Origin of the sequence: Streptomyces sp. SM10 (genome assembly GCF_002910915.1) — a bacterium.
GTDB lineage: Bacteria > Actinomycetota > Actinomycetes > Streptomycetales > Streptomycetaceae > Streptomyces.
Genome location: NZ_NEUF01000063.1, coordinates 1 through 57,435, shown reverse-complemented (window position 1 = coordinate 57,435; position 57,435 = coordinate 1). Strand labels below are relative to the sequence as shown.

The 57,435-nt window shown below is 71.9% G+C and carries 49 protein-coding genes and 3 tRNA genes (1 of these 52 only partly in view); 33 read left to right on the top strand and 19 right to left on the bottom strand.

Annotated elements, in window-relative coordinates; all coding sequences use genetic code 11:
- Positions 1-133, bottom strand: partial view of a TetR/AcrR family transcriptional regulator gene (locus B9S57_RS08380; RefSeq protein ID WP_103514899.1) — the start only. Its footprint begins 482 nt before the window's first position; only the first 133 of its 615 coding nucleotides appear in the window; its start codon is at positions 131-133; its stop codon lies beyond the left edge, outside the window.
- A gap of 111 nt (positions 134-244) precedes the next feature.
- On the opposite strand from B9S57_RS08380, the gene B9S57_RS08375 reads away from it, so the two are divergent.
- From B9S57_RS08375 to glmS, 12 genes are all read left to right on the top strand, one after another.
- Positions 245-1,861, top strand: coding sequence for a carboxyl transferase domain-containing protein (locus B9S57_RS08375; protein WP_103514898.1), 1,617 nt, complete (start codon positions 245-247; stop codon positions 1,859-1,861).
- Positions 1,862-1,874: 13 nt separating this feature from the next.
- Positions 1,875-3,923 (top strand): biotin carboxylase N-terminal domain-containing protein, encoded by a 2,049-nt coding sequence (locus tag B9S57_RS08370; RefSeq protein ID WP_103514929.1) that lies wholly within the window; start codon positions 1,875-1,877, stop codon positions 3,921-3,923.
- The gene (locus tag B9S57_RS08365) at positions 3,920-4,870 is read left to right on the top strand and encodes a hydroxymethylglutaryl-CoA lyase (RefSeq protein WP_103514897.1); all 951 of its coding nucleotides are present in this window, start codon (positions 3,920-3,922) and stop codon (positions 4,868-4,870) included. The genes B9S57_RS08370 and B9S57_RS08365 overlap by 4 nt, the downstream gene beginning before the upstream one ends.
- 7 nt (positions 4,871-4,877) lie before the next feature.
- Positions 4,878-6,044 carry an acyl-CoA dehydrogenase family protein gene (locus B9S57_RS08360; RefSeq protein WP_103514896.1) on the top strand — a complete coding sequence of 389 codons (1,167 nt, stop codon included), beginning with the start codon at positions 4,878-4,880 and terminating at the stop codon, positions 6,042-6,044.
- Positions 6,045-6,359: 315 nt separating this feature from the next.
- Positions 6,360-7,388, top strand: a complete 1,029-nt coding sequence (locus B9S57_RS08355) for an ABC transporter substrate-binding protein (protein WP_103514895.1) — start codon at positions 6,360-6,362, stop codon at positions 7,386-7,388.
- Positions 7,389-7,467: 79 nt separating this feature from the next.
- Positions 7,468-8,319, top strand: coding sequence for a siderophore-interacting protein (locus B9S57_RS08350; RefSeq protein WP_103514894.1), 852 nt, complete (start codon positions 7,468-7,470; stop codon positions 8,317-8,319).
- A gap of 161 nt (positions 8,320-8,480) precedes the next feature.
- Complete coding sequence (locus tag B9S57_RS08345) at positions 8,481-9,929, top strand: aspartate aminotransferase family protein (protein WP_103514893.1); 1,449 nt, start codon at positions 8,481-8,483, stop codon at positions 9,927-9,929.
- Positions 9,913-11,199, top strand: coding sequence for a lysine N(6)-hydroxylase/L-ornithine N(5)-oxygenase family protein (locus tag B9S57_RS08340; RefSeq protein ID WP_103514892.1), 1,287 nt, complete (start codon positions 9,913-9,915; stop codon positions 11,197-11,199). Before B9S57_RS08345 ends, B9S57_RS08340 begins: the two co-directional genes overlap by 17 nt.
- Positions 11,196-11,747 (top strand): GNAT family N-acetyltransferase, encoded by a 552-nt coding sequence (locus B9S57_RS08335; RefSeq protein WP_103514891.1) that lies wholly within the window; start codon positions 11,196-11,198, stop codon positions 11,745-11,747. The genes B9S57_RS08340 and B9S57_RS08335 overlap by 4 nt, the downstream gene beginning before the upstream one ends.
- Positions 11,744-13,525: an IucA/IucC family siderophore biosynthesis protein gene (locus B9S57_RS08330; protein WP_103514890.1), complete on the top strand. Its 1,782-nt coding sequence runs from the start codon at positions 11,744-11,746 to the stop codon at positions 13,523-13,525. Before B9S57_RS08335 ends, B9S57_RS08330 begins: the two co-directional genes overlap by 4 nt.
- A gap of 188 nt (positions 13,526-13,713) precedes the next feature.
- Entirely contained in the window at positions 13,714-13,989 is a 276-nt protein-coding gene (locus tag B9S57_RS08325) for a hypothetical protein (protein WP_103514889.1), read from the top strand.
- A 66-nt stretch (positions 13,990-14,055) separates the two neighbouring features.
- The gene (gene glmS, locus B9S57_RS08320) at positions 14,056-15,885 is read left to right on the top strand and encodes a glutamine--fructose-6-phosphate transaminase (isomerizing) (protein WP_103514888.1); all 1,830 of its coding nucleotides are present in this window, start codon (positions 14,056-14,058) and stop codon (positions 15,883-15,885) included.
- A 73-nt stretch (positions 15,886-15,958) separates the two neighbouring features.
- On the opposite strand, the gene B9S57_RS08315 is transcribed toward glmS, so the two are convergent.
- A complete protein-coding gene (locus tag B9S57_RS08315) occupies positions 15,959-16,480 on the bottom strand; it encodes a universal stress protein (protein ID WP_103514887.1) in 522 nt (173 codons plus the stop codon).
- 824 nt (positions 16,481-17,304) lie between these two features.
- Between B9S57_RS08315 and B9S57_RS08310 the strand changes: the two genes are divergently transcribed.
- From B9S57_RS08310 to B9S57_RS08295, 4 genes are all read left to right on the top strand, one after another.
- Complete coding sequence (locus B9S57_RS08310) at positions 17,305-18,537, top strand: helix-turn-helix domain-containing protein (RefSeq protein WP_103514886.1); 1,233 nt, start codon at positions 17,305-17,307, stop codon at positions 18,535-18,537.
- A gap of 10 nt (positions 18,538-18,547) precedes the next feature.
- The gene (gene orn / locus B9S57_RS08305) at positions 18,548-19,153 is read left to right on the top strand and encodes an oligoribonuclease (RefSeq protein ID WP_103514885.1); all 606 of its coding nucleotides are present in this window, start codon (positions 18,548-18,550) and stop codon (positions 19,151-19,153) included.
- 126 nt (positions 19,154-19,279) lie between these two features.
- A tRNA-His gene (locus B9S57_RS08300) sits at positions 19,280-19,352 on the top strand.
- 256 nt (positions 19,353-19,608) lie between these two features.
- Positions 19,609-20,058 (top strand): DUF1772 domain-containing protein, encoded by a 450-nt coding sequence (locus B9S57_RS08295; RefSeq protein ID WP_103514884.1) that lies wholly within the window; start codon positions 19,609-19,611, stop codon positions 20,056-20,058.
- 320 nt (positions 20,059-20,378) lie between these two features.
- Here B9S57_RS08295 and B9S57_RS08290 read toward each other — a convergent pair whose 3' ends face one another.
- The 8 genes from B9S57_RS08290 to B9S57_RS08255 form a co-directional block, all read right to left on the bottom strand.
- Positions 20,379-21,425: a LacI family DNA-binding transcriptional regulator gene (locus tag B9S57_RS08290; RefSeq protein WP_103514883.1), complete on the bottom strand. Its 1,047-nt coding sequence runs from the start codon at positions 21,423-21,425 to the stop codon at positions 20,379-20,381.
- Positions 21,426-21,645: 220 nt separating this feature from the next.
- The gene (locus B9S57_RS08285; RefSeq protein ID WP_103514882.1) at positions 21,646-23,103 is read right to left on the bottom strand and encodes a GH1 family beta-glucosidase; all 1,458 of its coding nucleotides are present in this window, start codon (positions 23,101-23,103) and stop codon (positions 21,646-21,648) included.
- 167 nt (positions 23,104-23,270) lie between these two features.
- Positions 23,271-24,194, bottom strand: a complete 924-nt coding sequence (locus B9S57_RS08280) for a carbohydrate ABC transporter permease (RefSeq protein WP_103514881.1) — start codon at positions 24,192-24,194, stop codon at positions 23,271-23,273.
- 15 nt (positions 24,195-24,209) lie between these two features.
- Entirely contained in the window at positions 24,210-25,208 is a 999-nt protein-coding gene (locus B9S57_RS08275) for a carbohydrate ABC transporter permease (protein WP_103514880.1), read from the bottom strand.
- A gap of 171 nt (positions 25,209-25,379) precedes the next feature.
- The gene (locus tag B9S57_RS08270) at positions 25,380-26,702 is read right to left on the bottom strand and encodes an ABC transporter substrate-binding protein (RefSeq protein WP_103514879.1); all 1,323 of its coding nucleotides are present in this window, start codon (positions 26,700-26,702) and stop codon (positions 25,380-25,382) included.
- A gap of 648 nt (positions 26,703-27,350) precedes the next feature.
- Positions 27,351-28,826 carry a cellulose binding domain-containing protein gene (locus tag B9S57_RS08265; RefSeq protein WP_103514878.1) on the bottom strand — a complete coding sequence of 492 codons (1,476 nt, stop codon included), beginning with the start codon at positions 28,824-28,826 and terminating at the stop codon, positions 27,351-27,353.
- A 132-nt stretch (positions 28,827-28,958) separates the two neighbouring features.
- A complete protein-coding gene (locus tag B9S57_RS08260) occupies positions 28,959-30,422 on the bottom strand; it encodes a HAMP domain-containing sensor histidine kinase (RefSeq protein WP_103514877.1) in 1,464 nt (487 codons plus the stop codon).
- Positions 30,419-31,129, bottom strand: coding sequence for a response regulator transcription factor (locus B9S57_RS08255; RefSeq protein ID WP_103514876.1), 711 nt, complete (start codon positions 31,127-31,129; stop codon positions 30,419-30,421). Before B9S57_RS08255 ends, B9S57_RS08260 begins: the two co-directional genes overlap by 4 nt.
- 78 nt (positions 31,130-31,207) lie before the next feature.
- Between B9S57_RS08255 and B9S57_RS08250 the strand changes: the two genes are divergently transcribed.
- On the top strand, positions 31,208-31,756 hold the full coding sequence (locus B9S57_RS08250; RefSeq protein ID WP_103514875.1) for a hypothetical protein: 549 nt from the start codon (positions 31,208-31,210) through the stop codon (positions 31,754-31,756).
- A gap of 71 nt (positions 31,757-31,827) precedes the next feature.
- Here the strand turns inward: B9S57_RS08250 and B9S57_RS08245 are convergent, their stop codons facing one another.
- On the bottom strand, positions 31,828-32,715 hold the full coding sequence (locus tag B9S57_RS08245) for a spermidine synthase (protein ID WP_103514928.1): 888 nt from the start codon (positions 32,713-32,715) through the stop codon (positions 31,828-31,830).
- A gap of 85 nt (positions 32,716-32,800) precedes the next feature.
- A complete protein-coding gene (locus B9S57_RS08240; protein WP_103514874.1) occupies positions 32,801-33,178 on the bottom strand; it encodes a hypothetical protein in 378 nt (125 codons plus the stop codon).
- A gap of 243 nt (positions 33,179-33,421) precedes the next feature.
- On the opposite strand from B9S57_RS08240, the gene B9S57_RS08235 reads away from it, so the two are divergent.
- Positions 33,422-34,765, top strand: coding sequence for a transcriptional regulator (locus B9S57_RS08235; RefSeq protein WP_103514873.1), 1,344 nt, complete (start codon positions 33,422-33,424; stop codon positions 34,763-34,765).
- 109 nt (positions 34,766-34,874) lie between these two features.
- On the opposite strand, the gene B9S57_RS08230 is transcribed toward B9S57_RS08235, so the two are convergent.
- Positions 34,875-35,471 carry a histidine phosphatase family protein gene (locus tag B9S57_RS08230; protein ID WP_103514872.1) on the bottom strand — a complete coding sequence of 199 codons (597 nt, stop codon included), beginning with the start codon at positions 35,469-35,471 and terminating at the stop codon, positions 34,875-34,877.
- A 328-nt stretch (positions 35,472-35,799) separates the two neighbouring features.
- Between B9S57_RS08230 and B9S57_RS08225 the strand changes: the two genes are divergently transcribed.
- The 7 genes from B9S57_RS08225 to B9S57_RS08195 all read left to right on the top strand — a co-directional run bounded on the left by B9S57_RS08225 (position 35,800) and on the right by B9S57_RS08195 (position 42,124).
- Complete coding sequence (locus B9S57_RS08225; RefSeq protein WP_103514871.1) at positions 35,800-36,747, top strand: phosphatase PAP2 family protein; 948 nt, start codon at positions 35,800-35,802, stop codon at positions 36,745-36,747.
- Entirely contained in the window at positions 36,644-37,828 is a 1,185-nt protein-coding gene (locus B9S57_RS08220; RefSeq protein WP_103514870.1) for a hypothetical protein, read from the top strand. Before B9S57_RS08225 ends, B9S57_RS08220 begins: the two co-directional genes overlap by 104 nt.
- Positions 37,819-39,462: a hypothetical protein gene (locus B9S57_RS08215; protein ID WP_103514869.1), complete on the top strand. Its 1,644-nt coding sequence runs from the start codon at positions 37,819-37,821 to the stop codon at positions 39,460-39,462. The genes B9S57_RS08220 and B9S57_RS08215 overlap by 10 nt, the downstream gene beginning before the upstream one ends.
- Positions 39,459-40,793 (top strand): AAA domain-containing protein, encoded by a 1,335-nt coding sequence (locus tag B9S57_RS08210; protein WP_103514868.1) that lies wholly within the window; start codon positions 39,459-39,461, stop codon positions 40,791-40,793. The genes B9S57_RS08215 and B9S57_RS08210 overlap by 4 nt, the downstream gene beginning before the upstream one ends.
- 73 nt (positions 40,794-40,866) lie before the next feature.
- Positions 40,867-41,208, top strand: a complete 342-nt coding sequence (locus B9S57_RS08205; protein WP_103514867.1) for a hypothetical protein — start codon at positions 40,867-40,869, stop codon at positions 41,206-41,208.
- Positions 41,209-41,367: 159 nt separating this feature from the next.
- Positions 41,368-42,060 (top strand): bifunctional DNA primase/polymerase, encoded by a 693-nt coding sequence (locus B9S57_RS08200; protein WP_103514866.1) that lies wholly within the window; start codon positions 41,368-41,370, stop codon positions 42,058-42,060.
- Positions 42,051-42,124, top strand: a tRNA-Lys gene (locus B9S57_RS08195). The genes B9S57_RS08200 and B9S57_RS08195 overlap by 10 nt, the downstream gene beginning before the upstream one ends.
- A 58-nt stretch (positions 42,125-42,182) precedes the next feature.
- Here B9S57_RS08195 and B9S57_RS08190 read toward each other — a convergent pair.
- Positions 42,183-43,424: a M6 family metalloprotease domain-containing protein gene (locus B9S57_RS08190; protein WP_103514865.1), complete on the bottom strand. Its 1,242-nt coding sequence runs from the start codon at positions 43,422-43,424 to the stop codon at positions 42,183-42,185.
- 422 nt (positions 43,425-43,846) lie between these two features.
- On the opposite strand from B9S57_RS08190, the gene B9S57_RS08185 reads away from it, so the two are divergent.
- Positions 43,847-45,685: a bifunctional diguanylate cyclase/phosphodiesterase gene (locus B9S57_RS08185; RefSeq protein ID WP_103514864.1), complete on the top strand. Its 1,839-nt coding sequence runs from the start codon at positions 43,847-43,849 to the stop codon at positions 45,683-45,685.
- Positions 45,686-45,712: 27 nt separating this feature from the next.
- Here B9S57_RS08185 and B9S57_RS08180 read toward each other — a convergent pair whose 3' ends face one another.
- Entirely contained in the window at positions 45,713-46,813 is a 1,101-nt protein-coding gene (locus tag B9S57_RS08180; protein ID WP_103514863.1) for an LLM class flavin-dependent oxidoreductase, read from the bottom strand.
- Between the two features lie 88 nt (positions 46,814-46,901).
- Positions 46,902-47,666, bottom strand: a complete 765-nt coding sequence (locus tag B9S57_RS08175; RefSeq protein ID WP_103514862.1) for a decarboxylase — start codon at positions 47,664-47,666, stop codon at positions 46,902-46,904.
- 183 nt (positions 47,667-47,849) lie between these two features.
- Here B9S57_RS08175 and B9S57_RS08170 point away from each other — a divergent pair, with 183 nt between their 5' ends.
- From B9S57_RS08170 to B9S57_RS08140, 7 genes are all read left to right on the top strand, one after another.
- Complete coding sequence (locus B9S57_RS08170) at positions 47,850-48,809, top strand: D-2-hydroxyacid dehydrogenase (protein WP_103514927.1); 960 nt, start codon at positions 47,850-47,852, stop codon at positions 48,807-48,809.
- A gap of 218 nt (positions 48,810-49,027) precedes the next feature.
- Positions 49,028-49,930: an ectoine/hydroxyectoine ABC transporter substrate-binding protein EhuB gene (gene ehuB, locus B9S57_RS08165; RefSeq protein WP_103514861.1), complete on the top strand. Its 903-nt coding sequence runs from the start codon at positions 49,028-49,030 to the stop codon at positions 49,928-49,930.
- A gap of 19 nt (positions 49,931-49,949) precedes the next feature.
- Complete coding sequence (gene ehuC, locus B9S57_RS08160) at positions 49,950-50,684, top strand: ectoine/hydroxyectoine ABC transporter permease subunit EhuC (protein ID WP_103514860.1); 735 nt, start codon at positions 49,950-49,952, stop codon at positions 50,682-50,684.
- The gene (gene ehuD, locus B9S57_RS08155) at positions 50,681-51,325 is read left to right on the top strand and encodes an ectoine/hydroxyectoine ABC transporter permease subunit EhuD (protein WP_103514859.1); all 645 of its coding nucleotides are present in this window, start codon (positions 50,681-50,683) and stop codon (positions 51,323-51,325) included. Before ehuC ends, ehuD begins: the two co-directional genes overlap by 4 nt.
- The gene (ehuA, locus tag B9S57_RS08150; RefSeq protein ID WP_103514858.1) at positions 51,315-52,148 is read left to right on the top strand and encodes an ectoine/hydroxyectoine ABC transporter ATP-binding protein EhuA; all 834 of its coding nucleotides are present in this window, start codon (positions 51,315-51,317) and stop codon (positions 52,146-52,148) included. Before ehuD ends, ehuA begins: the two co-directional genes overlap by 11 nt.
- Positions 52,149-52,324: 176 nt before the next feature.
- On the top strand, positions 52,325-53,083 hold the full coding sequence (locus B9S57_RS08145; RefSeq protein ID WP_103514857.1) for an IclR family transcriptional regulator: 759 nt from the start codon (positions 52,325-52,327) through the stop codon (positions 53,081-53,083).
- A 262-nt stretch (positions 53,084-53,345) separates the two neighbouring features.
- Positions 53,346-53,419: transfer RNA gene (locus B9S57_RS08140), tRNA-Lys, on the top strand.
- A 59-nt stretch (positions 53,420-53,478) separates the two neighbouring features.
- Here the strand turns inward: B9S57_RS08140 and B9S57_RS08135 are convergent.
- From B9S57_RS08135 to B9S57_RS08125, 3 genes are all read right to left on the bottom strand, one after another.
- On the bottom strand, positions 53,479-54,069 hold the full coding sequence (locus B9S57_RS08135; RefSeq protein ID WP_103514856.1) for a lytic polysaccharide monooxygenase: 591 nt from the start codon (positions 54,067-54,069) through the stop codon (positions 53,479-53,481).
- A gap of 168 nt (positions 54,070-54,237) precedes the next feature.
- The gene (locus B9S57_RS35250) at positions 54,238-56,325 is read right to left on the bottom strand and encodes an SPFH domain-containing protein (protein WP_258036285.1); all 2,088 of its coding nucleotides are present in this window, start codon (positions 56,323-56,325) and stop codon (positions 54,238-54,240) included.
- Between the two features lie 33 nt (positions 56,326-56,358).
- Positions 56,359-57,435, bottom strand: a 1,077-nt coding sequence (locus B9S57_RS08125; RefSeq protein WP_103514855.1) for a peptidoglycan-binding protein, incomplete at its 5' end; no start/stop codon positions are given.

Below are 57,435 nucleotides of genomic sequence, written 5' to 3'. Positions count from 1 at the left end.
TACCGACCGCCGCCCCTATCTCGTCGACCCCGACACCGTGGAAGCCGCGCTCGGCGAAGAGGCGGGCCGCCTCCCTGAGGATCTGTTCGCGGCGGGTGGGAGCCGCGACACGGGCGGCGGCATGGGTGCTCATGGAGATTCATTCTAGACAGGGGGGTTAGCGCTCGTTAACCTGAGCGTCACAGACGTTAACGCTCATTAACTCTCATCCGGTTCAGCGGTACGGGCAAGGGGGCTCGACAGGATGCAGCAGGCACCGGTCCTGGTGAGTGCGGCCGATCCCGCCTCGGAGGCCTGGCAGGCCAACGAGGCGGCGCATCACGCGCTCGCCGAGGAGCTGCGCACGCGGCTCGCCACGGCACGGCTCGGCGGGGGTGAGAAGGCCCGCGCCCGGCATGTGGCGCGCGGGAAGCTGCTCCCCCGGGAGCGGGTGGACACCCTCCTCGATCCGGGCTCGCCCTTCCTGGAACTGGCACCCCTCGCGGCCGAGGGGCTGTACGGGGGCGCGGCTCCGGCGGCCGGGGTGATCGCCGGGATCGGCCGGGTCAGCGGCCGGGAGTGCGTCATCGTCGCCAATGACGCGACCGTCAAGGGCGGCACGTACTACCCGATGACGGTGAAGAAGCATCTCCGCGCCCAGGAGGTGGCCCTGGAGAACCGGCTGCCGTGTCTGTACCTGGTCGACTCGGGGGGCGCATTCCTCCCGATGCAGGACGAGGTGTTCCCCGACCGGGACCACTTCGGGCGGATCTTCTACAACCAGGCCCGGATGTCGGGCGCCGGCATCCCCCAGATCGCGGCGGTGCTCGGCTCCTGCACGGCGGGTGGGGCGTACGTCCCGGCGATGAGCGACGAGGCCGTCATCGTCCGGAACCAGGGCACGATCTTCCTGGGCGGCCCGCCGCTGGTGAAGGCCGCCACCGGCGAGGTCGTCACGGCGGAGGAGCTGGGCGGCGGCGAGGTGCACTCCCGTACGTCCGGGGTCACCGACCACCTCGCCGAGGACGACGCGCACGCGCTGCGGATCGTGCGGAACATCGTCGCGACACTCCCGGAGCGCGGCCCGCTCCCCTGGTCCGTGGAGCCCGCCGAGGAGCCGAAGGCGGACCCTGCCGGGCTGTACGGCGCGGTGCCCGTGGACTCGCGTACGCCCTACGACGTCCGGGAGGTCATCGCCCGGGTCGTGGACGGCTCCCGCTTCGCCGAGTTCAAGGCGGAGTACGGCCAGACGCTGATCACCGGCTTCGCCCGGATCCACGGCCACCCCGTCGGCATCGTCGCCAACAACGGGATCCTGTTCTCGGAGTCCGCCCAGAAGGGTGCCCACTTCATCGAGCTGTGCGACCAGCGCGGCATCCCGCTGGTCTTCCTCCAGAACATCTCCGGCTTCATGGTCGGCCGGGACTACGAGGCCGGGGGCATCGCCAAGCACGGCGCCAAGATGGTGACGGCCGTGGCGTGCACCCGGGTGCCGAAGCTGACCGTCGTGGTCGGCGGTTCCTACGGCGCCGGCAACTACTCGATGTGCGGCCGGGCCTACTCACCGCGCTTCCTCTGGATGTGGCCGAACGCCAAGATCTCGGTCATGGGCGGCGAGCAGGCCGCATCCGTGCTGGCCACCGTCAAGCGGGACCAGATCGAGGGGCGCGGCGAGGAGTGGCCCGCCGAGGACGAGGAGGCCTTCAAGGATCCGGTCCGCGCGCAGTACGAGCAGCAGGGCAACGCCTACTACGCCACCGCCCGGCTCTGGGACGACGGCGTGATCGACCCGACGGAGACCCGGCAGGTGCTGGGGCTCGCCCTGACCGCGTGTGCCAACGCCCCGCTGGGCGACCCCCAGTTCGGCGTCTTCCGGATGTGATGTGAGGACCTCCATGTTCAGCACTGTTCTGGTCGCCAACCGTGGCGAGATCGCGGTCCGGGTCATCCGGACCCTGCGCGAGCTCGGCGTGCGGTCGGTCGCCGTCTTCAGCGACGCCGACGCGGACGCCCGGCACGTCCGGGAGGCCGATACGGCGGTACGGATCGGGCCCGCTCCCGCCGGGGAGAGTTACCTTTCCGTGGAGCGGCTGCTGGACGCCGCCCGCCGTACGGGTGCCGAGGCGGTCCACCCGGGCTACGGCTTCCTCGCGGAGAACGCCGGTTTCGCGCAGGCCTGCGCGGAGGCGGGCCTGGTCTTCATCGGCCCGCCCGCCGCGGCGATCTCACTGATGGGCGACAAGATCCGCGCCAAGGAGACCGTCGCCGCGGCGGGGGTGCCCGTGGTGCCCGGCTCCTCGGGGAGCGGGCTCACCGACGCGCAACTGGGCGCGGCCGCGCGGGAGATCGGGATGCCCGTCCTGCTGAAGCCCTCGGCGGGGGGTGGCGGCAAGGGCATGCGGCTGGTGCGCGAGGAGAAGGCGCTGGCCGACGAGATCGCGGCGGCCCGGCGCGAGGCGCGCGCCTCCTTCGGCGACGACACCCTGCTGGTGGAGCGGTGGATCGACCGGCCTCGGCACATCGAGATCCAGGTGCTGGCCGACGGACACGGCAGCGTCGTGCACCTGGGCGAGCGCGAGTGCTCGCTCCAGCGCCGCCACCAGAAGATCATCGAGGAGGCGCCCTCGGTCCTGCTCGACGAGGACACCCGGGCCGCGATGGGCGAGGCGGCCGTGCAGGCGGCCCGGTCCTGCGGGTACGTGGGCGCGGGGACGGTCGAGTTCATCGTCCCGGGCAGCGACCCCGCTTCGTACTACTTCATGGAGATGAACACCCGCCTCCAGGTGGAGCACCCGGTCACCGAGCTGATCACCGGGCTCGACCTGGTGGAGTGGCAGCTGCGGGTCGCGTCCGGCGCCCGGCTGCCGTACGCCCAGGCGGACATCACGCTGACCGGGCACGCCGTCGAGGCGCGGGTCTGCGCGGAGGACCCGGCACGCGGATTCCTGCCGTCCGGCGGCACGGTGCTCGCGCTGCACGAGCCGGAGGGCGGCGGGGTGCGGACGGACTCCGGCCTCAGTGAGGGCGTGCCGGTCGGCAGCACGTACGACCCGATGCTCTCGAAGGTCATCGCCCACGGCCCCGACCGGCCGACGGCGCTGCGCCGGCTGCGTGCGGCGCTGGCGGACACGGTGGTGCTGGGCGTCCCGACCAACGCCGGCTTCCTGCGGCGACTGCTCGCCCATCCGGCCGTGGCCGCGGGCGAGCTGGACACCGGTCTGGTGGAGCGGGAGGCGGACGGCCTGGTGCCGGACGGGGTCCCGGAGGAGGTGTACGCGGCGGCGGCCCTTCTGCGGCAGCCTCCGGCGACGCCCGCCGACGGGTGGGTCGACCCGTTCTCGGTGCCCAGCGGATGGCGGCTCGGCGGCACACCGGCGGAGACCTTCCACCACTTCCGCGTCCCGGGCCACGCCCCGGTGCGGGTGGGAGTGCGTACGGGCGCGCGGGGCACGGCGTCGCTGGCGTTCGGACACGCCGGGGACCGGGAGGAGGCCGCGGACGCGTGCGGTCCCTTCCCCTCGCTGCCCGGCGCGCGGACGTCCCGGCTCGTCGAGGCCTCCGGGCCGCGTGTCGTCGTCGAGGTCGACGGCCTGACCCACACGTTCAGCAGGGCGGCCGCACGGGACGGGGTCTGGCTCGGCCGGGACGGCGACGCCTGGCACGTCCAGGACCACGACCCGGTGGAGGCGTCCCTCAGCGGCGCGGCGCGTTCGGGCGCGGACACGCTCGCCGCGCCCATGCCCGGGACGGTCACGGTGGTGAAGGTGGCGGTCGGGGACGAGGTCGTGGCCGGGCAGAGCCTGCTGGTCGTCGAGGCGATGAAGATGGAGCACGTCATCTCCGCGCCGCACGCCGGAACGGTCACCGAACTGGACGTCACCGCGGGCGCCACGGTCGCCATGGACCAGATCCTGGCCGTGGTGGCCCCGAAGGAGGAGTCATGACCGGCACCGGACTGCCCATGACGGTGCCCGCGCCGGACCTGCCCGCCCGGATCCGCATCCACGAGGTCGGAGCGCGCGACGGGCTGCAGAACGAGAAGACCGTCGTACCGACCGAGGTGAAGGCGGAGTTCGTCCGCCGGCTCGCCGCGGCCGGGCTGTCCACCATCGAGGCGACCAGCTTCGTGCACCCGAAGTGGGTGCCCCAACTGGCCGACGCGGAGCAGCTGTTCCCGATGCTCGGGGAGCTCTCGGACCGTGGGGACGTGGCGCTGCCCGTCCTCGTGCCGAACGAACGCGGCCTGGACCGGGCGCTCGCGCTCGGCGCCCGGCGCATCGCGGTCTTCGGCTCCGCCACCGAGACGTTCGCCGCCCGCAACCTCAACCGCACGGTGGATGAGTCGCTCGCCATGTTCGAACCGGTCGTGGCCCGGGCGAAGGAGGCCGGGGGGCATGTGCGCGGCTATCTGTCGATGTGCTTCGGCGACCCGTGGGAGGGCGCGGTGCCGGTCGCGCAGGTCGTCCGTGTCGCGAAGGCGCTGAGTGACCTCGGCTGCGACGAGCTCTCCCTCGGCGACACGATCGGCGTGGCCACCCCCGGCCATGTGCGCGAGCTGCTCTCCGCGCTGAACGAGGCGGGCGTGGGCACCGGCACGATCGGGGTGCACTTCCACGACACGTACGGCCAGGCGCTCTCCAACACCCTGGCCGCACTCCAGCACGGGGTGACGACGGTGGACGCCTCGGCGGGCGGCCTCGGCGGCTGCCCGTACGCGAAGAGCGCGACCGGAAATCTCGCCACCGAGGATCTCGTGTGGATGCTCGACGGCCTCGGTGTCGACACCGGGGTCGATCTCGGCGCACTCACCGCCACCAGCGTGTGGATGGCCGAACAACTGGGCCGACCGAGCCCGTCCCGTACCGTCCGCGCGCTGTCCCACAAGGAGTGAAGCACCCATGTCCCTTGACCACCGGCTGACCGCCGAGCACGAGGAACTGCGCCGCACCGTCGAGGAGTTCGCACACGATGTGATCGCCCCGAAGATCGGCGACTTCTACGAGAGGCACGAGTTCCCGTACGAGATCGTGCGCGAGATGGGCCGGATGGGCCTGTTCGGCCTGCCCTTCCCTGAGGAGTACGGCGGCATGGGCGGGGACTACCTCGCCCTCGGGATCGCCCTGGAGGAGCTGGCCCGGGTCGACTCGTCCGTGGCGATCACCCTGGAGGCCGGGGTCTCGCTCGGCGCCATGCCCGTCTTCCGGTTCGGGACCGAGGAGCAGAAGCAGCGGTGGCTGCCGAAGCTCTGCGCGGGCGAGGCGCTCGGCGCGTTCGGGCTGACGGAGCCGGACGGTGGCTCGGACGCAGGCGGCACCCGGACGACGGCCGTGCTGGACGAGGCCACGGGCGAGTGGGTGATCAACGGCTCCAAGTGCTTCATCACCAACTCCGGTACGGACATCACGGAGCTGGTGACGGTGACGGCGGTCACCGGCCGCAAGGAGAACGGCGCCCCGCGCATCTCCGCGATCATCGTCCCGTCCGGCACCCCCGGCTTCACGGTCGCCGCCCCGTACTCCAAGGTCGGGTGGAACGCCTCGGACACCCGCGAGCTGTCCTTCTCCGACGTCCGCGTCCCGAAGGAGAACCTCCTGGGTGAGGAGGGCCGCGGTTACGCGCAGTTCCTGCGGATCCTGGACGAGGGGCGGATCGCCATCTCCGCACTGTCGACGGGCCTGGCCCAGGGCTGTGTGGACGAGTCGCTGAAGTACGCGGGGGAGCGCCACGCCTTCGGGAAGCCGATCGGCGCCAACCAGGCCATCCAGTTCAAGATCGCCGACATGGAGATGCGGGCGCACATGGCCCGGACCGGCTGGCGCGACGCGGCCTCCCGGCTGGTCGCGGGCGAGCCCTTCAAGAAGGAGGCGGCGATCGCGAAGCTGTACTCCTCGACGGTGGCGGTGGACAACGCCCGTGAGGCGACGCAGATCCACGGCGGCTACGGCTTCATGAACGAGTACCCGGTGGCCCGGATGTGGCGCGACTCCAAGATCCTGGAGATCGGCGAGGGCACGAGTGAGGTCCAGCGGATGCTGATCGCCAGGGAGCTGGGGATGGACGCCTGAGACACCGAGGGCCGAGGGTCGAGGCGACATGCACCCCACACCGCACCGGCTCACCGTGCCGCACGTGGACGACTGCTTCGGCGCGACCGCGAAGGCGTGCCCGGACATCGACATGCTGCGTCTCCAGCCCGCCGTCGGCTGAGCCGGACGCGCGACAGCCGCCTTCCCCGGTCAGGGGAAGGCGGCTTCTCGTCGTGCCGGGTAACGGAACGGCCGCTCCCTCTTGCCCTCCCGGTCCGCGATATGTGAGGTTAGGCTAGCCTTCCTTTGAATCGTCAGCGGGCGCCCCAGGCGCGTACGAAAGCAGACACACTCATGCCCAACGTCCGGACCAGCCCACTCTCCCGCCGCGGCCTGCTGGCCGCCGGCGGTGCCGTCGGTCTCGGTGCCGCCCTCGCAGCCTGCGGCGACGGCGACGAGAAGAGCGCCACCTCGGGTTCGGGCGCGGAGAAATCCGGCCCCTGGTCCTTCAAGGACGACCGCGGCGAGACGGCGAAGGCCGACTCCACGCCGAAGAACATCGTCGCGTTCGTGGGCGTCGCCGCCGCGCTCCACGACTACGGCATAGAGGTCAAGGGTGTCTTCGGCCCGACGAAGACCTCCGACGGCAAGCCCGACGTACAGGCCGGCGACCTCGACATCAGCAAGGTCGAGGTGCTGGGCAACGTCTGGGGCGAGTTCAACGTCGAGAAGTACGCCGGTCTCGCACCGGAGCTCCTCGTCACCGCCATGTGGGAGAAGGACGCCCTCTGGTACGTGCCGGACCAGTCCAAGGACAAGATCCTCAAGCTGGCCCCGAGCGTCGCCCTGTGGGCCGCGCAGACCACCGTCCCGAAGGCGATCCAGCGCCACGAGGACCTGGCCGCCTCCCTCGGCGCCGACCTGAAGGCCAAGAAGGTCACCGACGCCAAGGCCGCCTTCGAGAAGGCCGCGGCCCGGCTGCGCGCCGCCGCGAAGTCGCAGCCGAACATCAAGGTCCTGGTCGGCTCGGCCAGTCAGGACCTCTTCTACGTCTCGCTCGCCAAGATGTCGGCCGACACCCTGTACTTCCAGGAACTCGGCGTGCGGTTCGTCGAGCCGAAGATCAAGGAAGGCGCCTTCTTCGAGGAGCTGAGCTGGGAGAACGTCGACAAGTACGACGCCGACATCATCATGATGGACAACCGCTCCTCGGCCCTGCAGCCCGACGCCCTGACCTCCAAGCCGACCTGGGCGAAGCTGCCGGCCGTCAAGGCGGGCCAGGTCATACCGCGCACGACGGAGCCCATCTACTCCTACGACAAGTGCGCACCGATCCTCGACGCGCTCGCCGAGGCCATCGAGCAGGCCAAGAAGGCCGGCTGACACCCCCCGGGCCCGGCCCCCGGAGCACGTCTCCGGGGGCCGGGCCCGCCGCGTTTCCCGTCCCGGGGAGGACCCTCGCATGACGACCGTCACCGCACCCGCCATCGCCCCCTTCCGGCTCTTCGGCCTGACGGTCCTGCGGACCGAACGGCTGAGCCCCTCCATGCAACGGGTCACCTTCGGCGGCCCCGGGCTGGACGGCTTCGCCGCGGGGGGCCGGGACCAGAGCCTCTCGCTCTTCCTGCCGCACCCGGGCCAGGCCGAGCCCGTCGTCCCGGTGGCCGAGGACGGCACCTGGTTCGACGCCTGGCGCGCCGCACCCGAGGACGTACGGGCCGTCATGCGCGCGTACACGGTGCGCGCCCAGCGCCGCGCCGACGACGGCGCGACCGAGGTCGACATCGACTTCGCCCTCCACGACGACGGCGGGCCGGCCTGCCGCTGGGCGGAGGCGGCCGCCCCCGGTCAGCGACTCAAGGCGCTGGGCCCCGCGGTCGAGGACAACGCCTCGGTCCGCTTCCGCCCGCCGCAGGACACCGCGTGGGTGCTGATCCAGGCCGACGAGACGGCGCTGCCCGCGGCCTCCGCGGCTCTGGAGTGGCTACCGGCCGGCTCGCGGGCCGAGGTCTGGCTGGAGGTCCCGCACGCGGGGGACCGCCTGGAGCTCCGCACCGAGGCCGACGTGACGGTCCACTGGCTCGTACGCGACCAGGGGGCGCCGTCGGCCGTGGAGGCCGTGCGCGCCGCCGAGCTGCCCGGCGGGACCCCGTACGCCTGGATCGCCGGCGAGGCGTCGGGGGTGCGCGAGCTGCGCCGCCACCTGGTCCAGGAGCGGAAGTTCGACCGGAGGCGCGTCACCTTCGTCGGCTACTGGCGGCGCGGCCTGAGCGAGGAGCAGCTGCGGGAGGAAGCGGCGCGGACGTCCGCGTAACACCCCTGCGTGTCCTGTGGGGTTCCTGTGACGGTCCCTCCCGATGGCGAAGACACCCGCTTAGTTAGGTTAGGCTTACCTAACTTAACCGTCGCGTCCTCGTTCCCCCTTCTTCCTGCCCGGAGGGTCGCGACGACGTCCCCGCCCGGGAGGCCCCACACATGCGTTCCCACCTGCTCAACCACACGACGGCGGAGGACTACCGTCGCTCCGTCACCGCGGGGGTCGATCAGGTCGCCGCCACACTCGCCTCCACCGAGCAGCCGTTCAGCGGAATCGGCGTGGACGGGCTCACTCCCGTCGTCGACGCCATCGATCTCGACCGGCCGCTCGGCGACACGGCCGCCGCCCTGGACGAGCTCGGCGAGGTCTACCTCCGCGACGCCGTGTACTTCCACCATCCCCGCTACCTCGCCCACCTCAACTGCCCCGTGGTCATCCCCGCCGTGGTCGGCGAGGCCGTGCTCTCCGCCGTCAACTCCTCCCTGGACACCTGGGACCAGAGCGCGGGCGGCACGCTGATCGAGCGCCGGCTGATCGACTGGACGGCCGGCCGGATCGGCCTCGGCCCCGCGGCGGACGGCGTCTTCACCAGCGGAGGCACACAGTCCAATCTGCAGGCCCTGCTGCTGGCCCGCGAGGAGTCCAAGCTCCGCCCCGAGGACTTCACCCGGCTGCGGATCTTCACCTCCGAGTGCAGCCACTTCAGCGTCCAGAAGTCGGCGAAGCTCCTCGGCCTGGGCCCCGACTCCGTCGTGTCCGTCCCCGTGGACCGCGAGAAGCGCATGCAGACCGTCGCCCTGGCCGCGGCCCTCGAACGCTGCGAGGCCGAGGGCTCCGTGCCCATGGCGGTCGTCGCCACGGCGGGCACCACGGACTTCGGTTCCATCGACCCGCTGCCCGAGATCGCCGCGCTCTGCGAGCGGTACGCCACCTGGATGCACGTCGATGCCGCCTACGGCTGCGGGCTCCTGGCCTCACCCACCCGGCGCGGGCTGATCGACGGCATCGAGCGCGCCGACTCGGTCACCGTGGACTACCACAAGTCCTTCTTCCAGCCCGTGAGTTCGTCCGCGGTGCTGGTCCGTGACCGGGCCACGCTGCGCCACGCGACGTACCACGCGGAGTACCTCAACCCGGAGCGGACCGTCGAGGAGCGCATCCCCAACCAGGTGGACAAGTCCCTGCAGACCACCCGCAGGTTCGACGCACTCAAGCTGTGGATGACCCTGCGCACCATGGGTGCGGACGGCGTCGGCGAGCTCTTCGACGAGGTCTGCGATCTGGCCGGGGAGGGCTGGCGGCTCCTTGCGGCCGACCCGCGCTTCGACGTCGTCGTGGAGCCCCGGCTGTCCACCCTGGTGTTCCGCTACGTCCCGGACCACCTCACAACCCCGGACGGCATCGACCGGGCCAACCTCCACGCCCGCAAGGCCCTCTTCGCCTCGGGCGAGGCCGTGGTCGCGGGCACGAAGGTCGGCGACCGCCAGTACCTCAAATTCACCCTGCTCAACCCCGAGACGACCACGGCCGACATCACCGCCGTCCTCGACCTGATCGCCGGCCACGCCGAGCAGTACCTGGGAGACTCCCTTGACCGCGCTTCCTGAGCCCCGCACCGCTCCGTACGACTTCGTCGGGATCGGGCTCGGTCCGTTCAACCTCGGACTGGCCTGCCTGACCGAGCCGATCGAGGAGCTCGACGGGGTGTTCCTCGAGTCCAAGCCGGACTTCGAGTGGCACTCGGGGATGTTCCTCGAAGGGGCCCATCTCCAGACGCCGTTCATGTCGGACCTGGTGACGATGGCCGACCCGACCTCCCCGTACTCCTTCCTGAACTACCTGAAGGAGCGCGGCAGGCTCTACTCGTTCTACATCCGGGAGAACTTCTACCCGCTGCGGACCGAGTACAACGACTACTGCCGGTGGGCCGCGGCCGAACTGAGCAGTATCCGTTTCAACCAAACCGTACAGTCGGTTACGTACGACGAGGGCGACGGCCTGTACACCGTCCGCACCGCCGACAGCGCCTTCCGGGCCCGCCACCTCGTCCTCGGGACCGGGACCCCGCCCCACATCCCCGAGGCCTGCCGGGACCTGGGTGGCGACTTCCTGCACAACTCCCGCTACCTGCAGGAGAAGGCGGCCCTGCAGGCGAAGAAGTCCATCACCCTGGTGGGCAGCGGACAGAGCGCGGCGGAGATCTACTACGACCTGCTCTCCGAGATCGACGCGCACGGCTACCGGCTGAACTGGGTGACGCGCTCCCCCCGCTTCTTCCCGCTGGAGTACACCAAGCTGACGCTCGAGATGACGTCGCCGGAGTACGTGGACTACTTCCACGCCCTGCCCGAGGAGACCCGCTACCGGCTGGAGTCCGGCCAGAAGGGGCTCTTCAAGGGCATCGACGGCGAGCTGATCGACTCGATCTTCGACCTGCTCTACCAGAAGAGCCTGCCCGGCCCCGTCCCCACCCGGCTGCTCACCAACTCCGCGCTGCACAGCGCGCGTTACGAGAAGTCCACCGGGACGTACACGCTGGGTCTGCGCCAGGAGGAGCAGGGCAGGGAGTACGAGCTCGACAGCGAGGGCCTGATCCTCGCCACCGGCTACCGGTACGCCGCACCGGCCTTCCTGAAGCCCGTCACCGACCGGATCCGGCACGACGGCCGGGGCCGTTTCGACGTGGCCCGCAACTACAGCATCGACACCACCGGGCGCGGGATCTTCCTGCAGAACGCCGGGGTGCACACCCACTCGATCACCTCGCCCGACCTGGGCATGGGTGCCTACCGCAACGCGTACATCATCGGCGAACTGCTCGGCCGTGAGTACTACCCGGTCGAGAAGTCCGTCGCTTTCCAGGAGTTCGCCGCATGACCAGCACGAAACCGCTCGGGACGTTCACCGTCCGCCCCATGGACCCCTCCGACGCGGAACGGGTGCACGCGTGGGTCACCCATCCCAGGTCGGCGTTCTGGATGATGGGCGACGCCCGGCTGGAGGACGTCGAGCGGGAGTACACCGCGATAGCCGCCCACCCGCACCACGACGCCCTCATCGGGCTGCACGAGGGACGGCCCGCCTTCCTGATGGAGCGCTACGACCCCACCGAGGTCGAGCTCAAGGGCCTGTACGAGGCGGAGCCGGGTGACATCGGGATGCACTTCCTGGTCGCCCCGCCCGAGGAGCCGGTGCACGGTTTCACCCTCGCCGTGATCACCACCGTCATGGAGACGCTGTTCGCGGACCCCCGGGTGCGCAGGGTCGTCGTCGAGCCGGATGTCACCAACACCGCGGTACACGCGCTGAACAAGGCCGTCGGCTTCGAGGCGATCCGCGAGATCACCAAGCCGGAGAAGCAGGCCCTGCTCAGCGCCTGCACCCGTGAGCAGTTCGAGGCCGCGACCACTGGAGACGACCGATGACCACCCACCCCACCACCAGCGCCGTCGACCACCTGACCCCGGAGCGCTGGGCCGCCGCCAACCGGCTGCTGATCCGCAAGGCGCTGGCCGAGTTCTCGCACGAACGGCTGCTGACCCCCGCCCCGCTCGACGACGGCCGCTACCGCGTGCGGAGTGACGACGGGACGGTCGAGTACCGCTTCGCCGCACGTCGCTTCGCGCTGGACCACTGGCAGGTCGACGCCGCGTCGGTCACCCGGCACCGGCACGGCTCGGACCTCCCGCTGGACGCGCTGGAGTTCTTCATCGAGCTGCGCTCCACGCTCGGCCTGTCGGCGGAGATCCTGCCGGTGTACCTGGAGGAGATCTCCTCCACGCTGGCCGGAACCGCGTACAAACTGACCAAGGAACCGACCACGTCGGCAGAGCTCGCCGTGGCCGGTTTCCAGGCCGTCGAGACCGGCATGACCGAGGGTCACCCCTGCTTTGTCGCCAACAACGGTCGGCTCGGCTTCGGCGTCGACGCATACCGCGCGTACGCCCCCGAGGCGGCGACGGGAATCAGCCTGGTCTGGCTGGCGGCCCGGCGCGATCGCGCCACCTTCACGGCCGGCGCCGGTCTGGACTACTCCACCCTGATCGCCGGGGAGCTCAGCGAGGAGACCCTCGCCGGGTTCGCCGCGCGGATGGCGGACCTCGGGCTCGACCTCGACGACCACCTGCTGATCCCGGTCCACCCCTGGCAGTGGTGGAACAAGCTCGCCGTGACCTTCGCCGGCGAGATCGCCCAGCGGCACCTGGTCGTCCTCGGCGAGGGCGACGACACCTATCTCGCCCAGCAGTCGATCCGGACGTTCTTCAACGCCGACCACCCCGAGAAGCACTACGTCAAGACGGCGCTGTCCGTGCTGAACATGGGCTTCATGCGGGGGCTCTCCGCCGCCTACATGGAGGCGACCCCCGCGATCAACGACTGGCTGGCCGGTCTGATCGAGCGGGACGACCTGCTGAGCGGGATCGGGTTCTCGATCATCCGGGAGCGGGCCGCCGTCGGCTACCGCCACCGGGCCTACGAGGCGGCGACCGCCAAGGGCTCCCCGTACCTGAAGATGCTCGCCGCACTCTGGCGCGAGAGCCCGGTCCCCTCCCTGACCGGGGGCGAGCGCCTCGCGACGATGGCCTCGCTGCTCCACACCGACGACGAGGGCCGCTCGGTGGCGGGCGCCCTGATCGCCGAGTCGGGGCTGGCCCCGGCCGACTGGCTGAGGCGCTACCTGGACGCCTACCTGGTGCCGGTGCTGCACAGCTTCTACGCCTACGACCTGGTCTTCATGCCGCACGGCGAGAACGTGATCCTGGTGATCGAGGACGGCGTGGTGCGCCGGACGGTCTTCAAGGACATCGCCGAGGAGATCGCGGTCATGGACCCGGACGCGGTGCTGCCGCCCCAGGTCGAGCGCATCCGCGCCGACGTCCCGGAGGACATGAAGCTGCTGTCGGTCCTCACCGACGTCTTCGACTGCTTCTTCCGCTTCCTGGGGGCGGACCTGGCCACGGAGGGCGTCCTCGACGAGGAGACCTTCTGGCGGACCGTCGCCGCGTGCGTCAGGGGCTACCAGGAGTCGGTGCCGTACCTCGCGGACAAGTTCGCGCGGTACGACATGTTCACGGAGGACTTCGCCCTGTCCTGCCTGAACCGGCTGCAGCTGCGCAACAACCAGCAGATGGTCGACCTGGAGGACCCGGCGGGCGCGCTCCAGCTGACCGGCAGGCTGCGGAACCCGATCGCGGCGTACTGAGGCACGGCGTCCGGCCCCGCCCGCCGCGGGCGGGGCCGGACGCGCGGGCCGGACGAGGGGGCCGGATGGACGCAGTCCGATGTGAATCTTATGGGCATTACCGACATTCAGGCTCCGGAGGGCGAGATCTCTGCCCGTTTTCGGGCAGATTTCTTGCGTAGCGACCCCGATCCACGCACTATCGACGGGTGCTCGAACGCCGCCCCCCGCATGACGACCTCATCGACCACCTCGTACGCTCCACCGCGCTCCAGCGCGGCGAGGCGGCCAGGGTGATCCTCGACGTGCTGGCGTACTTCGACGAGACGACGGAGAGCTTCGTCCGGCGCCGCCACCGCGAACTGCAGGCCGGCGGCCTGGTCAACACGGAGATCTTCGAGCGGATCGCGGCCGAGCTGCCGCACCGCGCGGTGGCGCCGCAGGAGCTCTCGCTCCGCCAGCTGCGCCGCATCGTCTACGGCTGAGCCGGACGGGCGGGAGGGCCGGACGGGCACAGAACTTTTGTACGTCGATGGAGGGGCAGAGACTCTATGTGCGGGATCGTCGGTTACATCGGAAGGCGTGACGTGGCTCCGCTGCTGCTGGAAGGCCTGCAGCGGCTGGAGTACCGGGGCTACGACTCCGCCGGCATCGTCATCACGGGCAAGGCACCGGCAGGCAAGCCCGGCACGCTGAAGACGGTCAAGGCCAAGGGCCGCGTCCGCGAGCTGGAGGCCCGGGTGCCCAAGCGGTTCGCCGGCACCACCGGCATCGCCCACACCCGCTGGGCCACCCACGGCGCCCCGAGCGACGAGAACGCGCACCCGCACCTGGACACCGAGGGCAAGGTCGCCGTCGTCCACAACGGGATCATCGACAACGCCTCCGAGCTCCGAGCCAAGCTCGTCGCCGACGGCATCGAGTTCCTCTCCGAGACCGACACCGAGGTGCTGGTCCACCTGATCGCCCGCTCGGGCGCCCTCACCCTCGAGGAGAAGGTCCGCGAGGCACTGAAGCTCGTCGAGGGCACGTACGGCGTCGCCGTCCTGCACGCCGACTTCAACGACCGCATCGTCGTCGCCCGCAACGGCTCCCCCGTGGTGCTCGGCATCGGCGAGAGGGAGATGTTCGTCGCCTCCGACGTCGCCGCCCTGGTCGCGCACACCCGCCAGATCGTCACGCTGGACGACGGCGAGATGGCCACCCTCAAGGCCGACGACTTCCGTACGTACACCACGGAGGGCTCGACCACGACGGCCACGCCGACCACCGTGGAGTGGGAGGCCGAGTCGTACGACATGGGCGGCCACGACACGTACATGCACAAGGAGATCTCCGAGCAGGCGGACGCCGTGGACCGCGTGCTGCGCGGCCGCATCGACGACCGCTTCTCCACCGTGCACCTGGGCGGCCTGAACCTGGACGCCCGTGAGGCACGCGGGGTCCGCCGGATCAAGATCCTGGGCTGCGGCACCTCGTACCACGCGGGCATGATCGGCGCCGGCCTCATCGAGGAGCTGGCCCGCATCCCCGCGGACGCCGAGCCCGCCTCCGAGTTCCGCTACCGCAACCCGGTCGTGGACCCCGACACCCTGTACGTCGCGGTCTCCCAGTCCGGCGAGACGTACGACGTGCTGGCCGCCGTGCAGGAGCTCAAGCGCAAGGGCGCCCGTGTCCTGGGCGTCGTGAACGTCGTCGGCTCGGCGATCGCCCGCGAGGCGGACGGCGGCATGTACGTCCACGCCGGCCCCGAGGTCTGCGTCGTCTCCACCAAGTGCTTCACCAACACCGTGGTCGCCTTCGCGCTGCTCGCCCTGCACCTGGGCCGCATCCGGGACCTGTCGGTCTCCGACGGCAAGCGGATCATCGAGGGGCTGCGCAAGCTGCCCGAGCAGATCGGCCGGATCCTCGAGTCGGAGGAGGAGATCAAGAAGCTGGCCGAGGAGTACGCGGGCGCACAGTCGATGATGTTCATCGGCCGTGTCCGGGGCTACGCGGTCGCGCTGGAGGCCTCCCTGAAGCTCAAGGAGATCTCCTACATCCACGCCGAGGCCTACCCCGCCTCCGAGCTCAAGCACGGTCCCCTCGCGCTCATCGAGCCGGCGCTCCCCACGGTCGCGATCGTCCCGGACGACGACCTCCTGGAGAAGAACCGTGCGGCGCTGGAGGAGATCAAGGCGCGTAGCGGCCGCATCCTCGCCGTGGCCCACCGCGAGCAGGAGAAGGCCGACCACACGATCCTGGTCCCGAAGAACGAGAACGAGCTGGACCCGATCCTGATGGGCATCCCGCTGCAGCTGTTCGCGTACCACACGGCGCTGGCCATGGGCCGTGACATCGACAAGCCGCGCAACCTGGCGAAGTCGGTCACCGTCGAGTAGCGGACTCCGCCCGCGCCGCCCCCCGAAGGCACACGAAAAGGCCCCTGACGCCATGTCAGGGGCCTTTCCGTGCTCAGGGGATGACGATGACCGGGCGCTGGGCGCGGCGCGCGAGACGGCCGGCCACGGATCCGAAGATCCGGCCCACGATGCCGTGCGTCGAGCCGACGACGATGGCGTCGGCCGAGTACTCCCGGCCGACCTCCTCCAGCTCGTGGCAGATGTCCCCGCCGCGCTCCACGAGCACCCAGGGCACCTGCGCGAGGTAGTCGGCGCAGGCCAGCTCCAGCCCGAGGACCTCGGTGCGGTGATCGGGCACGTCGACGAAGACGGGCGGCTCGCAGCCTGCCCAGACGGTGGTGGGCAACCGGTTGGCCACGTGGACGATGATCAGTCCCGAGCCGTGCCGGTGCGCCATGCCGATCGCGTAGGCGAGCGCTCGCTCGCTGGACATGGATCCGTCGAATCCGACCACGACGCCGTGCCGGAAGGCGGGATCGCAGGAAGGGCGCGACTCTTCGACCGTCCGCGGTTCCGACCCGGGGTCGGCTACCTGCTTGCGGTCTGCGGGTTCAGGGATTTCGTGACCGGCCATCGGTGTCTCGGCGAAGAGAGTCCTCGTGAGGAGGGAGCGGTGTGGAGGTGTGCCTGCGAGCGGTGAAGCTGTGTCCGGGAAACATCTTCCCAACCCCCTACCCCCAAGGGTACGGCGCCACTCCTCCACTGCCCAGCCGTCGCACAGCGCATGCGGCAATGGAGGGAGCATGCCGGAGACCGCCCCGTATGGCAATGCCGGTTGCGTCGTACATCCAGCTGGTGGACCCTCTGACGGGTTCAGGTCACGCGCTCCGGCGGGCCGTCGCGGCGAACCTCGCAAGGCGGCCGATTGCGCCACCCGCGACTCCGGCAGGAGGCGTCACGCCCCGCCATCGGGCGACTGCGCATCGTCGATCTCCGGAGTCCGGACCCCCTTCAGGGGCTCGAGAGGCGCATGGGAGCTTCCGGGGTCGGAGGGCGTGCGCCGGTCGTATGACCGGAATACGCGCACGCGACCATCGGTTTTCAGCCAACTTCACCTCCACCCCGTTCTCTTGGTGTCATGGCCGCCCAACCCACGTGCCACCAGGCAGGAATAGACCGCGCGGTACGCTTTGACCCTACGGGGACGGGCCATGATCGCGATGCGCACTTCCCTGTGGGGGCTCACGGGTGAAACGCTCGTGATCGAACGCTTCGCGCCAAGTTGCCTTGTCGACATAGTGCCGGTGGGGGAACGTGTCACGTCGGCACCACGGGACGCAGTAGATTCGATCATGAGTGTCGAGGACTGGGGACGCGTGCGAGACCGAGGGGAAACGTGCAGGAGCGACAGGCCCGTAGGGACCAGGAAGACGCGAACACCGAGGGGGGCTTAGCGTCATGAGCCAGGACTCCGCCACCGCAACGGAGGCCGCACGGAAACTGACCGGGCGGCGACGCCGGGAAGTCGTAGCCGTACTGCTGTTCAGTGGCGGCCCTATCTTCGAGAGCTCCATTCCGCTCTCAGTTTTCGGAATCGACCGGCAGGACGCGGGAGTTCCCCGCTACCGCCTGCTGGTCTGTGGGGGTGAGGAAGGTCCGCTGCGCACCACCGGCGGGCTCGAACTCAGTGCGCCCTACGGCTTGGAGGCGATCAGCAGGGCCGGCACCGTCGTGGTGCCCGCCTGGCGGTCCATCACCTCCCCGCCGCCCACAGAGGCCCTGGACGCGCTGCGCCGCGCCCATGAGGAGGGTGCCCGCATCGTCGGGCTCTGCACGGGGGCCTTCGTGCTCGCGGCAGCCGGCCTGCTGGACGGCCGTCCGGCCACCACGCACTGGATGTACGCACCGACGCTGGCCAAGCGCTATCCGTCGGTGCACGTCGATCCGCGCGAGCTCTTCGTCGACGACGGCGACGTGCTCACCTCGGCCGGGACCGCGGCCGGGATCGACCTGTGCCTGCACATAGTCCGTACCGACCACGGCACCGAGGCGGCCGGGGCCCTGGCCCGCAGGCTCGTCGTACCGCCGCGGCGCAGTGGCGGCCAGGAGCGCTACCTCGACAGGTCTTTACCGGAGGAGATCGGCTCCGACCCGCTCGCCGAGGTCGTGGCCTGGGCGCTGGAGCATCTCCACGAGCAGTTCGACGTGGAGACGCTGGCGGCGCGCGCCTACATGAGCCGGCGGACCTTCGACCGCAGGTTCCGCTCGCTCACGGGCAGTGCACCGCTCCAGTGGCTCATCACCCAGCGCGTGCTGCAGGCCCAGCGGCTGCTGGAGACCTCCGACTACTCGGTCGACGAGGTGGCGGGCCGCTGCGGCTTCCGCTCACCGGTCGCGCTGCGCGGGCACTTCCGCCGCCAGCTCGGCTCCTCGCCCGCCGCGTACCGGGCCGCCTACCGGGCCCGCCGTCCGCAGGGCGGCGTGCTGGAGAGCGTCACCACGGCGCTCGAGACGTCCGTACCCACCCAGGGCACGGCATCGAGTCGGCGGGCCGCCGCGGCATCCTCGGCCGGCCCGTCACCGGTCACCGCCACGACGGTCTCCGGCGGCCCCGTGGAGCGCCTCGGGGCGGGTCCCGAGGCGTATGTTCCGGGGCGCCCGGCCCTGCCGGGGCAGCGCAGCGCCCCGTAGGGTGGGGCGCATGAACGACCGCATGGTGTGGATCGACTGCGAGATGACCGGGCTCTCGCTGACGGACGACGCACTCATCGAGGTGGCCGCCCTGGTCACCGACTCGGAACTGAACGTGCTCGGCGACGGGGTGGACATCGTGATCCGCCCGCCGGACGCGGCCCTGGAGACCATGCCCGAGGTGGTGCGGCAGATGCACACCGCCTCGGGCCTCCTCGACGAACTGGCCGGGGGCACGACCCTGGCCGACGCCGAGGAACGGGTCCTGGCCTACATCCGCGAGCACGTGAAGGAGCCGGGCAAGGCCCCTCTGTGCGGGAACTCGGTCGGCACGGACCGCGGCTTCCTGGCGCGGGACATGGCGTCCCTGGAGGGCTACCTCCACTACCGGATCGTCGATGTGTCCTCGGTCAAGGAGCTGGCGCGCCGCTGGTACCCGAGGGCGTACTTCAACAGTCCGGACAAGAACGGCAACCACCGGGCGCTGGCCGACATCCGCGACTCCATCACGGAGCTGCGCTACTACCGGGACGCGGTCTTCGTACCGCAGCCCGGCCCGGACTCGGCCCGCGCCAAGGAGATCGCGGCGCGCCACGCGACGCCCGCCGGGCAGTAGGCACAGAACCGCTGTTCACGGGCCCTCCGGGGCCCGTGAACAGCCCCTGGGAAATGCTGGCGCGAGCACCCGCTCGGACCCTGTACACTTTTTCTCGGCCGGTCAGGAAAGCGACCGGGCGACATGGTGGGTATAGCTCAGCTGGCAGAGCACCTGGTTGTGGTCCAGGATGTCGCGGGTTCAAGTCCCGTTACTCACCCTGAAGGAAGGGCCCCGGTCTTCGGACCGGGGCCCTTCTGTCTGCCCGGAGAGCACGGCGATCCGTGTCCGCGGGAGTTCCCGCACACGCGCAGCCGACCCGCCCTGCGGGCTCGCGACCGCCTGCACCTCCCCCCTCTACGCCCCCGCGTGCGGGTTCAGGCCTCTTTTCTAGCAACGATAGACAATCGAGCGATGACCGTTCTAGTATCGCATCAGTTTCTAGCGCCGCTAGAAAAACCCTGGGGAGGGGTGTCATGCAGAGTGCGTTGGCAGTCGTCACGATCGTCGTGGCCGGAGTGATGGTGGGCGTGGAGTTCGCGGTGGCGGTCTTCTTCAACCCGATCATGAACCGGCTCCCCGACGAGGGCCGCATCGCCGCCCAGAGCGACGGAGCCCGGTTGCTCGGCCGGGTCATGCCGGTCTGGTACATCAGCGCGATGGCGCTCGGCGCGGTCTGGGCCGCAGTGGCCTGGGGAGACGCGGGCGCCTCGCTGGTCACGGCGGCCACCGCGCTGCTGGGGGTGAGCGTGGTGATGTCGGTGCTGCTGCTCGTCCCGATCAACGACCGGGCCAAGACCTGGACCGCGGAGGACAGGCCCGCCGACTGGAAGCAGCAGGCGGATCGCTGGAACGCCTACCACTACGTCCGGGTGGGCGTGATCGTGGCCGCCTTCGCCCTGTTCGCCGTGGCCCTCGGCCGGTGACGGCGGGAGCGCCGGGGCACGTCGTGCCATTCCCGCTCCGCCCGCCGACCCCACGACGGTGACGGCTGCCACAGCCCCCCGTGCGCCGCATGGACCGCGGGTTGCCGGGCATCCGAGAGAGCGGCCCCGCCGCGCTTTCCCCCGACGCGGCGGGGCCGCCCCGTCGGTACGCTCCGGGCATGCCTGACACCGCCACCCCTGGCGAGGACGGCACGACCGGCGCGGCGCGGCCCTGGTCCTCGGCCACGTCACCGACCCCGACGCGGCGTTCGGGGCGATGCGGGCCGCCCTGCCCCCCGTCGGGAACACGGCTCGCGTCGTCAGGACGACTCGCGCACCACCAGCTCCGTGGGCAGCACGATCCTCGGGCGGTCCTCGGGGACGTCGTCCGACGAGCGGTTCGCGATCTCCTGGAGGAGGACGCGGGTCATCGTCCGGCCCATCTCCTCGATCGGCTGACGCACGCTCGTCAGGGGCGGGTCCATGTGGCGGGCCACCGCGGAGTCGTCGAAGCCGATCAGGGCGACGTCGTCGGGGATACGACGGCCGGACTCGCGCAGGACCTGGCGGGCGCCCGCCGCCATCACGTCCGAGGCGGCGAAGACCGCGTCCACGTCCGGTCGGCGCTCCAGCAGCTCCCGCATCGCGCGGGCGCCGCCCTCCTCACTGAAGTCGGCGGGCGCGATCAGCCGCTCGTCGGGGTCGAGACCGGCCGCTGCCAAGGCCTTGCGGTAGCCGTCGAGGCGGCGCTGGGCGCCGTAGACGTCGAGGCGGCCCGTGATCGTGGCGATGGACCTGCGGCCACGCGATATGAAGTGGTCGACGGCGGCGCGGGCACCCTCGAAGTTGTCGGAGTCGACGGAGGGCAGGGTCTCGGCCGCGTGCCTGCGGCCGCTGATCACGGACGGCATGCCGAGCTGTTCGAGGAGGTCCGGCAGCGGGTCGTCGGCGTGGACGGAGACCAGGAGCACCCCGTCGACGCGGTGCGCGGTCAGGTACTGGGCGAGCCGGCGGCGCTCGCGGTCGTTGCCCGCGAGGGTCAGCAGCAGCTGCATCTCGGTGTCGGCGAGGGCCGCCCCGACGCCCCGCACGATGTCGGAGAAGTACGGCTCGGCGAAGAACCGCGTCTCGGACTCGGGCACGACGAGGGCGATGGCGTCCGTTCGATTACCCGCGAGCGCCCGGGCCGCACGGTTGGGCACGTATCCCAGCTCGGCGACGGCCGCCTCGACGGCCTCCCTGGTCTGTGCGCTGACCCGCGGTGAGCCGTTGATGACGCGCGAGGCCGTGCCGCGCCCCACCCCTGCCCGCGCCGCGACCTCTTCGAGCGTGGGCCGCCCGCCACTCCGTACTCGCGCTGCCGCCATGGCTGCCTCCCGTTCGCGGTCAATTTCTCACAGCGCCCTGGCCAAACCAAGTCCCGCCGTCCGATCCCCGGCACTGGCCCGGGCACAGCGGTCCGCGACAGCGCCACACCTCCTGGGAGCGCTCCCAAGCCTACGGGGTGCGGATGTCGGCCACGTAGGGCGGGCACAGAGAAGCGGGACCCGGCGGTGTGCCGGGTCCCGCTGTCCGTCCTGGTCGGGGTCAGGCGGTGCCGACCGGGGGCAGGGCGTGGCGGCGGATCACGTCGGAGTACCAGTGGGCACTCGACTTGGGGATGCGGCGCTGGGAGGCGTAGTCGACGTACACGGCGCCGAAGCGCTTCGAATAGCCGTACGCCCACTCGAAGTTGTCCATGAGCGACCAGAGGAAGTAGCCGCGGACGTCCGCGCCGTCGGCGACGGCGCGCTGCACGGCGTCGAGGTGGCCGTGGAGGTAGGCGACCCGCTCGGGGTCCTCGACCTTGCCCTCCGGCGAGACGTAGTCGTCGAAGGCGGCGCCGTTCTCGGTGACCATCAGCGGCAGCCCGGGGTGGTCCCGGTGGGTGTCCATGAGCAGGTTGTAGAGGCCGTTCGGGTCGATCGACCAGTCCATCGCGGTGCGTTCCTTCCCCTCGGCGAGGTGGAAGGCGACGTGCTCGGAGCCGGGCCACGGGGAGTGCGCGCTGGCGCCGTGGGCGTCGCTGCGGGCGTAGTCGGCCCCCTCCACCGGAGTGGAGACGAGGGTCGGCGTGTAGTAGTTGATGCCGAGGGCGTCGACCGGGCGGGAGATGGTGGCGAGGTCGCCGTCCTTGACCAGCTTCGACCAGTCCACCAGGTGCGAGGTGTCGGTGATCAGGTCCTCGGGGTACTCCCCGCGCAGCATCGGGCCGGTGAAGACCCGGTTGCCGACGGCGTCGATGCGGCGGGCGGCGTCCGCGTCGGCCTCGCTGCCGGTCAGCGGGCGGACCTGGTGGAGGTTGAGGGTGACCGAGGTCTGCGCGGCAGCGGGGAGTTGGGCGCGCAGAGCCTCGATCGCCCGGCCATGGGCGAGGTTGAGGTGATGGGCCGCCTGCAGCGCCGCTGCGGGCTCGGTGCGGCCGGGGGCGTGCACGCCGGAGCCGTAACCGAGGTAGGCCGAGCACCAGGGCTCGTTGAGGGTGGTCCACATGCCGACGCGGTCACCGAGGGCGCCGGACACGATGGCGGCGTAGTCGGCGAAGCGGTCGGCGGTCACGCGCTCGGGCCAGCCGCCGGCGTCCTCGAGCTCCTGGGGCAGGTCCCAGTGGTAGAGGGTGGCGACGGGCATGATGCCGGCGTCCAGCAGCTCGTCGACGAGCTTGCGGTAGAAGTCCAGGCCGCGCTCGACGGCCGGGCCGCGGCCGGTGGGCTGGACCCGGGACCAGGAGACGGAGAAGCGGTACGCCTTCAGTCCGAGCTGCTTCATGAGCGCGACGTCGTCGCGGTAGCGGTGGTAGTGGTCGGCGGCGATGTCGCCGGTGTCGCCGTTGCGGACCTTGCCGGGGGTACGGCTGAAGGTGTCCCAGATGGACGGGGTGCGGCCGTCCTCGGCTGCGGCACCCTCGACCTGGTAGGAGGCGGTCGCCGCGCCCCAGATGAAGCCCGTGGGGAACTGTGCCTCGGGCGCCTGCTTCGGGGTGGTGTCGGGTCGTACGGCAGTCATGCGGGAGCGCTCCCATGGGTGGAGGGACAGGGCAGGAAGTGCGGGGCCACGGCGCCCGTACGGCCTGGGGTCAGGTGCAGGCCGTACGGGACGCGAACCGGGCGGGGACCGCGGGGCCGGGGTCGGACCGGGGTGTGCGGCGGGCCGGGTGGTGCGGCGGACGGGGGTCAGCCCTTGACGGCGCCGGACATGATTCCTCCGACGATCTGCTTGCCGAAGATCACGAAGACGACGAGCAGCGGCAGGGTGCTGATCAGCGCGCCCGCCATGACGATGCTCTGGTCCGGCACGTAGGACGCGCTCAGCTGGCCGAGCGCGACCTGGAGCGTGGGGTTCTGCTGGTTCAGTGCGAGGTAGGGCCAGAAGAAGTCGTTCCAGGCCTGGACGAAGGTGAGCATCCCGAGCACCATCATCGCCGGGCGGGCGACGGGAAGGACGATGCTCCACACGATGCGGAGGTTGTTCGCCCCGTCCACCCGGCCCGCCTCGATGAGTTCGTACGGCAGCGCCTCCAGGAGGTACTGGCGCATGAAGAACACACCGAAGGCGCTGACCAGGGTCGGGAAGATCACCGACTCCAGCTGACCGCCCCAGCCGATGTCGGACATCATCATGAACAGGGGGACGACGCTGAGCTGCGGGGGGATCGTCAGCGTCGCGATGACCATGGTCATCAGCGCGCCGCGGCCCCTGAAGCGCATCTTGGCGAAGGCGTAGCCGGCCAGGGTGCAGAAGAACAGGGTCGCCAGGGTGATGCTGGCGGAGACGATCACCGTGTTGACGATCGCCTTGCCCAGGTTGGCCTGTTCCCAGGCCGTCTGGAGGTTGTTGAAGAGGTTGCCGCCCGGGATCAGCGGCGGCGTGGTGTCCAGTACCTCGTCCTGGGTGCGGGACGCGGCCACGAGCGTCCAGTACAGCGGGAAGAGCGAGCCGAGGCCGACGACGGCGAGGGCGACGTAGGCGAAGGGGCCGGCGTGGTGCTGGCGTCCTGCTCCGGGCTTGAAGCGCCGGCGGCGCGGCGGTTCGTCGCGGACGGCCGCCTTGGAGACGCGGCGGCGGTCCGGGGCGGTGACGGTGCTGGTGGTGGTCATGGTTATCGCTCCCCGTCAGGCCGCGGTCTTGCGCGCGAGGCGCCCGACGAGCCAGTTGATCGCGGCTATGAGCAGCAGCAGGACGAGCATGGCCCAGGCGACTGCGGCGGCCGGACCGAGGTGTCCGAGGTTCCAGCCGTAGTTGTAGAGGTAGATGCTGAGCGTCTCGTACTGGTTCTCGGTGCCGCCCTGCGCTCCGATCGGGCCGCCTTCGAGCAGCAGCGGCTCCCCGAAGAGCTGCATGGACCCGATGGTCGAGATGACGATCGTGAAGAGGATCGTCGGCCGGAGCGAGGGAATCGTCACGTTGCGGAACTGCTGCCAGCGCGAGGCGCCGTCGAGCGAGGCCGCCTCGTAGAGGTCGGACGGGACGGCCTGCATCGCGGCCAGGTAGATCAGCGTGTTGTAGCCCGTCCAGCGCCAGATCACGATCACGGCGATGGCGATGTTGGAGGTCCAGTGGCCGTTCGCCCAGTTCGTCTCACCGGCGCCGAAGAAGCCGAGGACCCAGTTCAGCAGGCCGCCGTCGGCCCGGAAGACCAGGGCGAAGACCAGCGCCGCCGAGGCCACGGAGGTGGCGTAGGGCGTGAGGATCACGGTGCGCCAGAAGGTGCTGGCCCTCAGCTTGTAGTTCAGCAGGTGGGCCAGGCCGAGCGCCATCATCAGCTGCGGCACGGTCGAGATGACGCCGATGACGAAGGTGTTGGTGACCGCGGTCCAGAACTCGGAGTCCTGGAGGATGTTGCTGAAGTTCTCCCAGCCGACCCAGTCCATCTGGTCGAGGTTGGTCATCTCCACGCGGTGGAGGGCGATCCAACCGGTGTAGATCAGCGGGTAGAGCCCGAAGGCCCCGAAGACGAGGAAGAAGGGCGCGATGTAGGCGTACGGCGACGCCTTGTCGTCGAAACGCCACAGCCGGCTGCGCCAGGCCTGGCGGGCGGGGGTCATGGGCTTCGGGGCCCGGCGGCTGGGCCGGGAGCCGTGTGCGCCACGGGTGGGGGTGGTCGTTGCCACAGGTGGGAGTCCTTCCCTGGGGTGTGCCGACACCGCAGGGGCAAGGCCGGGCCTCGGGTCGGGCCCGGCGGAGGTGTCGGAGAAGGTGCGCGGTACCGCAGAGGGGAACCGGCACCGGTGCGGGCCGGCCGGGGCGCGTTCGAGCGCCCCGGCGGCCCGCACCGGTGAGGATCAGCCGATCACCTTGTCGATGGCGTCCATGGCGTCGTCCCAGGCCTTGTCCGGCTCGGTGCCACGCTGCTCCATGTTGTTGATCTGGGTGGAGATGGTGTCCTTGATGACGCCGTCCTTCGGGCCGAGCACGGCCGCCGGGATGACCTTCGCCTCTTCGGCGTAGATCTCACCGATCGGGGCGTCGTTGAAGTACGGGAGCTTGGCGCTCTTGACGTCGGGGAGCTCGTAGGCGCCCTTGTTCGACGGGAAGACACCGACGGCCTTGAAGACGGCGGCCTGCTGCTCGGGGGCGGTCAGCCACTTGACGAGCTCACCGGCCTCCTTGACGTGCTTCCCCTTGGCGGGCACGGAGAGGAAGGAGCCGCCCCAGTTGGCCGCGGTGTCGCCCGGGGCACGGGCGATGTCCCACTTGCCCTTGAACTCGTCACCGGCGTACGTGGAGATCTGCGCGGCCATCCACGCGGGGCAGGCCACGGTGGCGACGGTGCCCTTGCGCAGGGCCGCCTGCCACGGGGTGCCGAACTGGGCCAGGCCCTGGGTCAGCTTCTTGTCCACGGCCTCGGTGGCGAGCTTCCAGCCCGCCTCGACGCCGGCGCTGTCCTTGTAGATCGCCTCGCCGCTCTTGGAGTAGTACTGCTCCGAGGCGGAGCTGACCACGCCGTTGTACATGGCGCTGGCGGAGTCCATGAAGAAGGTGCCCTTGGGCGCCTTCGCCCTGTACGCCTCACCGAGCTTGAGGTAGTCCTCCCACCCGCCGGCGTACTTCGCGGCGACTTCCTCGCGGTCGGCCGGCAGGCCGGCCTGCTCGAACAGGTCGCGGCGGTAGCAGATCGACATCGGGCCGATGTCGGTGCCGGCGCCTATGACCTTGCCCTCGTCGGTGCTCGCCTGCAGCGCCTTCCAGTTCACCCACTGGTCGGTGTCGATGACCTTGGCCAGGTCGACGAAGGCGTCCGCCTTGGTGTCGACGAGCTCCTTGGCGCGGCCGACCTCGATGCCCTGCACATCGGCCAGACCACTGCCCGTGTTGAGCTGCTGGAGGAACTTGGGGTAGTAGACCTTCTCCTCGGCCGTGACGTTTTCCTTGACCGTGATGTTCGGGTGGAGCTCGTGGTACTTCTCGAAGAGCCCCGCCTCCTTGTAGCCGAACTGTCCGAAGTCGGCCACGGTGAGGGTGATGTTCCCGTTGGCGTCGGCCTCGTCGGAGTCCGAGCCCGAGTCACTGCAGCCGGTCAGCAGAAGGGCGCTGGCCGTGAGGCCCGTGGTGACCATGACGGCGGTTCTGCGGCTTCGACCTGCGACGGTGCGGGTGATGCGCATTCCACTACTCCTTGTTCCAGGGTGGGACTGGCGTTCGATCGGCTCGGTATACGCGCTGGTGGGTGCGGGTGCCAGTGGTACGGAGAGGACATGGGCGGTGCCGTCCCCGTACGAGCGAAAAACCTCGTTCGATATGGGAGCGCTCCCATGCGCTGATGCCGGAAGATTGCTGCCTCAAGGGGGTGGGTGTCAAGAGTTGAAGACGCTTCCGTTGCCCGAGTGTGTCCTGCAAGTCACGTGACCGTGTCCGGCAGGGGGCTTGCGTTAACCGGCACGCCCTGCATGCGCCACGTGCGGGAGTTCGAGTCTGCCCAGGTCAGGGGCTGTTGAGGCCGGAGATGGCCCCGCCGCCCCGTCCCACGACCGGCGCTCGGCGCGAATGTGCGGACCGGTGCGGCGGGCCGGGGGACGCCCGCCGGAAGATGAACGGGGCGGGGCCCTGCGGAGGTGCGCGGGGGGCCTGCGGGGCGCTTCCGTGTTCTTTCCCCGAAGTCCACCGAGCGGCCGGGCGGTTCCGCCTACGGGCGGGAGGGGGCCGGCCGCGGGTACCGGGGCCGATCCCGGGGGCGCGCGCACAGGGGCGCGCGCCCCGGCCGGGTGTGGGGGGATGTGGGGCCGGCCGGGGCGCGCGGGTCGGGGAGGTGCCGGCTAGCCGAAGGCGCCGAACGCCTTGGTGAAGGCCAGCGGTTCCTGGACGATCGAACTGCAGGTCGCGTCCGCGGTCGGCCGCGCGCCGCCCGCGCACTGCGCGTCCCGTGTGCCGGACCACATCGCCAGCCGGCCGACGCCCTTCTCCTGCGCGAACTTCACCAGTTGGGTGGCGTCCTCGACGGTGAAGATCTCGGTGGCCACGTCGTTCACGCCGATCATCGGGGTGACCGCGACCGTCCTCCAGGCCGCCGTGTCCGAGAGCCCGAGCACGCCCTTGATCTGGGCCTGCGTGGCGGTGGCCGCCTGGGTGGCGTAATCGCCCATGTCGCCGCTGTACGAGGGCCCGTAGTCCATCGCCATGACGTTGACGGCGGCGATCGCTACACCGTTCTCCTTCGCGTCCGCGATCAGGTCCACGCCGGGCTGGGTCAGGCCCTCCGGCATCACCGGAAGCGTGAAGGAGACGTCCAGCCCGGGGTGTTCCTCCTGGAGCCGGGCGATGGCCCGGGAGCGGCGGGTGTTCGCCGCCGTGTCGGGCAGCGCGCCGCCCTCGATGTCGAAGTCCACCTTGGTCAGCCCGTACGCGTCGATGACCTTGCCGTACGCCGTGGCGAGCTCCGCCGCGGAGGAGCAGTGCAGCGCGAGCTCGGCGCCGGCGGCTCCGCCGAAGGAGACCCGTACGTCACCGCCTTCGGCCCGCAGCGCGGCGATCTGGGAGGCCACCTTGTCGTCGGCGAGTCCCGTGACGCCGCCCCACAGCGGGGCGCAGCTGCCGCCCGAGGTGATGAACGCCAGGTTGAACTCCTTGACGCCCGTCCTGGACGCCGTGTCCAGCAGGTCGTAGGCGGGGTGGAGGGAGGTGTCGACGTAGGGGGCGAACCCTGCCCCGCCGGCCGTCCCGCCGGGGGCCCCGGAGGGCTCGGCCGTCGGTGACGGTGCGGCCGTGGCGCTCTCCTGGGGCGTCGGCGTGGAGCTGGGGGTGGAGGTGGGCGCCGGCGTTCCGGTCGGGCGTCCGCTCGGTTCGGGTGTGGCGCCGCCGTCCGCGGAGCAGGCGGCGTCGTTGATGAGACAGCCCTCCGGATCGGCGGCGGTTCCGGAGGACGCGGTGACGAAGCCGACCGTCACGGACCCGCCCGGGGCGATGTCCTTGTTCCAGCTCACCGGCTTCACGGTGACGTGGTTGCCGCTGACGGTGTACTCACCGTTCCAGAGCGAGTCGATCTTCGTGCCCCCGGGCAGGTCGAATTCGAGCGTCCAGCCGGACTGGACCGTCCCGGTGTCGTTCGAGACGACGTACTGCCCGGTGTATCCCCCGGTCCAGCCGCTCGCCCGGGTGTAGGTGGCGCCGACGGCGGCCGCCTGCGCCGTGCCCGTGAGCGTGAGGACCGTGCCGCCGACGACCGCCGCGGCGACGAGGGCGCCGACCGTCCTCGTGCGGGTGCTCATCCTGCGGCGGTGCGTGCTGGTGCCCATCGCGTTCCTGCCTCTGTCCTGCCGGGGGTGGTGATTGCGTCTGCACGCTAGCCGCCGCCGACCGGGCAAAAGGTACTCATGGGACGTGGGCCGGTGTTCTTAGGGTTCGCTTAAGGAGGGCATCGGCACCGGTTAAAGATGCGGGCCGTTTCCGGGGCTGCCGCGGAACTCCGCGCTCCGTGCCTTGGCGACCCGCGGTCCTCGCCTTCCTCTCCGCCGTCCCACCCGGTGCCCGCGGCGCGCACGCTCACCGGGGCCGCCGTCGAGCCCTATCCAGATGCGCACCTCCGTGCCGCCGAGCACGGAGCGCCCGATCCGCAGGTCACCGCCGGTGGATTCGGCGACCCTGCGGACGATGTCGAGGCCGAGGCCGGTCGAACCCACCGCGCTCTTCGCTCCGTCACGTCCGCTGGCTCCCCGGGCCAGGGCGGATTCCGGATCGGCAATCCCCGGTCCGGCGTCCGAGACCAGGACGAGTACCGCGTCGCCGCTGTGGTGCACGTCCACGGCGAAGGCGGTGCCCTCCGGGGTGTGCCGGAAGACGTTGCCGAGCAACGCGTCGAGTGAGGCGGCAAGTTCGGGCCGGGCGACCGGGATCCGTACGGTGCGGTCCACGCCTGCCAGGCGCACCGTGCGCCCCTCGTCCTCGGCCAGCGCCGACCAGAACACCATGCGTTCCCTGACGACCTCGGACACGTCGCACCCGGCGCCCGCGCCCGACGGCGCACCCTGGGTCTGCGGGCGCTGCTCCCGCGCCGTACGGATGATCGTGTCGACCTCACGCTCCAACTGCTCGACGGCCGCCCTGGTCTGCTCGGCGGCGGGCCCCTCGCCCAGGGAGGCGGCGTTCAGGCGGAGCACGGTCAGCGGGGTGCGGAGCCGGTGAGAGAGGTCGGCGGCGAGCTCCCGTTCGTTGGCCAGCAGCTGGACCACCTGGTCCGCCATGGAGTTGAACGCGACCGCGGCGGAGCGCAGTTCCGTCGGCCCCGCCTCGGGGACCCTGGTCCCCAGCCTCCCCTCCCCCAGGTCCTGGGCCGCACCCGCGAGGCGCTGGGCCGGCTCCACCATCCGCACTCCGAGCCGGTCGGCCACGGCCACGGACCCGACGATCAGCGCGACACCGACACCGGCGAGGACCAGCCAGGCGGTGCCGACACCGTGGGAGACCTCGCCCTCGGGCACGAACACCTCGACGACGGCGATGCCTCCGGACCCGAGCGCCGTGGGCTGGAGCAGCGTGGAGCCGCCCGGCACCTCGGCGATGGAGGCGCGCCCCGACGTCCGGACGGTCTCCAGGTCCTCACGGGTGGCGCGCCGGGTGCCGATCTCCAGGCGGGAGCCGCCCGGTTCGGTCGCGGGGACGTGCACCGCGAGGCGTCCCCGGCCGCCGGGTTCGGTGGACAGGACGGCCTTGGTCAGCTCTGCGCGGTCGGTGGTGATGGTGAGGGTGGGGCCGATGGTGGCGGCCTGACGCTCGGCGTCGGAGAAGGCGCGGTCGCGCGCCATCTCCTTGATGACGAGTCCGAGCGGTACGGCGAAGGCGATCACGACCATGGCGGTGACGGCCAGGCAGACCTTGACCAGGGCCCATCTCACGCGGGCCGGCCCGGTGCCGTCGCCGGCGGTTCGAGCTTGACGCCGACCCCGCGCAGGGTGTGCAGATAGCGCGGGCGGGCGGCCGTCTCACCCAGTTTCCGGCGCAGCCAGGAGAGATGGACGTCGATGGTCTGGTCGTCCCCGTAGGACTGCTGCCAGACCTCGGCCAGCAGCTCACGGCGCGGGACGACGACACCGGGGCGGCCCGCGAGGAAGGCCAGCAGGTCGAATTCGCGGCGGGTCAGGTCCAGGGCCGTGCCGTCCAGTTCCGCCTGGCGCCGCAGCGGGTCGATGGAGAGGCCTCCGACCTGGAGGACGCGCGGGGGCGGCGCCTGGGCGCCGGGGCCCCGGGTCCGGCGCAGGACCGCGGCCATGCGGGCGGAGAGGTGCTCCACCGAGAAGGGCTTGGTCAGGTAGTCGTCGGCGCCGTCGTTGAGCAGCCTGACGATCTCGGCCTCGTCGTCCCGCGCGGTGGCGATGATCACGGGTACGTCGGTGATGGAGCGCAGCATCTTCAGTGCCTCGGCGCCGTCCAGGTCGGGCAGCCCGAGGTCCAGGACGACGACGTCGAAGCGGAAGTGCGCGACCTCGCGCAGCGCCTCGAGCGCGGTGCCGACGCTCCGCACGGTGTGCGAGGCCTCGGTCAGGTGCCGGATGAGGGCGGAACGCACGAACTGGTCGTCCTCGACCACGAGCACACTAGGCATGCGCCGCACCGTAGCCCATACGGAGGAACAGGGTCCCCTCCAGGACAGCACCGGCCCGGGTGCGGCAGGATGTGCCCGATGCAACGAGGACTCGTACACGCGATCGCGTGGTCGCTCGCCACGGGTGCGGCGGTCGCTCTGTCGTGGTGGGGTGTGCACACCGTCATGTCGGGGACCGCGTACGACCCTCCGCGTGCCGTCCCGATCTCGGTGGGGGCACGGAGCGGGCGGACGACCGACGCACCGGTGTCGTCCTCGACGCACCGGGCGCTGCCGAGCCCGTCGCCGAGTGCCACGGCCTCCCGTCCCACGCCCTCCGCCCGGCCCTCCCGGACGCCGTCCTCCCGCCCGCCCACCGGACGTCCGCGTACGGAGCAGCCGGCGCCCGCACCGGAGTCCGCCGACGAGGTGAGGAGCTACCCGACGCGTGGCGGCAGGGTCGTCCTGGAGCTGGCGGACGACGCGGCGAAGCTGGTCTCGGCGACACCGGAGCCGAACTGGTCGATGCAGGTGTGGACGGAGCCGGAGTGGATCCGGGTGGACTTCAGCGACGGGTCGGGGGCGACCGTCTCCGTCTTCTGCACCTGGAACGGCCATCCGCCGATCGTGGAGACGGTGGAGCAGTAGGCGGACGGCCGGGGCCGCTCGTTCGGTGATACCGGGCTCGCGGGGGACGGCTCCCGGTCCGGGTGGAGGATTCAGTCGAACGCGCCGGGCGGCGGAGCCGGGGACGGGTTCGCGTCCGCGTCGGTGACGACGGCGGCGCCACCGGTGAAGTCGGCGAGCCCACGGCCGTGTTCGACCCGGCCGGGGTGCGGGTCGCTCGCGACCCGCCGGGTCAGTTCGGTGACCGCGATCGGCAGGTCGGAGGCGACCAGGATCGCGTTGCCGAAGCGGCGACCCCGCCAGACCGTCGGATCGGCGGCCAGGGCCAGCTCGGGGAAGAGCGAGGCGGCCGTGGCGATCTGGCCGCGCAGATGCGCGAGCGGCGGCCCGTCGGCGAGGTTGGCGGCGTACTGGCCGCCGGGCCTCAGCACCCGGCGCACCTCGGTCAGGAATTCGGCGGAGGTGAGGTGCGCGGGGGTGCGGGCGCCGCTGAAGACGTCGGCGACGACCAGGTCCGCCCAGCCGTCCTGGATCTTTCCGAGCCCGGCACGGGCGTCCACCGAGCGGACCCGTATCCGGGCCTGCGGGTCCAGGGGCAGTTCCCTGCGCACGAGTTGGACGAGGGGAGCGTCGATCTCCACGATCTGCTGGGTGGAGCGCGGACGGCTCGCGGCGATGTACCGGGCGAGGGTGAAGGCGCCGCCGCCGAGGTGGACCGCCTGGAGGGGGCGGCCGGGCGGCGCGGCGAGATCGATGACGTGGCCGAGCCGGCGCTGGTACTCGAAGGAGAGGTACGCGGGGTCGTCCAGGTCCACGTGGGACTGCGGGGCACCGTCCAGCAGCAGGGTCCAGGCGCGCGGGCGTTCACGGTCGGGCACGAGCTCCGCGACGCCGCCGTCCACCGTCGCGGAGACGGGCTCCTGCCGGCGCTCGGACCGCTTCCGGTCGCTCGCGCCCCGGCCCGCTCCTCGACGTGCCACGCGCTCGTCCTCGCTCCACCGGTTCACGCCGGTCACCTGGGGGGACCGGCCGCGGCGGGAGATCCGCCCTGCGGCCATTATGGCCTCAGCGGCAGTTGTCGGCCGCCTCGATGAGCCGGGCCGCCTGGTCGAGGGCCGCCCGGAGAACGGCCGGGTCGGTGACGGGGGCCTCCGCGACGGGCGGCAGGAGCCAGCCGCCGCCGACGGAGGGCGGCTCGGCGGGGATGCGCAGCCCCCGGCCGTCGGTCCGCGTACAGGCGCTGCCGGGTACGTCCCAGGCCTCCGCCGTACCGGGTGGCACCAGGAAGCCGAGGACGGCGCAGGCGCCGTCGTGCAGGACCGGGCCGACGGGCTCGCTGTCCGCTCCCCTGCGCAGGATGTCCACGGCCTCCAGGCCCTGACGTGCCGGGACGGTCACCAGGTCGCACGGTGTGGCCTCCGGGCCACGGTCCGTATGAGGCAAGGGAACCCCTCCTCTCGCTCGACGAGACAGGACCACGCCCCGTCTCCTCATGGACCAACGCGCCGACGGCGTCAAGGGCTACGGCGGCACGCCGCCGCAAAGGGTGGCAGTTCATGGCGGATCACGGGTGAGATGTCCGATTTATAGGTAAACGCTGCGTGTGCGTCTCCTCACAGCAGGTACGTTCTTGCTCCGCCGGGACACCGGAAACAGGAGCCCGGCTGCACCAGAGAGGGCCCCGCCATGGTGTCGACACGGGCAGTTCCCAACCTCGCCTTCCGGCGGCTGCGCGGACAGCGCTCCGCAGGGGAGTTCGCGGCCGCGGTCCGCAGGGCCGCCCGCGAGATCGGTGAACAGGTCGCGTGCGACGCCCGGTACGTCGGGCGCGTGGAGTCCGGCGAGATCCGCTGTCCCAACTACGCGTACGAACGGGTGTTCCTGCACATGTTTCCCGGGTCGAGCCTCGAGGACCTGGGCTTCTCGGCCCGCGAGAGCGTGCGCGGCCGGGGGGCCCGCACGGCACCCGCACCCCCTCCCACCACACCCCCCGCGCTCGACAGCGACATCTACGAGGAGAGCGACGTGCTGCGTCGCGTGTTCATGACCAGCGGCACCACCACGGTGGCAGCCGCGTCCCTGGGTCTGGCCGGCCGGCCGGCCGCCGCGGTCCCCGCCCAGCGCCGGGTCGGCGAGGCCGAGGTGAGCGCCGTCGAGAAGGCGGTGCGCCAGATCAGGCTGCTGGACGACCGGCACGGCGCGGACGGCCTCTACCGGCGCGCCTCCCAGCCGCTCAGGGCGGCGTACGCCCTGCTCGACTCCGGGACGACGACCCGGCGCAGCACGGCCGACCGGCTGCACGCCGGCGCCGGCGAGCTGGCGATCTCGGTGGGCTGGCTGGCCCACGACTCGGGGCGCTTCGAGGACGCGCGTTCCCACTACGCGGAGGCGCTGGCGACGGCACGGCTGGCCGGGGACGCCGCGCTGGAGGCGCACGCGTTCTGCAACGCGTCCTTCCTGGCCCGTGACACGGGGCGCGCCCGCGAGGCCGTCCGCGCGGCGGAGGCCGGTCAGCGGGCGGCCCGCCCCCTGGGATCCCCGCGGCTGCTGGCCCTCCTGGCGCTCCGGGAGGCGGGGGCCAGGGCGTGGCTCGGGGACCGCACGGGGTGCGAGCAGGCGATCGGCCGGGCGCAGACGGCGTTCGAGCGCGGGCCGGCCGAAGCCGACCCGGAGTGGATGACCTTCTTCCGGGAGGCGGAGCTGGAACTGCTGGAGGCACAGTGCTGGTCGGCGCTGGGCGACTGGCCCCGGGCGGCGCGGCACGCCCGTCGGGCGACCCGGCTCCAGGACCCGCACTTCACCCGGAACCTCGCGCTGTACCGCGCGCAGCTCGCCGGTGACCTGGCGCGGGCGGGCGCGGCCGACGAGGCGTCGGCCGCGGGCCACGAGGTGCTGGACCTGCTGGACAGGGTGCAGTCCTCCCGGATCCGGGGGATGCTCTCCAGCGCCGTACGGGTGCTCCGGCCGCAGGGCGGTCCCGAGGTGACGGCCCTGCTGGCCCGCTACGAGGAGCTTCCCCCCGTCACCTGACCAGGAGAGCCCACGCCCCGGGCGTTCGCGGGCCGCCGCGGGCCGCCGCAGACCTGTGCGAGGGCGATGCCCTCGCCCGCACAGAGCCCCGCACGGCCGCACTCGCGCCCTAACGGTCCAGGTGGCCCGTGTCGTTCCAGCGTTCCAGCGCCGGCAGGCCGTAGGCCCAGCCCAGCACCGACAGCGAGGTCGGCTCGAGGCGGATCCGTGCGGCGAAGGACACGTCCTCCCCCAGCCACCGCGCCCCGAGCGCCCGCAGGATGTGCCCGTGGGCGAAGACCAGCACATCGCGCTCGGCGGACCGCGCCCACGCGACGACCTCGTCCGCCCGGGCCGTGAGCTCGGCCAGGGTCTCGCCGCCGGGCACGCCGTCGCGCCAGATGAGCCAGTCCGGCCGGTCCGCCTTGATCTGTGCCGGGGTCAGGCCCTCGTAGTCCCCGTAGTCCCACTCCATCAGCGCGTCCCACGGCTCCGCCCGGTCGCCGAAGCCGGCGAGCGCGCAGGTCTCGGCCGCCCGGACGAGCGGGCTGGTCCGCACCTCCACACCCGGCAGGCCGCCCCAGGGCTCCCGGTGCAGCCGCTCGCCGAGCAGCTCGGCTCCCTCGCGGCCCGTGCCGAGAAGGGGGATGTCGGTCCTGCCGGTGTGATTGCCCTGGACCGACCACTGTGTCTGGCCGTGCCGGGCGAGCAGGATTCGCGGTGCCATGACGGCTCTCCCTGAAAAATACTGAGATCCGATGATCCGGGGACCCTAGGATCTGGTGGGTCCGGGACAGCGGTGTCCGGGACGGCGACGGGGTTGCGGACGCGGGCGACCGGCCGGGGACCGGCGCGGGCGGAGCCCCCGCTCCATCATCTCGCACCTGCCGCACGGGCAACCCCCGGGGCGGCGCCCGCGTCCCTCTCAGCGCATGACCAGGAGCGCCGGTCAGGGGCGCCGGCCGAGGACGTGGCCCCGAAGGAAAACAGGGCATACGACCGCCGTACGGTTGAACGCCCGCCGTCGACCGCATGAACAAGGGGAGAGCTGCCGGATGCCGCACGCCACCGCCGCGACACCGTCGTACGGTCACCGGCCCCGCTGGTGGACGGAACTGCCACTGATCGCGGTGGTGTACGGGCTCTACTCGATGGGGCGGCTGCTGGTCCGGGAGGACATACCCGGGGCGGTGGAGCACGGGCTCGCGATACTCCGCCTGGAGAAGGCGCTGCACCTCAACGCCGAGCACCCGCTCAACCGCCTGCTGACGGCCCATCCCACGCTCGGCATACCCGCCGACTTCGCCTACGCCTCGCTGCACTACGTGGTCACCCCGGCGGTCCTGGTCTGGATCTTCCGGCGCCGTACCGCCGCCTACCGGGCGGCCCGTACCTGGCTCATGACCTCCACACTCCTCGGGCTGGTCGGCTTCACGCTGATGCCGACCTGCCCGCCCCGGCTCCTCGACGCCCACCACGGCTTCGTCGACACGATGGCCCAGTACAGCGCGTACGGCTGGTGGGGCGCCGGCGCGAGCGCCCCGCGCGGACTCAGCGGGATGACCAACCAGTACGCCGCGATGCCGAGCCTGCACGTCGGCTGGGCGGTGTGGTGCGGCGTCCTCCTGTGGCGCCACGGCCGCCACCCGCTCGTCCGGGCGGCGGGCGTCGCCTATCCGCTGGTCATCGTGCTCGTCGTGATGGGCACGGCGAACCACTATTTCCTCGACGCGGTGGCCGGTGCCGCCGTGATGGCCGTCGGTGCCCTCCTGACCAGGCCGTTCATGCGGCTCGCCGACCGCGTCAAGGACCGGGTGAGGGCGGTGTCCGCCCGCACGCCCGGATCTCTCACCCCCACGGAGTCCACGATTGTCAGTGGCGGATGCAAGACTTCCGCGGGTGAGCGAATACCCGGCCAGCGGACCGCCTCCGCAGATTCCAGCGACCCGCGCACCCGCTCCGCAGCCGCCGCCGACGACGACGCTCCGGCAGCGGCTCGCTGAGCTGCGCGGCCCGTCCGTCGCGCCGCATCCGCTCGACGCACGCGCACTGGCGGCGCTCGCCGCCAACCCGGGATGCAAGCGGCGCGCCCTGCTGGACGGCGCGGGCGTCGACAAGGCCGGGCTGGCCACCGCGCTGGGCTCCCCCGCCGCGTTCGGCCAGTCCCAGTTCGCGTTCGTCCGGGGCAACGCCTTCGAGACGAAGGTCAAGGCCGACGGCGGTACGGAGCTGCTGCGCCTCCTGTTCGAACAGCTCGGCGTCGGAGCCGAGCCACCGGCCGTCGCCGCGGTGCCCGACCTGACGGCCGCCGGCCCCGAGGGCCGCGCCGCGCGCACGGCGCTGGCGCTGCGCGAGGCCACGGCGTCGGGCGGCTGGGCACTGCTCGACCATCCGATGCTGGCCCTGGAGGTCGCGGGATCGCCCGCCTATCTGGAGCCGGACGCCGTGGTGGTGCACCCCGACGGCACCTGGACGGTCGTCGAGATCAAGTCCTTCCCCATGATCGACGGTTCCGCGGACGCCGCGAAGGTCGGGGCGGCGGCGCGCCAGTCCGCCGTCTACGTCCTCGCGCTGGAGCGGGTCGCGGCGGTGACCGAGGGTGCCCGGGTGGGGCACCGGGTTCTGCTGGTCTGCCCCAAGGACTTCTCCAACCTGCCGACGGCCTCCGTCGTGGACGTGCGCAAACAGCGCGCGGTCACCAGCCGTCAGCTGACCAGGCTCACCCGTGTCGAGGACATCGCGGCGGCCCTGCCCGAGGGCACGACGTTCGATCCGGACCGCTCCCCCGAGGAGCTCGGCGGCGCCGTCGAGGCCGTCCCCGCGGCGTACGCCCCCGAGTGCCTGGCCGCGTGCGAGCTGGCCTTCCACTGCCGGGCGACGTCCCGCGCCGAGGGCGCGGTGGAGTCGCTCGGCCGGAGTGTCCGGGGCGAGCTCGGGGGCCTGACGACGGTCACCGGGGTGCTGGCCGCCGCGGCGGGCAAGGAGGGCGACCCGTCCGACCCGACGGTGGCCGCCCTGCGCAGGGCGGCCGCCCTGCGCGCCGAGGCCCTGACCGGAGTGGACGGCGGCGTTCCATGTCACTGATCGGCACCCTGGCGCGGATGGAGGCGGTGGACAGCGGCCGGGCCCAGCCCCTGGCCACCGTGCGCCACCGCCGTCTGGCCGAGGGCCCCCTCGTGCTGGTGCCGCTCACGACCGCGGGTGAGGCGGGCGCCCCGCTCGGCGCGCTCGTGGGCACGGACCGCACGGCGCCCCGTCTGCTGGCGGTGGCCCAGCCGCGCGACCGCGATCTTCGGTTCGCGTTCCTCGCCGAGCTGGCCGAGGCGGTCCTGCCGCACATCGAGTCGTACGCCGACGTCGTCGAGCCGGCCGAGCGCAGCGAGGTCGATCCCGGGACCGGCAAGAAGGTCAAGGTCGAGGTCGAGCTGTGCGCCGACGCGCCGCAGCTGATCGTGCCCAGCAGGGCCGGCATCGACTTCGTACGGCTGCTCGGGCGGTCCATGCGCTTCCGCCGCACCGTCGAGGACGACCCGGACACGCCCTACCCGGCCCCCGCCCGCGTGCCGCTGCTCGGCCGCTGGCTGACGCACTACGGGGAGCGGGCCAGGGTCCCCGGTTCCTCGCTGCTGCTGGCCACGACCGATCTGCTGAACCGCCACTGGGCGACCGGCCAGAGCAGCCTCGAGGACCAGCACCTGGGGGCGCTGCTCGCCTGGGTCGACCCGCCGGACGGCGAGTCGGGTGCGGAGGCGGCCCTCCGGGCGGAGCTGGACCGGGACCGTGCCGGTCAGCTGCTCTGCCCGCCGGCCGGCCCGGCGACGGACCCGGCCTTCGACAACAGGCTGCTGGCCCCCGCGATCGAGCGGTACGACCGGGCGCGCACGGCCTACGCCGCCGCGGAGGACGGCCTCGACTCGGACACCCGGCTCGGCGAGCTGAGCGGTGCCGAGCGGGAGATCAGGTCACTGCTGGCGAGCGTGCTGCTGCCCACCTGGGACGCGGTGTGGCGGGGACTGGACCTGCTGCGGGAGCTGCCGGAGGGGTCCCGGACCGAGGACCGCTGGACCAGGGACCGGTGGTCGTTCACGGCGCACCGGGACCGGGTGCGGGCGGGCGAGCCCCCGCAGCCCCGCCGGGACGACGCGGTGACGGCGGCGCAGAAGCTGGCCTCGCGGGAGACCGCCCAGGCCCAGCTGGAGGCCCAGGAGGCGCTCGACGATCCGCTGGTGCTGGCGGGGCGCAGGCTGGCGGGCGAGGCGTTCATCGGGGAGGTGACGGAGGTGGAGATGGCGTACAGCGAGTCGAAGCGGCCCTCGCCGCGCCCCCTGGTCACGGTGCGGACCGGCGAGCGCCCGCACCTCGGTGAGCGGACCAAGGTCTACCGCTCGCTGGACGGAAAGCCGCAGACGGCGGAGTTCGTCCGGTACGCGGCGGCGGACGCCGGGGGGACCGCGGACACCGGGCCCGACGGACCGGTCCACATCGTCCTGCGGATCACCGACCGGATGGGCCGGAGCAAGGAGCCGGCGCCGGGTTCGGTGCCCGAGCCCGGTGACCGGATCGCCTGGACCCTCTTCGAGCACGACCAGCGGGGCGGTCCGAAGCTCCCCGACCCGGAGGACACCCCGTGGACCCACGGCGGCCCGCCGGGCGCCGGCGGAGGATCCGCCGGACCTGCCGAGCTGCCCGATCCCGTGACCGCGGAGGACCTCCTGTGACAGCCGTGACCGACCCGGGCGCCGCGGCGACCCGGGCGACCGACGCGATCCTGGGCGACACCCTGCGGGGCACGGCACGCGGCATCGTGGTGGACTCGCCACCGGGCGCGGGGAAGTCGACGCTGGTGGTGCGGGCCGCGCTGGAGCTGGCCGCGGCGGGCCGCCCGCTGATGGTCGTCGCGCAGACCAACGCCCAGGTGGACGACCTGGTGGCGCGGCTGGCGGAGAAGGCTCCCGAGCTGCCTGTGGGCCGGCTGCACAGCAGCGACTCCGATCCGTACGACAAGGTCCTGGACGGCCTGGACAACGTGCGGAAGTCGGCGAAGGCGGCGGATCTGGCGGGCCTGGACATCGTCATCTCCACGGCCGCCAAGTGGGCCCACGTGAAGAACGTGGAGCCGTGGGGCCACGCGATCGTCGACGAGGCCTACCAGATGCGGTCGGACGCGCTGCTGGCCGTGGCCGGCCTGTTCGAGCGGGCGTTGTTCGTCGGCGATCCGGGTCAGCTGGACCCGTTCTCGATCGTGGGCGCCGACCAGTGGGCCGGCCTCTCGTACGACCCGTCGGCGAGCGCCGTCTCGACGCTGCTGGCGCACAATCCGGAGCTGCCGCAGCACCGGCTGCCGGTGTCGTGGCGGCTGCCCGCCTCGGCGGCGCCGCTGGTCTCGGACGCCTTCTACCCGTACACCCCCTTCCGCAGCGGGACGGACCACGGCGACCGGCGGCTGTCGTTCGGGGTGCCCTCGGACGGGTCCGGCCCGGACCGGGTGCTGGACGAGGCGGCGGAGTCGGGCTGGGGGCTGCTCGAGCTGCCGGCCCGGCACACCCCGCGCACGGACCCCGAGGCGGTCCGGGCGGTGGCCCTGGTGGTCCGCCGGCTGCTGGACCGGGGCGGCGCCGCGACGAGCGAGCGGGCGCCCGGTCCGGTCCCGGTGACGGCGGAGCGGGTCGCGGTCGGCACGGCACACCGCGACCAGGCCGCGGCGGTGCGGGCGGCGCTCGGTGAGCTGGGGGTGACGGGCGTGGCGGTGGACACCGCGAACCGGCTGCAGGGCCGGGAGTTCGACGTCACCGTGGTGCTGCATCCCCTGTCGGGCCGGCCCGACGCCACGGCGTTCCATCTGGAGACGGGCCGGCTCTGCGTGCTGGCCTCGCGGCACCGGCACGCGTGCGTCGTGGTGTGCCGCGCGGGGGTGGCGGACCTGCTGGACGAGCACCCGTCGACGGAGCCGGTCCAGCTGGGGGTGACGGTGAAATTCCCCGACGGCTGGGAGGCGAACCACGCGGTGCTGGCCCACCTCGCCGAGCACCGCGTGCATTGGAGGCCCTGATCCTGGGCATCGCTCTTGCGCCGGGCTGGACAATGGAAGGTGGCCGTCCGGCCGTCCGAGGGAGGAACACCACATGGCACAGTCCGAGCGGAACGAGCGGCAGAGGCTGCGTCCGGCGCCGCTGCTCTTCGAGCCGTCGGAGGCGGCGGCGGACCCGGAGCACTTCTTCGACCTGGAGTCGATGGAGGATCCGAAGGAGCTGCTGTCCCGCGCGACGGAGCTGACGCTCGCCTTCCGGGCGGCGACCGACCGGGCCGTGGAGTTCCAGGCCGTGGCCGCCGCCCAGCTCGCCGACCCCCGCCGCTTCGACCGGCTCACGGCCGCGGACATAGCCGAGCGCGCGGAGTGGACCGAGGACTACGCCAAGAAGATGATCGAGTTCGGCCGGTCCCTGCTGGACGATCCGGCGCCCTGACCGCCGGCGCGGCCACGGGGTCCCGGCGCTGCGTCCGTTCGTCACTGCGGGTACACCTGTGGCATATGCCGCCGGGCAAGATACTCCGTCCCCCCGCGCCCTGTCCGGCTTTCGGCAACTCTGGGGAACAGCAGCGTCACGCCCGGTAGACATGACGTCATGAGCGCATATGACGGAACGACCCTGCGGACCGATGCCGCCCCGCACCACGGTGTCGACATCTTCGCTCTGCTCCGGGACCGCGCCGACCACCGGGCGGACGACCGGGCCGCTCAGGTCACGGCGTCCGGCGCCGCCTGGCTCGCGGCCGCTACGCCCTACCCGCGCAGCACGCTCTCGCAGTGGGAGGCCCGCCCCACCTCCCCGGGCGTGCTGCCCTGCGGCTCCTCGTTCGACGTCGTGAACGTGCCCGCGCTGTTCGGCCGGCGGATGCTGGAGCGGCTCTGGGCGGAGGGGCCCGGGTCCGGCCCGGTCGCCACGCACCGGGGCCGGATGCTGCTGTTCGCCTCCCCGGGCACGGCCCAGCGCCTGCCGTCCCTGCTGGCCTGGGAGGAGTGGGGCACGGGCTCCGCGGACAGTGCGCGCGGGCACCAGGGCGCTCTGCCCCCGGTGCTCTGCCACGGCACGGGGGACGCGGTCACCGTCCCGTCGCTGACCGGCGGCGCCGACTCGGCCGGACCCCGCTGGGTGGTCGCCCCGGACACCCGTAGCCCCTGGCTGCCTGGCCCGGACGTGCTGCTGTGGGCCTGTGTGCGGGTGGGCAGGTCGGCGGCCCCGTCGACCACCGGGAATTCGATTTTTCCTCCCGCCGATCCGGGTGCTAATGTCTACGACGTCACCAGGCGCCGTTAGCTCAGTTGGTTAGAGCAGCTGACTCTTAATCAGCGGGTCCGGGGTTCGAGTCCCTGACGGCGCACCGACGGAAGAAGCCCCCTCGCGGAAGCGAGGGGGCTTCTTCGTGCGCCGGCCCGGTTTCAGGTGCCGGTGGTGATCCGGACGGTCCAGGCTCCCGACCGGGTCCGGTCGGCGACGTCGATGCGGATGCGCTCGCCCGGCACGGTGAAGCGCTCGCCCTCCCGGAGCGGGGCGTCCGCGAGCGGCGGGTAGACCGACCGGTCCCAGCAGGCGTCGGAGTCGGGGTGGGTGTCCAGCACCTCGACCGGGCCGCCGCCGGACGGTGTCGCGTTGCGGATGCGGTAGACGAGGACGCCCTCGGCGCAGGTCGTCCGGTCGTTGCCCGTGGCGCTGCGGGCCTCGATGGCCAGCGCGCTGTCGGCACCGGTCCTGACGACCGCGAGCCGGGTCCCGACGGACGCACCCGGCACCGGCACCTCGGCCATGGGTTCCAGGGTGAGGTCGGCGGCGCCCTGCACGCAGACGACCTCCTCCCCCTCCAGCCAGCCGAGCTTCCACTTGTGCCAGCCGAACAGGTCCGGGGACAGCCCGAACTGGCTGCCCATCACGTCCCAGTCCCCGACGTAGGTGTCCCAGTCCCCCTTGCCGTCCTCCGGCCGGTGGTAGAGGTCCGCCAGGTCGAAGACGTGTCCGGTCTCGTGCGCGAGGACGTTCCGGTCCGGGGGGTGCTCCTCGAAGACGGTGACGACGCGCCTGATGTCCGTGCCGTCGGCGCGCACCGGCCGGTCGAAGTTGACGACCTTGGTGGCGTCGGAGTCGACACCGGGGGCGTCCGGGTCGGCGACGAGGTAGACGATGTCGTAGGCGGAGAAGTCGGTCTGCTCGTCGGCGGCGTCGATCGCGTCCCGCAGGTAGTCGCTGCGCCGCTCGGAGCTCCAGTCGCGCTGTATGCCGTACCAGGTGGAGGGGTGCGGCATGCGGGTCCACCGCTGTTGCGGGTGGGCGTGCAGGGTGAACTTCCCGTACGAGGCGCGCTGGAAGAACTGCGTGGTCGAGGGGAAGTAGTCGGCGGCCAGGATCTCGGGGGACACGACGGGATCGGAGTCGGGGAACGAGAGGAAGACCATCACCGCGTCGAGGCCTCGGCCGGGGCGCGGGTAGGCGTCGTTCCAGGTGTCGAGGCCGAGGGAGTGGTGCGCACCGGTCCTGGGCAGGGCGCACGGTCCCGCGTCGCGCGAGGCCGCCGAGGCGGGGCCGGCCACGAGCCCGGTGGCGGCGAGCGCCAGGAGGGAGGTGAGAGCGGCCGCCGCACGGCGCAGGCTCGGACTCCCCACTCCCCCGGATCCGTGCTGACGCGGCACATCTACCTCCGGGTGGCGAATGCGGTACCTGACCTTCACCCTGTGCCGATTCGGCGGCCCACGCCCTGTTGTGCTGCCCCACACGGGTCACCGGCGTCCGGGGTGATCAGCCCGGAACGGAGGAGCCCCCTCACAGAAAGTCACATTCGCTCACCCGGAAAGCGAAAAACACCAGATCGGCTCAGAAGTGATCATCTGCCGCCAAAACGCATGAGGGTAACGTGCGAGGGACAGGCGTGAGGCAGACGTGGGCCACGCGCGTGCAAGGTGTCCGAAACGACGGGCACGCTGGAACGGCCGGGGCGCCACCCTCTATGCTTCACCTCGTTTTCCTGCGTGGTTCCCGCCCCGGGCGCGGCTCTCCACTCCACGCCCTGCCCGACCACACCTGTTCACGACGATCTGCACAGCGGGAGAGAGCGGTGAGCGGAACCTCCGAAGGGCCGGTGCCCCGAGCGGGCACGTCCCCCGGCGCCGGGCCACCAGAGGTCACGCAGCGTGATCATCAGGGTTCGGGTCTCTCCGAGCTGCGCGACTACCGCGCCGCGTTCGCCGCATCCGCGCTCCCGATGGCCGTCGTCGACCCCCGCGGCCGGATCGTCAGGCCGAACGAGGCGCTGGGCGGGTTCCTCGGCGCCGACCCCGGGTCCCTGACCGGGCAGCTCGCGGCCGACCTCGTCGGTCTCACCTCGGACAGCCCCACCTGGCGGGCGTACACCGAGGTCCTGCGCGGCACCCGCTCCCGGCTCCGCTGCACCCGGCGGCTCAAGCACGCCGACGGCAGGCCCCTGTGGGCCGAGGTCACCCTCGTGCCGATGGGCGACCCGGCCGGCGGCACGGGCCGTGCGTTGCTGTCCGTCTCCGACGTCAGCGACCGGCGCGAGCTGCGGGAGCGGCTGCGCCATCTGCGGATGCACGATCCGGTGACCCGGCTGCCCAACCGCACCCTGTTCTTCGAGCGGCTCACCGCCGCCCTGGAGAGCCCCCCGCTCCAGGAGGGCTCACCGCCCCACCACGGCCGGATCGGCCTCTGCTACCTGGACATCGACGGTTTCAAGGCGGTCAACGACACCCTGGGGCACCGCACCGGCGACCGGCTGCTCGCCGCCGTCGCCGGACGGCTCACCGACTGCGCCGAGGCAGACGACCACCGCACCGGCGGCCATCTCGTGGCCCGCCTCGGCGGTGACGAGTTCGCGATCCTGGTGGACGACTCCTCGGGCACGCACCAGCTCACCGATCTCGCCCGCTCGGTGCTCACCGCCCTCCAGCGGCCCTTCGAGGTGGCCGGGCACCGGCTGTCGGTCTCCGCGTCGATCGGTGTGGTGGAGCGGGCGGCGTCCGGCACGTCGGCGACCGCGCTCATGCAGGCCGCGGACACCACGCTGTACTGGGCGAAGGCCGACGGCCGGGCCCGCTGGACCCTCTTCGACCCCGAGCGCAACGCGCACCGCATGACCCGTCAGGCGCTCTCCTCCACGCTCCGCCCGGCCGTCGAGCGCGGGGAGTTCACGCTGGAGTACCAGCCGCTGGTCGGCATGGCGGACGAGGTCGTACGGGGTGTGGAGGCCCTGGTGCGGTGGAAGCACCCGCGGTTCGGGCTGCTGGCGCCGAGCCGCTTCGTCCCGATCGCCGAGGAGGACGGCACGATCGTCCAGCTCGGCCGGTGGGTGCTGCGCACGGCCTGCCGTCAGGCCCGTCGCTGGCAGACGGAACACCCGGACGAGCCCTCGCTCTTCATCAGCGTCAATGTCGCCGTGCGGCAGCTGCGGGACTCCGACCTGGTCGCCGACGTGGCGGAGATCCTCGCGGAGACCGGCCTGGAGCCGGGCCTGCTGCAACTGGAGCTGACCGAGTCGGCGGTCATGGGGTCGTCGGGCCGGCCGCTGCGGGTGCTCCAGGCGCTCAGCGACATGGGCGTCCGCATCGCGATCGACGACTTCGGCACGGGCTACTCGAACCTCGCCTACCTCAGCCGGCTGCCCGTCTCCGTGCTGAAGCTGGACGGCTCCTTCGTACGCGGCTTCCGCTACGAGGACGGCGCCCACCCCAGCCCGGCCGACGAGACGATCGTCGAGGCCATGGTGCAGCTCGCGCACCGGCTGGGCCTGACGGTCACGGCGGAGTGCGTGGAGACCTCGGGCCAGGCGGAGCGGCTGCGCCGGATCGGCTGCGACACCGGGCAGGGGTGGCTGTACTCCCGTGCGGTGGCCCCGGAGCGGATCGCCGAACTGATCGGCACACGGCCCCCGGAGGGCTGAACACCGCTCCGGGGCCCGACGCCGCGGTCAGACCGCCGAGGGCAGTCCGTAGGCGTCGGCGATCAGTTCGTAACTGCGCAGCCGGGCGTCACCGCCGTGCGCGTTGGCCGTGATCATCAGCTCGTCGGCGCCGGTCCGCTTGGCCAGGTCGTCCAGTCCGCCGCGGACCTCGTCCGCCGTGCCGTGGACGATGTCCTTCAGCCAGCCGTCGACGAATTCGCGCTCCATGGGGCTGAAGTCGTGCGCCTCCGCCTCCTCGGGGGTCGGCACGAGACCCGGGCGTCCGGTGCGCAGCCGGACCATGGAGAGCGCCCCGGTGAGCACCTGGCGCCGGGCCTCGCGCTCGTCGTCGGCCGCGAGGGCCGCGACCCCGATGAGGGCGTAGGGGGCGTCGAGCACCGCGGAGGGCTTGAAGGACTCCCGGTAGAGGTCCAGGGCCGGGACGGTGTTCCGGGCCGAGAAGTGGTGGGCGAAGGCGAAGGGCAGGCCGAGGACACCGGCGAGCCGGGCACTGAAGCCGGAGGAACCCAGCAGCCACACGGGCGGGCGGGAGGGCGACTGCACCCCGCCGGGCGAGGTGGCCTGCACGGGCCCGGGGACCGCGTGGATGCGGGCGTAGGGGTGCCCGTCGGGGAAGTCGTCGTCCAGGAAGCGCGTCAGCTCCGCCAGCTGCTGCGGAAAGTCGTCGGCGCCCTCGTTCAGCCGGTCGGTGCGCCGCAGGGCGGCGGCCGTCGCGCCGTCCGTGCCGGGGGCCCGGCCGAGGCCGAGGTCGACACGGCCGGGGGCCATCGCCTCCAGGGTGCCGAACTGCTCCGCGATCACCAGCGGGGCGTGGTTGGGCAGCATCACGCCGCCGGAGCCGAGCCGGATGCGCTCGGTGTGGGCCGCGAGGTGCGCGAGGATCACGGCGGGGGACGAGGAGGCCACGCCGGGCATGGAGTGGTGCTCGGCGACCCAGAAGCGGTGGAAGCCGCGGCTCTCGGCAAGCCTGGCGATGTCCACGCTGGTGCGCAGGGCCTGGGTCGCCGTGCGGCCCTGGCCCACGGTCACCAGGTCGAGCACCGACAGGGGCACGGAGGCCGTCCCGCCCGCCGTGCCACGAATCTGGTCGCCTCGGTTCTCGTCCACGTGTTCGGCCTCTCCGGTGCTGCGTCTGTGTACCGGAGAGGCCAACAGGAGGATGGCTCCGCTTATTCCCCGCGACCGGCGGGGTCGCTCACTCCCGCACCTCGATGCCCCGGGGCTCCGTGGCGCCCAGCGGGGGCTCACGGGTGGCGAAGAGGGTGCCCAGGGTGGGGGCCCAGATGCGGCGGTCGGTCAGCCGGAGCCCCTCCCAGACCGCCACCTGGTTGGCGGTGAGGACCGGCTTGCCCAGGAGCTCCTCCAGCTCGGGGACGTACGCGGCGGTGTGCAGGGCGTTGTCGGGGAGCAGGACCACCTCGGCGTCGGGGTGGTCCGCGGCCACGGCCAGCTCCTTCACGAGCTCCACGTCGGCGGCGGCCGCCTCGGACGCGCCGATGATGCCGCTGCCCCGGGTCGCGGCCACCTCCACGCCGCCGGCCTCCAGGAAACCTGCGAACAGCGCGGCGATGTCGTCGGAGTAGGTCGCGGCGACAGCGACCCGGGAGGCGCCCAGCTCGCGTACTGCCTGGACGAAGGCGACGGACGTGCTGGAGGCGGGGAGCCCGGCTGCCCTGGCCAGCTCCGCCGCCTGTTCGTGGGCCCCGTCCCAGCCGTAGGAGAAACTGCCGCCCGAGCACGCCCAGACCAGCGATTCCGCACCGGCCATCCGCAGCTCCTCGGCCCCGGCGGCCAGCCGGTCCGGCGTACCCGCGGCGCGGAGGTTCTCCGCCCTGCGGTCGTCCTCGTCGATGTCCGTGTGGAAGAGCGGCACTCTGATGTCGCTGTCGAGCATGACCTCGATGCGCGGGAAGTCGTCCTCCGCGGCGTGGCCCGGGTAGAGAAGTCCTACGGTCGTCATGTCCATCCTTCCCGTGCGTCCGGATGTCCTGCGGTGCTCGTGTCACCGGTGCCCCTGCCTGGGACAAGTATTCCCCTTATGGCCCCGTATCGTCGCCCGCAACAGCTGTGACCAGGGGTTCCTCCCGCCCCACGGAGGTCCGGTTGACGGGCACGCCCCTCGGTGCGAGCGTGGGCGTTCCTGATGACCACTCCCGTGATCCTCGTCCTGGACACCGACCCGTCGCCGCGCCTGGGCCGGCTGACCGGCCGGGCCCGCGTCCGGTACGCCGACGAGCGGACGCTCGCCCGTGAGCTCCCCGGGGCGGACGTGCTGCTCGTCTGGGACTTCACCTCCGACGCCGTCCGTGCGGCGTGGCCCGGCGACGCGCCCCGCCCGCGCTGGGTCCACACGGCGAGCGCCGGGGTGGACCGGCTGCTCTGTCCGGAGCTCGCCGCCTCCCCCACCGTCGTGACCAACGCCCGTGGCGTCTTCGAGCTGCCGATCGCCGAGTACGTCGCGGGGCTGGTGCTCGCCTTCGCGAAGGACCTCCCCCGCACGCTGGAGCTCCAGCGGGAGCGCAAATGGCGGCACCGGGAGACGCGGGGGCTCGCGGGCAGTCGCGCCGTGGTCGTCGGCGCGGGCCCCGTCGGCCGGGAGATCATGCGGCTGCTGCACGGCCTGGGCGTCCAGGTGGCGCTCGTCGGGCGCACGGCGCGGCGCACCATTCACGGCATCGAGGATCTGGACCGGCTGGCGGCGGGCGCGGACTGGGTGATCTGCGCGGCCCCCCTGACGGACACGACGCGCGGGATGTTCGACGCCCGTTTCTTCGGGCTGCTCCAGCCCTCCGCCCACTTCGTGAACGTGGGCCGCGGCCCGCTCACCGTCGAGGAGGACCTGGCCGACGCGCTGCGCAAACACTGGATCGCGGGTGCCGCGCTCGACGTGTTCCAGGAGGAGCCGCTGGCCCCGTCCAGCCCGCTGTGGGACGTGCCCGGCCTTCTCGTCTCCCCGCACATGAGCGGGGACACGGCCGGCTGGCGGGACCGGCTGGGTGAGCAGTTCGTGTCGATGTACGAACTCTGGGCGGCGGGTGAGCCCCTCCCCAACACGGTGGACATACGGCGCGGTTACGTCCCTTCTCCGGACATCCCCGCCTGATCGGACATCGTGACGGCCGGTCATGGACGGCCGCACGGAGGGGAACACACCCCGCACACCGGTCGTCGCCCTGCGCCCACGACGAGACACGGGAAGGTCACCTTCCGGCCACCGTTCGATTACATGGCAGCGCTTCCTGCATAGACGTCCGGGATCGGGCAGGTGCTCAGTCTGTCCGGACTGTTCGACACCCCGATTTCTCCAGGAGATTGCGAACCATGGCTGACTTCCCTCACCTGTCCCGTCGGGGCTTCCTCAATCGATCGGCAGCCGTGGGAGGTCTGCTCGTCGTCCCCGGCCTGCTCTCCGCCTGCAGCAAGACCGACGAAGGCGCCGCGAACGGTGAGGGCGCCCTCGACAAGCTCCGCAAGCAGGGCTTCGTCCGGGTCGCCTACGCCAACGAGGCCCCGTACGGCTACATGGAGGGCAAGGAGCTCAAGGGCGAGGCGCCCACCCTCCACGGGGAGATATTCAAGGCGCTCGGCGTCGAGGAGCTGAAGCCCACCCTGTCGGAGTGGGACGGCCTCATCCCCGGTCTGCAGGCGGGCAAGTACGACGTGGTCAGCGCGGGCATGGCGATCACTCCCGAGCGCTGCGCCAACGCCGTCTTCTCCGAGCCGGAGTTCATCTCCCCGACGGCCATGATGGTGAAGAAGGGCAACCCGAAGCAGGTCACCGACCTCGCCTCGGCGAAGGCCGCCGGGATCACCGTCGGCGTGATGTCGGGTGCGGTGGAGGCCTCGTACGCCAAGGGCGCGGGCATCGCCGAGGGGAAGATCAAGACGCTGCAGAAGCCTCAGGACGGCGCGGACGCGGTCAAGGGCGGCCGGGTCGACGCCTTCCTGCTCACCGGCATCTCGCTGCGCTGGCTGGCGAAGACCAACCCCGACACCGAGGTGACCGAGGCCTTCGTCCCCGAACTGGACGGCAAGCAGCAGTTCTCCCCGGGCGGCGCGGTGTTCCGCCAGGGCAACGAGGACCTGCGGGACTCCTTCAACCGGGAGCTCAAGAAGATCGTCTCCGACAAGTCGCGCTACGTGGAGCTGCTGCAGGAGTACGGCTTCGGCGCCACGGAGGTCCCGCCGGCCGATCTGAAGACCGCCGACCTGTGCAAGGGCTGACGGGGACGGACCACAGCGTATGAGTGACTTCTTCTCCACCTTCGCCGACGAGTTCCCGCAGATCAGATCCGGCTTCCTGGTGACGCTGGAAGCGACGGTCCTGGGTTCGCTGTTCGCGCTGGTGCTGTCCTTCGCCCTCGGCCTGATGGCGGGGAGCAGGCTCCTGCCGGTGCGCGGGGTCTCCCGGACCGTCGTGGAGTTCTTCCGCGGCACCTCGCTCTACGTCCAGCTGTTCTGGTTCTACTACGCCATGCCGCAGCTGACGGGCTACGAACTGACGCCCCTGCTCTGCGGAGTGGTGGCCCTCGGGCTGAACTTCGGGGCGTACGGCTCCGAGATCGTGCGCGGCGCCATCAACTCGGTGCCGCGCGCGCAGTACGAGGCTGCCGTGGCGCTGAACATGTCGCCGTTCCACCGGATGCGGAAGGTGATCCTGCCCCAGGCCTGGGTGCAGATGATCCCCTCCTTCACCAACCTGCTGATCCAGCTCCTGAAGGCCACCCCGCTGCTGTGGCTGCTCTCCGCCGCCGACCTGATGACGGCGATCGAACATGTCCGCAGCCTGACGGGAGAGAGTCTCGCCGCGTATCTGCTGCTGCTGGCCGTCTACTTCGTGCTCGCCTACGCACTGACGCTGCTGATGAACCTGCTGGAGCGGTCCGCCAAGCGGCGCCTCGGCCTGCACACCGGCGCCCGGGGTCTGTTCAAGGCCCGTAGCGCCGAACCCGTCACGACGGCCGGAGGCTCCCGGTGAACCAGACATTCGACTGGGACGCCGCCCATGAGGCCCTCCCCCTGCTGCTCGAAGGGTTCCGGACCACCCTGCTGGCGACGCTGCTCGGCACACTCGTCGCGGCGGTGCTCGGGCTCGCGATCGCGGTGGCCGGACGGGCACCGTCCCGCCTCGTGACGGTGCCCGTGAAGGCCGTCATGGAGTTCGTCCGCTCCACCCCCCTGCTGGTCCAGCTGGTGGGCGCGGTGGCCGTGTTCCCCACCGTGGAACCGCTGACCACCGGCATCGTGGTGCTGGGCCTCCACTACGCCACGTACACCTCCGAGGTGTACCGGGCGGGCATCGACGGGGTCCCCAAGGGCCAGTGGGAGGCCTGCCGGGCCCTGTCCATGTCACCCCGTCGGACCTGGCAGGCGGTGATCCTGCCCCAGGCGGTGCGCAACGTGCTGCCGGCGCTGGGCAACTACGCCATCTCGATGTTCAAGGAGACCCCGTTCCTGGCCGTGATCACGGTGCAGGAGATGGTCTTCGAGGCCCGGAAGTACGGGGCCGACCACTTCGCGTACACGGAGGCGTGGACGCTCGCAGGGCTGATCTTCCTGGTCGCGAGCTACCCGACCTCGCTGCTGATGAGAAAGCTGGAGAAGCGCCTTGGCCACTGAACCCGCCCCCCTCAGGAAGATCGCGGACGCGGCCCCGGACCCCCTGGCCACGGGCGTCGAGCCGCTGGTCCGCTTCGACAAGGTCGTCAAGCGCTACGGCGACCACGTGGTGCTGGACGAGCTGGACTTCACCGTGCGGCGCGGCGAGCACGTGACGCTGATCGGGCCGAGCGGCTCGGGCAAGACCACCATCCTGCGGCTGCTCATGACGCTGGAGAAGGTCAGCGACGGCGTGATCTGGGTCGACGGCTCCCCGCTGTCGCATGTGCGGACGCCGTCCGGCGCGCTGAAGCCCGCGGGCGAGAAGCAGCTGCGTGAGTCCCGGAAGAAGATCGGGATGGTCTTCCAGCAGTTCAACCTCTTCCCGAACATGAAGGTGCTCCAGAACATCACCGAGGCGCCGGTCAACGTCCTCGGCATGGACAAGGACGAGGCGGAGACCCGCGCCCGGGAGCTGCTCGACCTCGTCGGGCTCTCCGGGAAGATCGACGCCCACCCCTCCCAGCTCTCCGGCGGCCAGCAGCAGCGCGTGGCCATCGCGCGTGCGCTGGCGATGCGGCCGGAGATCCTGCTGCTCGACGAGGTGACGTCCGCGCTGGACCCCGAACTCGTGGCCGGTGTGCTGGACCTGCTGTGCGACATCGCCAGGAACACCAACATCACCATGCTCTGCGTGACCCACGAGATGAACTTCGCCCGGGACGTCTCGGAGAAGGTGCTCATGTTCGACGCGGGACGGGTCGTGGAGTCCGGATCCCCGGAGAAGATATTCACCGACCCCGAACACGAACGTACGCGCGAGTTCCTCAACGCGGTGCTGTGACCTTGCCTTTGGCATAGAGCTCATGACCTTGGCATATGCCGTTGGAGTGCGCCCCTGCTGACGATGCCGGGGCGCACCATCAACTCCCCTTCAGCTCCTCCAAATCCGCCTCTCGGCGACTATCGTGGGTCGTGAGCTTGAGGTCACCACCTGGCAGATGCCCTGAAGGGGGAACCGTGGCGTTGAAGCCCGAGCCGAAGGCGCCGTTCCATTCCGTGCAGTACGCCTTGCGTGTGCTCGAGTCCGTGTCGACGCACGGCAGCGGGGTGACCGAGGCCCGGATCTCCCGGGAGACGGGTCTGCCGCCCGGGCACCTCACGCCCCTCCTGCTGACGCTGCGCCGCGAGGGATACGTCGAGCAGGTCACCGACGGCGCGTACATCATCGGTTCCTCGCTCCTCGAACTCGGCTCCGGAGCCGCCCGCAGGCGGGCCCTGGAGGCGAAGCTCCAGCAGACGCTGGTCCAGCTCCGGGATTCGGTCGGTGCGGCGGTCTACGTCAGCCGCTACGTCGACGGGGAGATCCGGGTCACGCAGGTCGCGGACGGGCCGCGCACGCCCGCCGTCAACGAGTGGGTGGACTTCCGCTCGGCGGCGCACGCCAGCGCGATCGGGAAGTGCCTGCTCACCCAGCTCGACCAGAACGGCCGACGCGACCACATGGCGCGGCACCGGATCGCGCGGCTGACGTCGCGGACCATCACGAGCGAGAAGGTGCTCTTCTCGAAGCTGGACAGCCAGCCCGCGACGGTGCCGGTCCTGGATCTGCAGGAGTACGCCGTGGGTACGGTCTGCGCGGCGGTCCCCCTGACGGCCGGCTCGTCGGCGGGCTGCCTGGCCCTGTCGCTGCCCATCGAGCACGCGCACCGGCTGCGCGCCGCGGCCGCCACGCTCAACCGGCGCGCCGCGCCGGTCCTCCTGTCGCTGGCGCTCTGACGCCGGTCCACGCACGACGTGTCCCCTCGGTCAGCGGGCCGACTGCTCGGGCGTCGGCAGCCACACCTCGCCGACGAAGGTGCGCCCACCGTTGGTCGTCCTTGACCAGGACGGGCGCGGTGATGTCGGAGGAGTCGGCCGGAAGTGCCCCTGGCGGGCATGGGAAGGGGCGCGAGGAGAGATGTGGCGAGAGCCACGCGGAGGGAGCCGGGCACGTGTCATCAGCACCCCCGGGGACCAGGTATTATTTTCGAGTCACCAGGCGCCGTTAGCTCAGTTGGTTAGAGCAGCTGACTCTTAATCAGCGGGTCCGGGGTTCGAGTCCCTGACGGCGCACCGACACCACAGTGGGCGGTCTCCCTCCGAGGAGACCGCCCACTGTGCGTTGTGTCGGATCAGAACTGCACGTCGGAGCACGCGTAGAACGCGTTGCTGGTGTCCGCGACGTTCCAGACGGCGAGGATGATGTGCTTACCGGTCTTCTGGGTGGGCATCGAGCCCTGGTGGGTCAGTGTCGCCGGGGGCTGCTGGTTCCCGTACGGCACGGTCATGAAGGGCTGCGACTCCAGCGCGGCCCTGGTGAGCGGCTTCGTGGAGTCCCAGCCGTTCTTGGTGATGTAGTACCGGAAGTCACTCGTGGAGTGCCGGGCCGTGAACTGCCAGCGGAAGCTGTAGCCCTGCCCCGCGGTGACCTGGGTGGCGGGCCAGCCGCCGCCGCGCGGGTCGTCGAGCTGGGCGAAGGTGCTGTTCCCGCCGGCGCAGATCTTGCCGTCCGCCGGCCCTGCCGCCGGGAAGCCCTTGGGGCCCTCGACGCTCTGCGGCTCCCACTGGATGTTGCCGCAGCCGGTGACGGTGCCGTTCGCACAGAGCTTCTGCCGGCTGATGGGTGAGTCCGTGTAGCCATGGCTGCTGGCGCTGCCGGTCGCGAACATGGAGACGCCCGCTATCGCCAGGCCGATGACGGCCGCGCTTGCCCTTTTCCGCATGCTGTGTCGCTCCTCGAGAACGTGGGGGATGTTCTGGGGATGTTCTGGCTCTGCTGCGCGCATGCTGTCGTGCGGTCTAGACCAAGTCCAGATTATTGACGCGGCATGAACATGTCCAGACCAATGTGGATCGGGTTTCAGGGCGCGCTCCGGTGCAACCGGAGGCGATCAGGCCCCTTCTCCGCCGCCACGGCCGGTGTAGAAGGCGACCGTCAAATCCCTGACCAGCGCCTTGTGTTCGTAGCCGTCGAGTTCGACGATGCCGCGCGCGGTCAGCCGGCGCACCGTGTCGTCCACCGCGTCGACCACGGAGGTCAGCACCCCGTCCCGGTGCTTCGCGTCGATGGCCGCCACCCGGCGGCGCTGCATCGCGGCCGCGACCTCGGGGGCGTACTCGATCCCGGTCGGCTGCGCCGAGTACACCTCGATACCCACGGGCGCGCAGTCCGCCTTCACCATCCGGGTCAGCGCGTCGCCCACCGCCTCCGCGTCGCGCAGGGTGCGGGTGTCCTCGTGGAAGGCGTCGGCCGGCAGCTGCGAGAGCACCCGCGCCAGCGCCGCCTCCACCTGGTCGCTCAGATACCGCTCGTGGTCCGCGACCCCGAACAGGGCCCGCGCGGTGTCCTTGACCCTCCAGACGACGAGGACGACGGCCCGCAGGGCGGTACCGCTCGCGTCCACCGCGGGCAGCGGCTCACTGCGCCAGTGCCGCAGCCGCACGTCGACCCTGCGGCGGAGCAGGAGCGGGGAGATCCAGAGGAGACCGGTGCGCCGCACACTCCCGCGGTACTCCCCGAAGAGCGTCAGCACCGAGGCGTGTCCGGCCCGGCCCCGCCCGAGGCCGCAGAGCGCGAACAGCGCCACGGCCGTCAGCAGGGCGAGCAGCGCCCAGACGCCGGTGCCGATCCCGTCGTACGGGCGGGCCCCGAGCCCGAGCCGGGCGGTCACGGCGGTGGGCACCGCGCCCTGCCACCACAGCACGGCGAGCCCGGCGGCCGCGCCCGTCGCGGCGGTGAACAGCGCGGCCCAGCCGGACAGTACGGGGCCGGGCCGCTCGACGAGCCGGGGGTCGGCGGGCGGTGCGGACCGGGTGGGGGGCTGCGCCTGGGGGTGACGCGGCAGGGGCGGACGGCGGAAGGCGGGCACCCGCGCCGTCCCTGCCCCCGCGGCGGTGCCGCCCTCCCCGGCGGGCGTGCCGTCGTGGTCGTCGTCACGGAAGAGCAGGTGGACGGGGATGGGCGCGGTGGTCTCGGTGGAGATGACGGGCTGCCTGCGTCCGGCGCCCCACCAGGCGACCGGGTCCGCGGCGCCGACCGTCAGCCTCACCGGGGCGCGCTCGGCCCCGCCGGAGACCCCGGACCCGTCGAGGACCCGGGCCCCGCCAGGAGCCCCGGGCCCGTCGGGGACCAGGGCGGCGTCGACAGCCCCGGCCTCGTCGGAGATCCGGGCCCCGCCGGAGGCCACGGGTCCTTCGGAGGCCCCCTCCTCGTCAGGGACCACGGACACGTCAGGGACCACGGTCACGTCGGGGCCGATGGTGCCGTCAGGGACCACGGTGCCGTCGGGCTCCGGCTTCCGGAGGCCGAGCGGTCCGCCCGGCCCGCTGCGGGTGTCCACCGCGCCGGGGACCTCCTCCGGGAGCGACGGGGGCCCCCACACCGGCCCCGGTCCGGCCGGCGGCCCGGGGTCCGGTGCCTCCGGGTCCAGGGGCTCGGGTTCGAGCGACTCCAGGTCACACACCGGCTCCTGGCCGAGCGGTTCCCAGTCCAGCGGCTCCCGATCCGGGGAGGTGTCCAGGTCCCGGTCCAGGCCCTGCTCCCGATCGGGAGGAAGGTCCAGGTCCAGGTCCACGGGGATGACGCCGGTGGCCGCGGCGGCGGGGCGGCCCACCACGGCGACCGCGTCCAGGGCAGGACCCAGGTCCGCCGGAATGTCCTCGACCTCGACGGCCGGCAAGTCCGCCGCACGCGGAGAGCCGGTCACCGGATCCGCGGTCTCCACGGGCACCGCTTCCTCCTCCCGCGGCGCGTCGGCGACCCCGGTCCCGGCGGGCCGCTCCCTCGCCGGCTCCGGCTCCGCGCCCGGCCCGGGCACCCCGGCTTCGTGCACCGGCGCCACCGGCAGCCCCCGCGCCGGCGGCTCTCCCTGCGCGTCCCCCGCACCGGGCCCGGGCACGATCACCCGCGTGTCCCGCTCGCCCAGCTCGTCCCACTCGCCCCGTACGTTCTCCGTCGAGCGCATTCCCGCCTCCGTCATGTCCGTTCCGTTGCGTTGCGTTGCTTCAAGCCGTCACGCGAAGAGCCGGCGCCATGTCTCCGGCCCCGGGTATCCGTCGGCAGCGCTCCCGCTCCAGCCCTGGGCCCGCTGGAACGCCTCGACGTTGCGGCGGTCCGCTTCCGTCCAGCGCGTGCCGGGGCCCGTCACGTAGTGCGCGCCGTATCCCTTCTTGACCAGCCGGGTTCCGAGCAGCCGGATGTGGTCACCGGTCCCGCCCGGCCGGAAGGAGCTCCTCCCCGGGTACGCCGGGGCCGCGCTCGGGGTGCCGCCCGTCCCGGCCGCAGGGATCTTGCGCCCGGTGCCGCTGACCAGCAGGCGCCAGGTGTGCGGGCCGGGGACGCCGTCGGCCTCCTTGCCCTTCCACCCCTGCGCCAGCTGGAACGCCTGGGTCGCCCGCTTGTCCGCGTCGCTCCAGCGGGGCCCCGCGCCCTGTGAATAGAAGCGCTTGCCGCCCTGGGCGATGAGCATCTCCCCGAGCCGGGTCACGTGGGCGTTGTCCGCACCGGCGCCGAACTTCGCCGCACCCGGGAACGCCGTCGCGGAGCCGGCGCTCGCGCCGCTGACGACGCCCTTGTAGCGGTAGGCCACGTACTTCGAGGAGTTGCTCCAGTACGCCATCGGCGTCGTCGCCTTGCGGGCGTTCGGGCGGGTCTGTTCGTATGCGAGGTACTGGCTGTGCGTGGTGTCGGTCCACCCGCCGAAGACCGTGACGTGCGAACCCACCGCGGGGTCGGCCAGGTTGTGGAAGAGGAGGATGTCGCCGGGTTCCAGATCGGCCCGGGCGATCTTCGTGCCGAAGCCGGCGAGGCTGCCGGTCCACTCGTTGCTGCCGAGGTTCCACGCCATCGAGACGAAGCCCGAGCAGTCCTGCCGGTAGCCGTCCGACCAGTACGCCTCCATGTCGTACGGGACCTTCGCGGTGACCCACTTCTTGGCGCGGTCGATGATCTCGGTCCGGGTCGTCGTCAGCTGCGCCTGGCCCGGCTGGGCGGGCGGGCCCGGGGCTCCGCCGCCGTTCAGGGGCCCGACGGAGCCCTGCGGGGTGACCGGCTGGGGGTCGGCCTCCGTGGCGGCACGGGTGTCCCGGCC

Coding starts and splice junctions, on each gene's coding strand:
- ehuC (WP_103514860.1), top strand. CDS start 49,950: ATGAGTGACTTCTTCTCCACCTTCGCCGACGAGTTCCCGCAGATCAGA.
- B9S57_RS08175 (WP_103514862.1), bottom strand. CDS start 47,666: ATGACGACCGTAGGACTTCTCTACCCGGGCCACGCCGCGGAGGACGAC.
- B9S57_RS08280 (WP_103514881.1), bottom strand. CDS start 24,194: ATGACCACCACCAGCACCGTCACCGCCCCGGACCGCCGCCGCGTCTCC.
- B9S57_RS08215 (WP_103514869.1), top strand. CDS start 37,819: ATGTCACTGATCGGCACCCTGGCGCGGATGGAGGCGGTGGACAGCGGC.
- B9S57_RS08270 (WP_103514879.1), bottom strand. CDS start 26,702: ATGCGCATCACCCGCACCGTCGCAGGTCGAAGCCGCAGAACCGCCGTC.
- B9S57_RS08355 (WP_103514895.1), top strand. CDS start 6,360: ATGCCCAACGTCCGGACCAGCCCACTCTCCCGCCGCGGCCTGCTGGCC.
- B9S57_RS08370 (WP_103514929.1), top strand. CDS start 1,875: ATGTTCAGCACTGTTCTGGTCGCCAACCGTGGCGAGATCGCGGTCCGG.
- B9S57_RS08265 (WP_103514878.1), bottom strand. CDS start 28,826: ATGGGCACCAGCACGCACCGCCGCAGGATGAGCACCCGCACGAGGACG.
- B9S57_RS08365 (WP_103514897.1), top strand. CDS start 3,920: ATGACCGGCACCGGACTGCCCATGACGGTGCCCGCGCCGGACCTGCCC.
- B9S57_RS08230 (WP_103514872.1), bottom strand. CDS start 35,471: ATGGCACCGCGAATCCTGCTCGCCCGGCACGGCCAGACACAGTGGTCG.
- ehuB (WP_103514861.1), top strand. CDS start 49,028: ATGGCTGACTTCCCTCACCTGTCCCGTCGGGGCTTCCTCAATCGATCG.
- B9S57_RS08290 (WP_103514883.1), bottom strand. CDS start 21,425: ATGGCGGCAGCGCGAGTACGGAGTGGCGGGCGGCCCACGCTCGAAGAG.
- B9S57_RS08375 (WP_103514898.1), top strand. CDS start 245: ATGCAGCAGGCACCGGTCCTGGTGAGTGCGGCCGATCCCGCCTCGGAG.
- B9S57_RS08255 (WP_103514876.1), bottom strand. CDS start 31,129: ATGCCTAGTGTGCTCGTGGTCGAGGACGACCAGTTCGTGCGTTCCGCC.
- B9S57_RS08330 (WP_103514890.1), top strand. CDS start 11,744: ATGACCACCCACCCCACCACCAGCGCCGTCGACCACCTGACCCCGGAG.
- B9S57_RS08225 (WP_103514871.1), top strand. CDS start 35,800: ATGCCGCACGCCACCGCCGCGACACCGTCGTACGGTCACCGGCCCCGC.
- B9S57_RS08250 (WP_103514875.1), top strand. CDS start 31,208: ATGCAACGAGGACTCGTACACGCGATCGCGTGGTCGCTCGCCACGGGT.
- B9S57_RS08235 (WP_103514873.1), top strand. CDS start 33,422: ATGGTGTCGACACGGGCAGTTCCCAACCTCGCCTTCCGGCGGCTGCGC.
- B9S57_RS35250 (WP_258036285.1), bottom strand. CDS start 56,325: ATGACGGAGGCGGGAATGCGCTCGACGGAGAACGTACGGGGCGAGTGG.
- orn (WP_103514885.1), top strand. CDS start 18,548: ATGAACGACCGCATGGTGTGGATCGACTGCGAGATGACCGGGCTCTCG.
- B9S57_RS08205 (WP_103514867.1), top strand. CDS start 40,867: ATGGCACAGTCCGAGCGGAACGAGCGGCAGAGGCTGCGTCCGGCGCCG.
- B9S57_RS08335 (WP_103514891.1), top strand. CDS start 11,196: ATGACCAGCACGAAACCGCTCGGGACGTTCACCGTCCGCCCCATGGAC.
- B9S57_RS08285 (WP_103514882.1), bottom strand. CDS start 23,103: ATGACTGCCGTACGACCCGACACCACCCCGAAGCAGGCGCCCGAGGCA.
- B9S57_RS08170 (WP_103514927.1), top strand. CDS start 47,850: ATGACCACTCCCGTGATCCTCGTCCTGGACACCGACCCGTCGCCGCGC.
- B9S57_RS08295 (WP_103514884.1), top strand. CDS start 19,609: ATGCAGAGTGCGTTGGCAGTCGTCACGATCGTCGTGGCCGGAGTGATG.
- glmS (WP_103514888.1), top strand. CDS start 14,056: ATGTGCGGGATCGTCGGTTACATCGGAAGGCGTGACGTGGCTCCGCTG.
- B9S57_RS08135 (WP_103514856.1), bottom strand. CDS start 54,069: ATGCGGAAAAGGGCAAGCGCGGCCGTCATCGGCCTGGCGATAGCGGGC.
- B9S57_RS08350 (WP_103514894.1), top strand. CDS start 7,468: ATGACGACCGTCACCGCACCCGCCATCGCCCCCTTCCGGCTCTTCGGC.
- B9S57_RS08315 (WP_103514887.1), bottom strand. CDS start 16,480: ATGGCCGGTCACGAAATCCCTGAACCCGCAGACCGCAAGCAGGTAGCC.
- B9S57_RS08200 (WP_103514866.1), top strand. CDS start 41,368: ATGAGCGCATATGACGGAACGACCCTGCGGACCGATGCCGCCCCGCAC.
- B9S57_RS08360 (WP_103514896.1), top strand. CDS start 4,878: ATGTCCCTTGACCACCGGCTGACCGCCGAGCACGAGGAACTGCGCCGC.
- B9S57_RS08345 (WP_103514893.1), top strand. CDS start 8,481: ATGCGTTCCCACCTGCTCAACCACACGACGGCGGAGGACTACCGTCGC.
- B9S57_RS08310 (WP_103514886.1), top strand. CDS start 17,305: ATGAGCCAGGACTCCGCCACCGCAACGGAGGCCGCACGGAAACTGACC.